52 protein-coding genes, 3 tRNA genes and 1 other RNA gene (1 of these 56 only partly in view) are annotated in these 56,202 nt (G+C 70.5%); 32 read left to right on the top strand and 24 right to left on the bottom strand.

The genetic code is table 11. The features are described 5' to 3' along the window. The 4 genes from ACGFIK_RS26465 to ACGFIK_RS26450 form a co-directional block, all read left to right on the top strand. On the top strand, nt 1-895 hold the 3' portion of the coding sequence (locus ACGFIK_RS26465; protein WP_393341938.1) for a substrate-binding and VWA domain-containing protein. The gene continues 767 nt to the left of window position 1, outside the view; the window shows 895 of its 1,662 coding nt (coding positions 768-1,662); its start codon lies off the left edge, out of view; it ends in the stop codon at nt 893-895. Further along, entirely contained in the window at nt 892-5,277 is a 4,386-nt protein-coding gene (locus tag ACGFIK_RS26460) for an alpha-(1->3)-arabinofuranosyltransferase family protein (RefSeq protein WP_393341935.1), read from the top strand. The genes ACGFIK_RS26465 and ACGFIK_RS26460 overlap by 4 nt, the downstream gene beginning before the upstream one ends. Continuing rightward, nucleotides 5,274-6,095, top strand: coding sequence for a class I SAM-dependent methyltransferase (locus tag ACGFIK_RS26455; RefSeq protein WP_393341932.1), 822 nt, complete (start codon nt 5,274-5,276; stop codon nt 6,093-6,095). The genes ACGFIK_RS26460 and ACGFIK_RS26455 overlap by 4 nt, the downstream gene beginning before the upstream one ends. Nucleotides 6,096-6,163: 68 nt before the next feature. Next, entirely contained in the window at nt 6,164-7,294 is a 1,131-nt protein-coding gene (locus ACGFIK_RS26450) for a DUF3068 domain-containing protein (RefSeq protein WP_327023678.1), read from the top strand. A gap of 66 nt (nt 7,295-7,360) precedes the next feature. Here the strand turns inward: ACGFIK_RS26450 and ACGFIK_RS26445 are convergent, their stop codons facing one another. Both ACGFIK_RS26445 and ACGFIK_RS26440 read right to left on the bottom strand, forming a co-directional pair. Then, nucleotides 7,361-9,031, bottom strand: coding sequence for a DUF885 domain-containing protein (locus ACGFIK_RS26445; protein WP_327023679.1), 1,671 nt, complete (start codon nt 9,029-9,031; stop codon nt 7,361-7,363). 80 nt (nt 9,032-9,111) lie between these two features. Beyond that, the gene (locus tag ACGFIK_RS26440; protein WP_327023680.1) at nt 9,112-9,711 is read right to left on the bottom strand and encodes a Uma2 family endonuclease; all 600 of its coding nucleotides are present in this window, start codon (nt 9,709-9,711) and stop codon (nt 9,112-9,114) included. A 124-nt stretch (nt 9,712-9,835) separates the two neighbouring features. Here ACGFIK_RS26440 and ACGFIK_RS26435 point away from each other — a divergent pair, with 124 nt between their 5' ends. Next, nucleotides 9,836-10,816, top strand: coding sequence for a DMT family transporter (locus ACGFIK_RS26435; RefSeq protein ID WP_327023681.1), 981 nt, complete (start codon nt 9,836-9,838; stop codon nt 10,814-10,816). Nucleotides 10,817-10,903: 87 nt separating this feature from the next. On the opposite strand, the gene ACGFIK_RS26430 is transcribed toward ACGFIK_RS26435, so the two are convergent. From ACGFIK_RS26430 to ACGFIK_RS26420, 3 genes are all read right to left on the bottom strand, one after another. Continuing rightward, a complete protein-coding gene (locus tag ACGFIK_RS26430; protein ID WP_327023682.1) occupies nt 10,904-11,962 on the bottom strand; it encodes a PHP domain-containing protein in 1,059 nt (352 codons plus the stop codon). 79 nt (nt 11,963-12,041) lie between these two features. Continuing rightward, nucleotides 12,042-14,942 (bottom strand): glycosyl hydrolase, encoded by a 2,901-nt coding sequence (locus tag ACGFIK_RS26425; RefSeq protein ID WP_327023683.1) that lies wholly within the window; start codon nt 14,940-14,942, stop codon nt 12,042-12,044. A gap of 189 nt (nt 14,943-15,131) precedes the next feature. Further along, nucleotides 15,132-15,845, bottom strand: coding sequence for a M23 family metallopeptidase (locus ACGFIK_RS26420; RefSeq protein WP_393341928.1), 714 nt, complete (start codon nt 15,843-15,845; stop codon nt 15,132-15,134). A 102-nt stretch (nt 15,846-15,947) separates the two neighbouring features. Between ACGFIK_RS26420 and ACGFIK_RS26415 the strand changes: the two genes are divergently transcribed. From ACGFIK_RS26415 to ACGFIK_RS26400, 4 genes are all read left to right on the top strand, one after another. Then, entirely contained in the window at nt 15,948-16,289 is a 342-nt protein-coding gene (locus ACGFIK_RS26415; protein ID WP_357530591.1) for a hypothetical protein, read from the top strand. Between the two features lie 87 nt (nt 16,290-16,376). After that, nucleotides 16,377-16,544, top strand: coding sequence for a hypothetical protein (locus ACGFIK_RS26410; RefSeq protein ID WP_327023686.1), 168 nt, complete (start codon nt 16,377-16,379; stop codon nt 16,542-16,544). Between the two features lie 127 nt (nt 16,545-16,671). Next, entirely contained in the window at nt 16,672-17,199 is a 528-nt protein-coding gene (locus ACGFIK_RS26405; RefSeq protein WP_327023687.1) for a tRNA adenosine deaminase-associated protein, read from the top strand. Nucleotides 17,200-17,440: 241 nt separating this feature from the next. Further along, nucleotides 17,441-17,884 (top strand): nucleoside deaminase, encoded by a 444-nt coding sequence (locus ACGFIK_RS26400; RefSeq protein WP_327027372.1) that lies wholly within the window; start codon nt 17,441-17,443, stop codon nt 17,882-17,884. Nucleotides 17,885-17,907: 23 nt separating this feature from the next. Here ACGFIK_RS26400 and ACGFIK_RS26395 read toward each other — a convergent pair whose 3' ends face one another. From ACGFIK_RS26395 to deoD, 3 genes are all read right to left on the bottom strand, one after another. Further along, the gene (locus ACGFIK_RS26395) at nt 17,908-18,363 is read right to left on the bottom strand and encodes a thioesterase family protein (RefSeq protein ID WP_327023688.1); all 456 of its coding nucleotides are present in this window, start codon (nt 18,361-18,363) and stop codon (nt 17,908-17,910) included. Continuing rightward, nucleotides 18,360-18,998, bottom strand: a complete 639-nt coding sequence (locus ACGFIK_RS26390; protein WP_327023689.1) for a TetR/AcrR family transcriptional regulator — start codon at nt 18,996-18,998, stop codon at nt 18,360-18,362. Before ACGFIK_RS26390 ends, ACGFIK_RS26395 begins: the two co-directional genes overlap by 4 nt. 191 nt (nt 18,999-19,189) lie before the next feature. After that, nucleotides 19,190-19,897, bottom strand: coding sequence for a purine-nucleoside phosphorylase (deoD, locus tag ACGFIK_RS26385; RefSeq protein ID WP_013736384.1), 708 nt, complete (start codon nt 19,895-19,897; stop codon nt 19,190-19,192). A 75-nt stretch (nt 19,898-19,972) separates the two neighbouring features. Between deoD and ACGFIK_RS26380 the strand changes: the two genes are divergently transcribed. From ACGFIK_RS26380 to ACGFIK_RS26365, 4 genes are all read left to right on the top strand, one after another. After that, nucleotides 19,973-20,059, top strand: a tRNA-Ser gene (locus ACGFIK_RS26380). A gap of 167 nt (nt 20,060-20,226) precedes the next feature. Continuing rightward, nucleotides 20,227-21,888, top strand: coding sequence for a hypothetical protein (locus tag ACGFIK_RS26375; RefSeq protein ID WP_327023690.1), 1,662 nt, complete (start codon nt 20,227-20,229; stop codon nt 21,886-21,888). 68 nt (nt 21,889-21,956) lie between these two features. Continuing rightward, nucleotides 21,957-23,570 carry an FG-GAP-like repeat-containing protein gene (locus tag ACGFIK_RS26370; RefSeq protein WP_327023691.1) on the top strand — a complete coding sequence of 538 codons (1,614 nt, stop codon included), beginning with the start codon at nt 21,957-21,959 and terminating at the stop codon, nt 23,568-23,570. A gap of 50 nt (nt 23,571-23,620) precedes the next feature. Continuing rightward, nucleotides 23,621-25,261 carry an FG-GAP repeat protein gene (locus tag ACGFIK_RS26365; RefSeq protein WP_393341925.1) on the top strand — a complete coding sequence of 547 codons (1,641 nt, stop codon included), beginning with the start codon at nt 23,621-23,623 and terminating at the stop codon, nt 25,259-25,261. A gap of 63 nt (nt 25,262-25,324) precedes the next feature. On the opposite strand, the gene ACGFIK_RS26360 is transcribed toward ACGFIK_RS26365, so the two are convergent. The 4 genes from ACGFIK_RS26360 to ACGFIK_RS26345 are packed head-to-tail and all read right to left on the bottom strand — an operon-like array spanning nt 25,325 to nt 27,452. Continuing rightward, a complete protein-coding gene (locus ACGFIK_RS26360; RefSeq protein WP_327023693.1) occupies nt 25,325-25,855 on the bottom strand; it encodes a hypothetical protein in 531 nt (176 codons plus the stop codon). A 40-nt stretch (nt 25,856-25,895) separates the two neighbouring features. Beyond that, the gene (locus ACGFIK_RS26355) at nt 25,896-26,453 is read right to left on the bottom strand and encodes a hypothetical protein (RefSeq protein ID WP_357530584.1); all 558 of its coding nucleotides are present in this window, start codon (nt 26,451-26,453) and stop codon (nt 25,896-25,898) included. 43 nt (nt 26,454-26,496) lie between these two features. Then, a complete protein-coding gene (locus ACGFIK_RS26350) occupies nt 26,497-26,694 on the bottom strand; it encodes a DUF397 domain-containing protein (protein WP_393341923.1) in 198 nt (65 codons plus the stop codon). Continuing rightward, complete coding sequence (locus ACGFIK_RS26345; protein ID WP_357530583.1) at nt 26,670-27,452, bottom strand: helix-turn-helix transcriptional regulator; 783 nt, start codon at nt 27,450-27,452, stop codon at nt 26,670-26,672. Before ACGFIK_RS26345 ends, ACGFIK_RS26350 begins: the two co-directional genes overlap by 25 nt. A gap of 532 nt (nt 27,453-27,984) precedes the next feature. Between ACGFIK_RS26345 and ACGFIK_RS26340 the strand changes: the two genes are divergently transcribed. After that, nucleotides 27,985-28,245: a flavin reductase gene (locus tag ACGFIK_RS26340; protein WP_393341920.1), complete on the top strand. Its 261-nt coding sequence runs from the start codon at nt 27,985-27,987 to the stop codon at nt 28,243-28,245. Between the two features lie 89 nt (nt 28,246-28,334). On the opposite strand, the gene ACGFIK_RS26335 is transcribed toward ACGFIK_RS26340, so the two are convergent. Together ACGFIK_RS26335 and ACGFIK_RS26330 are read right to left on the bottom strand one after the other, a co-directional pair. Then, the gene (locus ACGFIK_RS26335) at nt 28,335-29,474 is read right to left on the bottom strand and encodes a hypothetical protein (RefSeq protein WP_327023699.1); all 1,140 of its coding nucleotides are present in this window, start codon (nt 29,472-29,474) and stop codon (nt 28,335-28,337) included. Continuing rightward, nucleotides 29,471-29,812 (bottom strand): helix-turn-helix transcriptional regulator, encoded by a 342-nt coding sequence (locus ACGFIK_RS26330; RefSeq protein ID WP_327023700.1) that lies wholly within the window; start codon nt 29,810-29,812, stop codon nt 29,471-29,473. Before ACGFIK_RS26330 ends, ACGFIK_RS26335 begins: the two co-directional genes overlap by 4 nt. Before the next feature lie 180 nt (nt 29,813-29,992). Between ACGFIK_RS26330 and ACGFIK_RS26325 the strand changes: the two genes are divergently transcribed. Both ACGFIK_RS26325 and ACGFIK_RS26320 read left to right on the top strand, forming a co-directional pair. Beyond that, on the top strand, nt 29,993-30,238 hold the full coding sequence (locus ACGFIK_RS26325) for an Arc family DNA-binding protein (protein WP_327023701.1): 246 nt from the start codon (nt 29,993-29,995) through the stop codon (nt 30,236-30,238). After that, nucleotides 30,235-30,660 (top strand): type II toxin-antitoxin system VapC family toxin, encoded by a 426-nt coding sequence (locus ACGFIK_RS26320; protein WP_327023702.1) that lies wholly within the window; start codon nt 30,235-30,237, stop codon nt 30,658-30,660. The genes ACGFIK_RS26325 and ACGFIK_RS26320 overlap by 4 nt, the downstream gene beginning before the upstream one ends. 136 nt (nt 30,661-30,796) lie before the next feature. On the opposite strand, the gene ACGFIK_RS26315 is transcribed toward ACGFIK_RS26320, so the two are convergent. Next, nucleotides 30,797-30,881, bottom strand: a tRNA-Ser gene (locus tag ACGFIK_RS26315). Between the two features lie 81 nt (nt 30,882-30,962). On the opposite strand from ACGFIK_RS26315, the gene ffs reads away from it, so the two are divergent. The 9 genes from ffs to ACGFIK_RS26270 all read left to right on the top strand — a co-directional run bounded on the left by ffs (nt 30,963) and on the right by ACGFIK_RS26270 (nt 41,493). Continuing rightward, nucleotides 30,963-31,052, top strand: an RNA gene (ffs, locus tag ACGFIK_RS26310) — signal recognition particle sRNA small type. 192 nt (nt 31,053-31,244) lie between these two features. Further along, the gene (locus ACGFIK_RS26305; RefSeq protein WP_393341916.1) at nt 31,245-34,088 is read left to right on the top strand and encodes a DNA polymerase III subunit gamma and tau; all 2,844 of its coding nucleotides are present in this window, start codon (nt 31,245-31,247) and stop codon (nt 34,086-34,088) included. Between the two features lie 225 nt (nt 34,089-34,313). Next, entirely contained in the window at nt 34,314-34,622 is a 309-nt protein-coding gene (locus ACGFIK_RS26300) for a YbaB/EbfC family nucleoid-associated protein (RefSeq protein ID WP_327027373.1), read from the top strand. Between the two features lie 8 nt (nt 34,623-34,630). Next, complete coding sequence (recR, locus tag ACGFIK_RS26295) at nt 34,631-35,224, top strand: recombination mediator RecR (RefSeq protein WP_327023704.1); 594 nt, start codon at nt 34,631-34,633, stop codon at nt 35,222-35,224. Between the two features lie 349 nt (nt 35,225-35,573). Beyond that, nucleotides 35,574-37,238, top strand: a complete 1,665-nt coding sequence (locus ACGFIK_RS26290) for an ABC transporter substrate-binding protein (protein WP_393341914.1) — start codon at nt 35,574-35,576, stop codon at nt 37,236-37,238. Nucleotides 37,239-37,315: 77 nt separating this feature from the next. Then, a complete protein-coding gene (locus tag ACGFIK_RS26285; protein WP_327023706.1) occupies nt 37,316-38,320 on the top strand; it encodes an ABC transporter permease in 1,005 nt (334 codons plus the stop codon). Then, nucleotides 38,317-39,285, top strand: coding sequence for an ABC transporter permease (locus tag ACGFIK_RS26280; protein ID WP_327023707.1), 969 nt, complete (start codon nt 38,317-38,319; stop codon nt 39,283-39,285). The genes ACGFIK_RS26285 and ACGFIK_RS26280 overlap by 4 nt, the downstream gene beginning before the upstream one ends. Before the next feature lie 4 nt (nt 39,286-39,289). Further along, entirely contained in the window at nt 39,290-40,393 is a 1,104-nt protein-coding gene (locus tag ACGFIK_RS26275) for an ABC transporter ATP-binding protein (RefSeq protein WP_327023708.1), read from the top strand. Next, on the top strand, nt 40,390-41,493 hold the full coding sequence (locus ACGFIK_RS26270) for an oligopeptide/dipeptide ABC transporter ATP-binding protein (RefSeq protein ID WP_327023709.1): 1,104 nt from the start codon (nt 40,390-40,392) through the stop codon (nt 41,491-41,493). Before ACGFIK_RS26275 ends, ACGFIK_RS26270 begins: the two co-directional genes overlap by 4 nt. Nucleotides 41,494-41,551: 58 nt before the next feature. On the opposite strand, the gene ACGFIK_RS26265 is transcribed toward ACGFIK_RS26270, so the two are convergent. Both ACGFIK_RS26265 and ACGFIK_RS26260 read right to left on the bottom strand, forming a co-directional pair. Beyond that, the gene (locus ACGFIK_RS26265) at nt 41,552-41,989 is read right to left on the bottom strand and encodes a hypothetical protein (protein ID WP_327023710.1); all 438 of its coding nucleotides are present in this window, start codon (nt 41,987-41,989) and stop codon (nt 41,552-41,554) included. Beyond that, nucleotides 41,971-42,639 carry an HNH endonuclease family protein gene (locus ACGFIK_RS26260; protein ID WP_393341944.1) on the bottom strand — a complete coding sequence of 223 codons (669 nt, stop codon included), beginning with the start codon at nt 42,637-42,639 and terminating at the stop codon, nt 41,971-41,973. Before ACGFIK_RS26260 ends, ACGFIK_RS26265 begins: the two co-directional genes overlap by 19 nt. A 108-nt stretch (nt 42,640-42,747) precedes the next feature. Between ACGFIK_RS26260 and ACGFIK_RS26255 the strand changes: the two genes are divergently transcribed. Then, nucleotides 42,748-44,178 (top strand): MFS transporter, encoded by a 1,431-nt coding sequence (locus tag ACGFIK_RS26255; protein WP_327023711.1) that lies wholly within the window; start codon nt 42,748-42,750, stop codon nt 44,176-44,178. A gap of 72 nt (nt 44,179-44,250) precedes the next feature. On the opposite strand, the gene leuA is transcribed toward ACGFIK_RS26255, so the two are convergent. The 3 genes from leuA to ACGFIK_RS26240 form a co-directional block, all read right to left on the bottom strand. After that, nucleotides 44,251-46,029: a 2-isopropylmalate synthase gene (gene leuA, locus ACGFIK_RS26250; protein WP_327023712.1), complete on the bottom strand. Its 1,779-nt coding sequence runs from the start codon at nt 46,027-46,029 to the stop codon at nt 44,251-44,253. A gap of 220 nt (nt 46,030-46,249) precedes the next feature. Then, entirely contained in the window at nt 46,250-46,798 is a 549-nt protein-coding gene (locus tag ACGFIK_RS26245) for a nitroreductase family protein (protein ID WP_327023713.1), read from the bottom strand. Nucleotides 46,799-46,882: 84 nt separating this feature from the next. Next, nucleotides 46,883-47,707, bottom strand: a complete 825-nt coding sequence (locus tag ACGFIK_RS26240; RefSeq protein ID WP_327023714.1) for a hypothetical protein — start codon at nt 47,705-47,707, stop codon at nt 46,883-46,885. A gap of 291 nt (nt 47,708-47,998) precedes the next feature. Here ACGFIK_RS26240 and ACGFIK_RS26235 point away from each other — a divergent pair, with 291 nt between their 5' ends. Both ACGFIK_RS26235 and ACGFIK_RS26230 read left to right on the top strand, forming a co-directional pair. After that, nucleotides 47,999-49,264, top strand: a complete 1,266-nt coding sequence (locus tag ACGFIK_RS26235) for an aspartate kinase (protein ID WP_327023715.1) — start codon at nt 47,999-48,001, stop codon at nt 49,262-49,264. 5 nt (nt 49,265-49,269) lie between these two features. Next, a complete protein-coding gene (locus ACGFIK_RS26230; protein ID WP_327023716.1) occupies nt 49,270-50,334 on the top strand; it encodes an aspartate-semialdehyde dehydrogenase in 1,065 nt (354 codons plus the stop codon). 129 nt (nt 50,335-50,463) lie between these two features. Here the strand turns inward: ACGFIK_RS26230 and ACGFIK_RS26225 are convergent, their stop codons facing one another. Next, nucleotides 50,464-51,882: a sensor domain-containing diguanylate cyclase gene (locus tag ACGFIK_RS26225; protein WP_327023717.1), complete on the bottom strand. Its 1,419-nt coding sequence runs from the start codon at nt 51,880-51,882 to the stop codon at nt 50,464-50,466. A gap of 195 nt (nt 51,883-52,077) precedes the next feature. Here ACGFIK_RS26225 and ACGFIK_RS26220 point away from each other — a divergent pair, with 195 nt between their 5' ends. Then, nucleotides 52,078-52,857 carry a phosphodiesterase gene (locus tag ACGFIK_RS26220; RefSeq protein WP_327023719.1) on the top strand — a complete coding sequence of 260 codons (780 nt, stop codon included), beginning with the start codon at nt 52,078-52,080 and terminating at the stop codon, nt 52,855-52,857. Between the two features lie 268 nt (nt 52,858-53,125). Continuing rightward, a complete protein-coding gene (locus tag ACGFIK_RS26215) occupies nt 53,126-53,584 on the top strand; it encodes a lamin tail domain-containing protein (RefSeq protein WP_327023720.1) in 459 nt (152 codons plus the stop codon). Nucleotides 53,585-53,641: 57 nt separating this feature from the next. Here the strand turns inward: ACGFIK_RS26215 and ACGFIK_RS26210 are convergent, their stop codons facing one another. From ACGFIK_RS26210 to ACGFIK_RS26200, 3 genes are all read right to left on the bottom strand, one after another. Further along, entirely contained in the window at nt 53,642-53,974 is a 333-nt protein-coding gene (locus ACGFIK_RS26210) for a hypothetical protein (RefSeq protein WP_327023721.1), read from the bottom strand. A 126-nt stretch (nt 53,975-54,100) separates the two neighbouring features. Continuing rightward, nucleotides 54,101-54,177: transfer RNA gene (locus ACGFIK_RS26205), tRNA-Pro, on the bottom strand. A gap of 143 nt (nt 54,178-54,320) precedes the next feature. Beyond that, nucleotides 54,321-55,214, bottom strand: a complete 894-nt coding sequence (locus tag ACGFIK_RS26200; RefSeq protein ID WP_327023722.1) for a metallophosphoesterase — start codon at nt 55,212-55,214, stop codon at nt 54,321-54,323. Between the two features lie 25 nt (nt 55,215-55,239). On the opposite strand from ACGFIK_RS26200, the gene ACGFIK_RS26195 reads away from it, so the two are divergent. Both ACGFIK_RS26195 and ACGFIK_RS26190 read left to right on the top strand, forming a co-directional pair. After that, on the top strand, nt 55,240-55,695 hold the full coding sequence (locus tag ACGFIK_RS26195) for a GatB/YqeY domain-containing protein (protein WP_327023723.1): 456 nt from the start codon (nt 55,240-55,242) through the stop codon (nt 55,693-55,695). A gap of 175 nt (nt 55,696-55,870) precedes the next feature. After that, the coding region (locus ACGFIK_RS26190) for a hypothetical protein (protein ID WP_393341906.1) at nt 55,871-56,202 on the top strand (332 nt) is incomplete at its 3' end.

Below are 56,202 nucleotides of genomic sequence, written 5' to 3'. Positions count from 1 at the left end.
GTACCCGGAGATCGCCGTTCCCTGGCTCGACCTGCCGTACGTGGTGCTGCCCTCCGCCGAGGGGCGGGCGCGGGACGCCGCGGCCGGGTTCCTGGCCGAACTGCTCAACAGCACCGCCCGGGAGATGCTCCTCGGGCACGGCTTCCGGACCGCCTCGGGTTTCCCGCCGGCCCTGCCGAGCGACGACCGGCTGGCCGCGGAGGAACGTCGACCGGTGCCGCTGCCGGACGAGGAGACCGTCACCGAGGTGCTGACCGGTTGGAGCGGGGTGCAGCGCAGTGCCCGGATCCTCACCCTGCTGGACGTCTCCGGCTCGATGGCGGCCCAGGTGCCCGGCGGGGGCACCCGGCTCGAGGCGACCGTCCGTGCCGCCGAGGCGGGTGCGGCCCTGTTGCTGGACAACACCGAACTGGGTGTCTGGGCCTTCGCCACCAGGCTCGACGGTGAACGGGACCATCGGGAGATCCTGCCGGTGGCGCCGCTGGGCGCCCAGCGCGAACGGTTGGCCGAGGCCCTGGACACCGTCCGGGCCAAGCCCCAGGGCGGCACCGGGCTGTACGACAGCACCCTGGCCGCGTACCGCGAGGCCCGGCGGCACTGGACTCCCGGGCGGATCAACCTGGTGCTGGTGATGACGGACGGCCGCAACGAGGACGACGACAGCATCGGCCGGGCCGCCCTCCTGGCCGAACTGAAGCGGATGCAGGAACCCCGCCGCCCACTGCCGATCATCTTCATCGGGCTGGGCGAAGAGATCGATCCCGAGGAGTTGAAGGCGATCGCGAAGGTCACCGGCGGGCGGGTCTTCGTCACCGCCCAGCCCAGCGGCATGCGCCGCATCTTCTTCTCCGCCCTGGCCGACCTGAGCTGCCTGCCGCCGGAGTGCCGCCGATGAGCCGGCTGCCGGCACCCTCGGTGAGCAGGCTGGTGGCTCGGCTACGCCGCTCGCCCGGCACGGTGTTGTCGCTGCTGCTGCTCACCGCGATCGCCTTCGCGCAGCGGCCCGGTCAGGTCACCTTCGACACCAAGATCGACCTGGCCGCGAACCCGATCCACTTCATGGCCCGGGCCCTGCACCTGTGGAACCCGGAGGCCACCGCCGGGGAACTGCAGAACCAGGCGTACGGCTACCTGTTCCCGATGGGGCCGTTCTTCGCCGTCGGTCAGCTGCTGGGGGTGCCACCCTGGATCACCCAGCGACTGTGGACGGCGTTGCTGCTCGCCGCCGCCTTCTACGGGCTGCTGCGCCTGGCCCGGGTGATGAACATCGGCACCGAACCGACCCGGTACGCGGCGGCCCTCGGCTACGCCCTGGCTCCCCGTATTCTCACCGAGATCGGCGCGCTCTCCTCGGAGAGCCTCTCCGCCGCGATGCTGCCCTGGGTGCTGCTGCCGCTGGTGGCCGTACGCCGGATCGGTTCACCCCGCCGGGCCGCCGCGCTGTCCGCGCTGGCCGTGCTCGGCATGGGTGGGATCAACGCGGCCGTGGTGCTGATGGCCCTGGTGCTGCCCGGTATCTGGCTGCTCACCCGACGCTGGGACGCCGCACACCGGCGGCTGGTCGCCTGGTGGTGCGTCTGCGTGCTCGGAGTGTGCCTGTGGTGGATCGTGCCGCTGCTGCTGCTCGGCCAGTACAGCCTGCCCTTCCTGGACTTCATCGAGTCCTCTACCACCACCACGGCGGTGGCCTCGCTGTTCCAGGCGGTACGCGGCACCAACCAGTGGGTCGCGTACATCGTGCAGGGCGAGCCGTGGTGGCCGGCCGGGTGGCTGCTGATCGACCACCCGGTGTTGATGGCCCTCACCGCGGTGGTCGCGTTGATCGGGCTGGCCGGGCTGGCCGGCAACCTGCTGCCGCAGCGCCGGTTCCTGGTGGCCGGTTTCCTCACCGGGCTGACCCTGCTCACCATCGGTTACGTCGGTGCCCTGGACAGCCCGGTCTCCGAGGTGGTCCGAGGGCTGCTGGACGGGCCGCTGGCCCCGCTGCGCAACGTGCACAAGCTGGACCCGGTGCTGCGGCTGCCGCTGATGCTCGGGTTCGCCCACGGCGTCGACGCGGTGGTCACCCGGATGCATCACTCGCCGGCCCGACGCCGGCCCGGTCTGCGGCTGCGCCCGCTGATGTTCGTACCGGTGCTGCTGCTCGTGCTGGGGGCCGCCGCACCGGCCTGGCTGGGGCAGCTGCGTCCCGGCCCGGGTTGGGCGGACCTGCCCCCGCACTGGCGGTCCGCGGCCACCTGGCTGGCCGATCGGGACGCGCTGGCCCGCACCCTGATGGTGCCCGGCGCCGGGTTCGGCCAGTACGAGTGGGGGCGTACGGTCGACGAACCCCTGCAGGCCCTGGCCGGTGCGCCGTGGGCGGTCCGGCACCAGATCCCGCTCGGCTCGGCCGGTAACACCCGGATGATGGACACCGTCGAGGAGGTGCTGGCCAGCGGCCGTGGCTCCGCCGGGCTGGCCGACCTGCTGGCCCGCTCCGGATTCCGGCATCTGCTGCTGCGCAACGACCTGGACCGGACCCAGGTGGACGCCCCGCCGGTGGCGGTGCTGCGTCGGGCCCTGGCCGAGTCGCCCGGCATCACCCGGGTAGCCACCTTCGGCAGCACCGAGGTCCTGTCCCGGATGATCAACAGCCCGGTCGACGAGGGCACCCCGGTCCTACCGGCGATCGAGGTGTACGAGGTCGACCCGCCGGTGCCGGTGGCCTCGGCGGTGCTCACCGCCGACGTGCCCACCGTCAGCGGGGGCCCGGAGTCCCTGCTGCCCCTGCTGGAGCAGGGGGTGGTGGAACGGGACCGGCCGGTGGTGCTGGCCGGTGACCGGGAGCAGACACCGGAGGCGACCGGTGACACCTGGATCGTCACCGACGGCCTGCGCCGCCGGGAACGCGACATCGGCCGGGTAGGGAACAACCTCTCCCAGACCTTGACCGCTAACGAGGAGGGACGACAGGGCCGGGTCGCCCTGGACCTGCTGCCCTTCGCCGGTGAGCAGCATCAGACCACGGCGACCTACCAGGGGGTACGCGAGGTGTCCGCCTCCTCGGCGGTGAGTTTCGTGGACACCCTGGGCCCCGCCGACCCCTCCCGCCTGCCCTTCGCGGCCATCGACGGCCAGTCGCACACCGCCTGGCACTCGGCGCCGCTGAGCGGGCCGATCGGGCAGTGGCTCCAGGTCGACCTGGACACCCCCCGCCAGGTGGAGAACGTACGCCTGGAGTTCGTCACCGACCTGGCCGTGGGCTGGCCGGTGACCAAGTTCCGGCTCACCACCGACCGGGGTTCGGTGGATCACGAGGTGGCCCCGGTGCTGGGCGGTCACACGTACTACACCCTGCCCGGCCCGACCAGCCGGGTGCGGGTCACCGTGCTGGCGGTGGCCGAGGGACGCCTGGACGGTGCCGTGGGCATCCGGGAGCTGACCATCGCAGACACCGAGCCGCGGCGGGTGCTGCGCACCCCCACGGACCTGCCGCAGAATCCGGCCGCGCCTCTGAGCTGGGTGTTCAGCCGGGGCCCGGCCGACCGCCCGGCGTGCCACCTGACCGAGGCGGCGGAGGCGGACCGGATCGTCCCGGTCGGGTCGGTGAGCAGGCCACCGGTGCGGGCCGCCGACACGGTGATCCGCTGCGACCGGTTCCTGGCCCGGGTCGGTGAGGAACCGCTGGGAGTGGACCGGATCTTCCGCAACCCGGCCGCCGGCACGTACCGGATGGCGTTGCAGGCGATGCCCCGTCCGGGCGGCGAGCTGAAGCTCTCCGGGGTGGGCGTGACGGCCGGCGCCTCCTCCCGGTTGGCCGGCGACCCCGCCGTGACGCCGTACGCGGCTATCGACGGCGACCCCGGTACTGCCTGGCTGGCCGACACCGGTGACCTGCGCCCGACCCTGCGGCTGAGCTGGTCGGGCCCGCGCCGGATCGACGAACTGCGGCTACGGGCCGCGCAACTGCCGATCGGCTCCCTGCCCGACGAGGTGGAAATCCACACCCCCGGGCGGGAGGTGGTGGTGCCGGTCAGCCCCGACGGGACGGTGACCTTCCCGGCGGTACGCACCGACCGGATCGAGATCGTGGTGCGCTCGACCGAACTGCGGATCGCCGACCAACGGGGCAACGGCTGGCCCGCCACGGCCGGGATCGCCGAGGTGGAGATCCCCGCCCTGGCGAAGCTGCTGAAGCCGATCGACGCCGAGACCCGGGTGGTAGAACGGTGTGGTGACGGACCGACCGTCGAGCTGGACGGCCAGCGCTACGCCACCTCGGTCAGCGCCCGGTTCGGCGACGTGCTGGCGGGTCGACCGGTGCCGCTGCGGATCTGCGGGGCGGGCGGCGCGGTGCTGGACCTGCCGGCCGGTGGGCACCGGCTGGCGACCTCCCCCTCGAAGGGGTTCCTGGTCCAGTCCGCGAGCCTGCAACCGGTGCTCGACCCGACCTCGCCTGCCGGCGACGACTCGGGTTCGCCGGAAGTCGACGGGCCCCGGCATCGGGCCGTGACCGTGCTGGACTGGGCGCCGACGGATCGTCGGATCCGGGTCGCCGGTGGGGAGTCGGCGCTGCTGGTGGTGCCGGAGAACGCCAACCCGGGCTGGCAGGCCACCCTCGACGGTGCGCCGCTGACCGCCACCCGGGTCGACGGGTGGCAGCAGGCCTGGGTCCTGCCGGCCGGTGCCGGAGGTGAGGTCAGGCTGATCTTCGCCCCGGACCGGGCGTACCGGGGAGCCCTGCTGATCGGTGCCCTGACGGCCGTGGGGGTGCTGCTGCTGGCCGCCTGGCCGGTGCGCCGCCGGCTGGCGGTCGGCACCGAGGCGCGGGCTGCGGTGGACGGTGGCCCGGCGGGGGTGATCCCCCCGGAGGCACCCGCCTGGCTGATCGGTGGCCTGCTGGTGGTGCTGCTCGCCGCCCTGGGCGGGGTGTTGCCGGTGGCGATCGTGCTGGCCGCGATGGTGCTGCGGCAACTGGCCGTACGGGCCCTGCCGGTGGTGGTGCTGGGCGGGCTGACGGCGGCCACGGTGATCTCGGTGACCGGCCGGGTGCAGGGTCACGGACAGGCGTGGGCCTACAGCTCCTGGGTGCAGGCGGCGATGCTGGTGGCGATCGGTGCGGTGGTCGCGGCGGTGATGCCCGCACCCGGCGTACCGGCCGACCTGCCAGTCCCACATGATGTGACGCCGGGCACATCCGGCGAGCTGACGACGGCCCCCGAGGCCAGGACTGATGGTGAGGCCGGGACTGACGGTGCGGTCAGGGCCGATGGTGAGGACGGGACGGTGACGCGGTGACGGCTACTGACGATCGGGCGCGGCGGGCGGCGCGGCGTCGCTTCGCCACCCTGCGCCGGTCGGTGACCCTGTTCCGGGCCTTCCTGGTCGAGCAGACCGACCCGGACCACTTCTACGGCCTGCTCGCCGACGACTCGGTGCGCCAGGTGGAGGGCTACACGGAGCTGGCCGGCCGGACCGTGCTGGACGTGGGCGGTGGGCCGGGATACTTCGCGGCGGCCTTCCGCGCGGCCGGGGCCTACTACGTCGGGCTGGACCCGGACGTGGGGGACTTCTCCGCGGCCGGGGAGTCTGTGGCCGGGATGCTGCGGGGCAGCGGGACGGCTCTGCCGGTACGCACCGGCAGCGTGGACGTGGCCTTCTCCTCCAACGTGGTGGAACATGTCGCCGAACCGCCCCGGATGCTCGACGAGATGGTCCGGGTCACCCGGCCCGGCGGGTTGATCTTCGTGTCGTACACCCCGTGGTTTTCGCCGTGGGGCGGGCATGAGACCGCCCCCTGGCACTACCTCGGCGGCGACCGGGCCCGGCGTCGGTACGAACGCCGCACCGGACGGCCGCCGAAGAACCGGTTCCGGGAGACCCTGTTCCCGGTGTCGATCGCGGAAACCCTGGGCTGGGCGCGGGGCAACGGCGAGATCGAGATGGTCGATGCGTTACCTCGCTATCACCCCTGGTGGGCGCGCTGGGTGATCCGGGTGCCCGGTGTCCGGGAGGTGGTGGCCTGGAATTTCGTCCTGGTGTTGCGCCGCCGCACCGAGCATCAGCCCGACACGGTGCAGAAATCAGAGCTGACCGGGGGTCGCGTTGCTATGTGACCAAGTAGTAACCTCGCGGCCATCCCACTGATTGACACCGACGAAATTCGCTCCTCTGGGGAGGAAACATGAAGCACCGCGCCGTGGGTGCCGTGCTGTTCGGCGGGGGCGTTCTGCTCCTGGCGTTGGCCGCCGGACTGGTGTTCGTCGTCAAACCGGCGATGACCAAACTGCCCTACGACCTGGAGCCCTCCACCTCGGTCGCCGAGGCCAAGGGGGCGACCTTCCTCCAGATCACCAATGGCGCGGTCGCCATCAACCAGGCCGACCTGAAGTCCACCATCCTGGTCACCCCGGACCGCGACAAGACCGCCGCGCTCAGCGGTGACCTCGCCGGTGACACCGTGGTGTGGCGGGTCGGGCAGACCGTCGACCGGACCGACACCAAGGAACTGATCAGCGCGTACGGCGCGGAGCTGGCCCTGGACCGGGTCTCCGGTGCGGCCGTGGAGTGGAACGACCAGTTCCTCGACGACAGCGGCGCCCCGGAGAAGGTCTCCTTCGCCGGGCAGGTCTACAAGTTCCCGTTCAACGCGGAGCAGGAGAACCACGAGGTCTTCGACCGCGACCTGCGGCAGACCCGGATGGCCGAGTTCAAGGGCACCGAGGAGATCGAGGGCCTGGAGACCTACCGGTACGAGCAGGTCATCAGCGACGAGAAGCTGCCCCTGCCCGCCGAGCGGATCGCCCTGCTGCTGGGCGCCCTGGCCCCGGGTGCCACCTCCGGCGACATCGTCTACAGCAACACCCGTACGGTCTGGGTCGACCCGGTGACCGGCTCCTACATCAAGGTGCGGGAGCAGCAGAAGAAGACCCTGATGCCGAACGCGGGCAGCCCGGTGACCCTGCTGGACGCGGACTTCCTCTACAACGAGGAGACCGTCACGGCCTCGGCCGACCGGGCCAAGTCCAGCCGGGGTCAGCTGACGATCCTGGGGGTCTGGGCCCCGCTCGGCCTGGTCGTGCTGGGTCTGGCGCTGATCGTGGCCGCCCTGCTGCTCTCCCGGCGGCCCGCCCCGGCGGCCGTGACCACCCGGCGCCACCGGGCGGACTCGCCCCCGACCCGGGTGGACCAGCCGCCGGTACGCGAGGGGGGTCCGCTGACCGACGAGATCCCGCCGGCCTCGACCAACTGGCGTTCCGACGACCCCACCGTGCCGATTCAGCGCGGCAACCAGGGCGAGTCGGAGCGGCACTGACCCGCCGGGCACGGCAACGGTGAAGGGGTGGACCCGCCCGGGTCCACCCCTTCACCGTGTCTGGACTCAGAACCGGGCCAACGCCCGGCGCAGCGGGTCCAGCCCGAGGGCACCCAGGTCGAGGGCCTGCCGGTGGAACTCACGCAGGTCGAAGTCCGCGCCCTTGCGGGTCTTGGCCTCGTCGCGGGCCTGCAGCCAGATCCGCTCACCCACCTTGTACGAGGGGGCCTGCCCCGGCCAGCCCAGGTAGCGGTTCAACTCGAAGCGCAGCTGCTCGTCCGGCACCCGGCAGTGCGCCCGCAGGAACTCCCAGCCCAGCTCGGGGGTCCAGCGTTCCCCGGGGTGGAAGTCGAAGGGGTTGTCCTTCGGGATCTCCAACTCCAGATGCATTCCGATGTCGACGATCACCCGGGCCGCCCGGAAGGCCTGCCCGTCCAACATGCCGAGCTTGTCACCCGGATCCTCCAGGTAGCCAAGCTCGTCCATCAGCCGCTCGGCGTACAGGGCCCAGCCCTCACCGTGCCCGGAGACCCAGCAGAGCAGTCGCTGCCAGCGGTTGAGCAGCCCGGCCCGCACGGCGGTCTGGCCGACCTGGAGATGGTGACCGGGTACCCCCTCGTGGTAGACCGTGGTCACCTCACGCCAGGTGGAGAAGTCCGTGACACCCGGCGGCACCGCCCACCACATCTGGCCCGGCCGGCTGAAATCCTCGCTGGGACCGGTGTAGTAGATGGCCCCGTCACTGGTCGGCGCGATCATGCATTCGATGCGGCGTACCTGCTCGGGGATGTCGAAGTGGGTGCCGTTGAGATCGCTGATCGCCTGGTCGGCGAGCTGCTGCATCCAGTCCCGGAAGGCCTCCTTGCCCACGATGGTCCGGGCCGGATCGGCGTCCAACGCCCGGACCGCCTCCTCGATGGTGGCGCCGGGGGTGAGGATCTGCCCGGCCACCGTCCGCATGTCGGCCTCCAGGCGGGCCAGCTCGGAGAACCCCCAGGCGTACGTCTCGTCGAGGTCGATCCGGGCACCGAGGAAGTACTGCGAGGCCAGCTCGTACCGCTCCCGCCCGGCGGCCTGCTTCTCCCGCCCTCGCGGAGCCAGCTCGGTACGCAGGAACTGCCCGAACTCCGCCGTGGCCGCAGTGGCCGCCGCCGCACCCCGACGCAGGTCGGCGTCGAGGGTGCCCTCGGCGCCCAGGCGCTCGACCAGCCCGTGGAAGACGTTGTCCCCCTCCGGATCCACCCAGGCGTCGCACTGCTTGGCCACCTCGATCAACTGGGCCTGCGAGCTGATTTTGCCGGCCGCCGCCGCCTCACGCAGAGTCGTCTTGTAGCCCTCCAGCGCACCGGCGAAGTGGTTCAACCGGGCGGCGATGTTGGCCTGCGCCTGCGTACCCGCGGTGGGCATCAGGTCGAAGACCATTCGGGTGTGGTGCAGCCCGCTGGTGATGACGTTGACCTCGCTGGTCGTCTCGCCGGCCTGGTAACGGGCCAGGTCCAGACCCAGCCGCTCCTGCATCGCCTCCCGGGCGATGCGCTCGCCCTCGGTGTCCGGCTCGGTGGCGTCCAGGTCGGCCAGGGTGCGGCGGGTCAAGTCGGCCTGAGCGGCGTACCCGTCCGGCGACAGGTCATCCAACCGGTCGTCGTAGCCGGAGATGCCGACGTAGGTGGCGCCGGTCGGGCTCAGCGCGGCCCACTCGGCAACATAACGGTTGGCGATATCGTCGATTCGTCCCACGCCCGCGACCCTACGCGAGACGGCCGGGCGGAGGCTGCCGCCTTTCGCGGACCTTGCCCACCGGGCGTGGCGGCCGAGGGTCAGGGCAGCAGGTCGGCCGGATCGAAGTCGATCGGGAACGGCTCGTCGGCACGCAGCCGGTCGCCGCTGACCGCCTTGGCCACTGTGTCGTAACCGCCGAACTTGCCGAGGGTGAACAACTCCACCGCAGCGTGCCGCAGTCGGCGGGAGATCTCCACCCGCATGAAGTACGGCACCCGCCCCTGAGCGCAGCGCATCGGTTTGTCGACGAAGTCCTGCCGACGGCTGCCGGGCGAGACGAACTCGACCGCCATGGTGCACAGGTGAACCGGAATCCAGCGATCCTCCTCGTCGGTCTTGGGCAGCGCATGCAGGACGGTGACGTCCGGCTGGATCCACCGTTGCGGCGAGAAGGTCAGGTTCACCTGACCGAACACGTAGAAGCCGTGGGCGTTGGCAGCAGGCTTGAGAAGATGGGCGAGCTCGATCTCGCCGTAGCTGTTCGTGCCGACCTCGGCGGGCGTCATGACCAACCTCCCGTCGATGCACTCGTAGCGTGCATCGGGTAGCTCAGGCAGGGGGAGGTAGCGCTCGGCGAGCTGGGTCGTCCACATTCCGTCGAGGTCGACGAGTGGGTCGAAGCGCATCGGCATCGCCATCGGGGAAACACCTCCTCGGCAGGTCAACGCAGTACCAATGTAGGTGGTTTCTGTGGCGCGCGACACGGCAGCCGAAAAGCCCAGGACAACGCCGTGTTTCCGGGGCAGAGTGTCAGGGGTGACCATGGACTTCACCCCTGACAAGCCGGCCTTGCGGAGCTGGCTGCCCGGATTCGTCGCCCTCGCCGCCATCTGGGGTTCCAGCTTTCTGTTCATCAAGGTCGGCGTGGCGGAACTGCACCCCCTGCACCTCACCCTCTACCGGGTCGGGGCCGGTGCGCTGACCCTGCTGGTGGTGCTCGCCCTGCTGCGGGACCGACTGCCCCGGGATCCGCGGGTGTGGGGCCACCTCTCCGTGATCGGCGCCCTCGGGGTGGCTGTGCCGTTCACCCTGTTCGGCTACGGCGAGCAGCGGATCGAGTCGTTGCTCGCCGGCATCTGGAACGCCACCACTCCGCTCGTGGTGCTGCCGATGGCGGTGCTGGTGTTCCGTACCGAGCGGTTGACCGTCCGCAATGCCGTCGGGTTGGCGCTCGGCTTCGCCGGTGTGCTCGTGGTGCTCGGCGTCTGGCAGGGCGTCGGGGGCGCCCACCTGGTCGGTCAGCTGATGTGTTTCGGGGCGGCGGCCTGCTACGGCCTGGCTATTCCGTACCAGAAGAAGTTCGTCGCGGGCAGCAAGCTGTCCGGGTTGTCGCTGTCGGCCGCGCAGTTGGTGCTCGCCACGGCCCAACTCGCCATCGTGGCGCCGCTGGTGGCCGGCGCACCGCCCGCACCGACCAGTCTGTCGCCGAGTGTGGTCGTCGCCGTGCTGGTGCTGGGCGCGATCGGTACCGGCCTGGCCTTCGTCATCAACCTGCGCAACATCCGGATCGTGGGTGCCACCACGGCCGCCATGGTGACCTACCTGATTCCGGTCTTCGCCATCGTGATCGGTGTGCTTGTGCTCAGCGAGCGGCTCACCTGGCATCAGCCGGTCGGTGCGCTGATCGTGTTGCTAGGGGTGGCTGTGTCGCAGGGGCTGATCGGCCGCCGCCGACCCGTCGCGCGCCCTTCCGACGCAGTGGCCGCCGGGACGACCCCGGCCGCGGAGCTGGCGACCCGCTGACCACCAGCGACTGGTGCCGGCGCCGTTTCGGCGTAATGGCGGTGACGCGGCGCTGCGGATACCGCCATTACGGCGATACGGAGTGGATCAATGGGTCCAGGTGATCAGGTTGTCGGCGGTCCAGGTGTTGATGACTCGGTCGGTGGGGACTCCGCAGAGGGCTGCCCGTTCACAGCCGAAGCGTTGCCAGTCGAGTTGGCCCGGGGCGTGTGCGTCGGTGTCGATGGCGAACAGGCAGCCGGCTTCCAGGGCGCGGCGGATCAGCCGCTTCGGCGGATCCTGTCGCTCCGGGCGGGAGTTGATTTCCACGGCGGTGCGGTGTTCGACGCAGGCGGCGAAGACCGCGTCGGCGTCGAAGTCGCTCTCCGGGCGGGTACGGGCCCGGTGCCCTCGATCCCCGGGGCCGGTCACCCCGGCCGGGCGGGAGGAGACCATCCGGCCGGTGCAGTGTCCGAGGATGTCCAGGTGGGGGTTGGCGATCGCGGTCAGCATCCGACGGGTCATCTTCGCCCGGTCGTCGCTGAGGCCACTGTGTACGGAGCCGACCACCACATCCAGCCGGGCCAGCAGTTCCTCCTCCTGATCCAGGGAGCCGTCGGCCAGGATGTCCACCTCGATGCCGGTGAGGATCCGGAATCCCTCCGGCAACGCCTCGTTGAGTTGCGCCACATGGTCGAGCTGTCGACGTAGCCGATCCGCAGTCAGGCCCCGGGCCACCTTGAGTCGGGGGGAGTGGTCGGTCAGCACCAGGTACTCGTGGCCCAGTTCGACCGCGGCCAGGGCCATCTCCTCGATCGGGGAGCCACCGTCGGACCAGTCGGAGTGGGTGTGGCAGTCGCCGCGCAGCGCGGCCCGCAGCCGGGTGGCCTCGGCGTCCAGGTCGGTGCCCTCGGTGGCTAGCAGCCGCCGCAGGTAGACCGGTTCCTCGCCGGCCAGGGACTCGGCCACACAGCGGGCGGTGACGTCTCCCACCCCGGCCAGCTCGGTGAGCTTGCCGGTGCGGGCCCGCTGGGCCACCTCCTGCGTGGGCAGGGCGGCCAGGGCATTCGCCGCCGACCGGAAGGCCCGGACCCGGTAGGTGGCCTCGTTCGCCCGCTCCAGCAGAAAGGCGATCCGACGCAGGTCGGCGATGGGATCACGGGTCATGTTCTGCAACCTACGCGCCCGCGCCGCCGGTCGGGAGACGACCGGCGGCGCGGAGTAGGTGGGACCGGGGCCACCGGGATCAGCTGTACGGCAGCCGGATCAGCGAGCGGTTGCCGATCCCCAGGGTGGTGGGGTTGGTGCCGATGGCGGACCAGACCTCCACCCGTACGGTGCCGCCGCGCAGGTTGCCCAGCGAACCGGTGCTGGAATGCAGCCCGGCGGCCTGGGTGTAGTTCTCCCAACCGGAGACCGGGTCGGTGGCGAAGTAGCGGTAGGTCTCCACCCGGTCCCAACTTCCGTCGCCGGTCAGGTCGTACGAGATGCGGGTCTGCACCCCGTTGCCGACCGCCGCACCGGCGTCCAGGAGGAGGTCGAACCCGGTCTGCCCGCCGTTGTGGTTGAGGTTGAGCCCGGTCGCGGTGAACACCAGCGGGTTGCGCGGGGTGCCGTCGTAGTTGGCGCCGCCGGCACTGATAACGGTGGTCGTGCCGGCGTTACCCGCCGCGCCCAGGCCGCCGCCGGACAGCAGGTACCGCACCGGCGAGCTGGAGGGACCGGTGGGGGTCGGGGTAGGCGTCGGAGTCGGAGTGCGCGTCGGGGTTGGGGTCGGGGTCGGTGGGGGTGTGCCGCCACCTGCGCTGCCGCCGCTCCAGGTGTGTGCGCCGCTGGTGGCGGTCCGCCCCGGTGCCACGGTCAGTTGGGTCCCGTCGGAGAACCGTACGGTCAGTTCAGTGTTGGAGATGTTGCTGGCCACGTAGGTCCGGGCGCCGTTGCGGTTGAAGACGGCGGCCAGGGGATGGCTGGCGGTGACTCCGGTGTCCACCCGGCCCAGGGCGGCCAGGTTGCGTATCCAGTGGAAGGTGTGCGCCCGGCTCTCCCCCTCCTCCGGGGGGTAGCCGGGGTTGGCCCGCAGCTTGGCCAGGGCGGCGTCCGGGTCGCCCAGGGCCAGGTGCTGCCAGTGCAGGTCCTGCCAGATGGTCGGCTCACCGCCGTTGTTGCGGACCAGTTCGGCGTACTTCTGGGCGTTGTCGTCGGGGTGGTAGCCCAGGTAGAGATGCCCGCCGGTGATCGGCAGCAGGTTGATGCCCTGGATCATCTCCGGTTCGGCGCTGAACCAGGTGGCGTACGCCCCGCCGTCTCCCCAGACCATGCCGACGTTGTTGTGGCCGAAGGCGGCGGGGAAGTTCTCGCCGCTGACGTCGAACCAGTACTCGTGGATGGCCGCCGCCTGGGTGGTGTAGATGAAAATCCCGGCATCGCGTACGGCGGTGTTGCCGGTGGCCTGTCCCCACTGGATCAGGGCGTTGGCGAAGTTCATCCCCTCCGAGGAGGACTCCTGGTTGTTGCCGCTGGCGAACGCCCCGTGCCCGGAGGCCCAGTCGTGCCCGGCGTAGATGTCGAAGTCCCGCAGGTACGGGAAGCGGCTGTCGGTGCGGTCGTAGTTGTTGGCGTCCCGGATCAGCAGGTCGATCATGCCGCCGTACTGGTCCTGGCGGGCCCAGGTCGGGTCGAACTTGGCCAGCGTGGCGGCGGCGGCGATGTAGTAGCCGTAGTGGAAGTGGTGGTCGTTGAGTTCCTGGTCGGAGCCGTACGAGCCGGGGTAGCCGATCAGGGTGCCCCAGCGCTGGTCGTAGTAGAACAGCCGCTCGGTCTCGCCGGGCGAGGCGGTGAGCCAGTCGGTCAGGGTGGCCCGGATGGCGTTCAGCGCGGCCGTACGGGTCTCGGTGTCGCCGACCTGGTCGGCGATCTCGGCGATCCGGGCCGCCCGGCCCAGTCCCTTGCCGGTCCAGTAGGTGTCCCCACCCCGCTGGTCCATCGGGTTGCTCCGTACGGCCGCCAGGTGTTGCCGCAGGGTGGTCAGGTCGGCCCCGGCCCCGGTGGCGACGGCGGGCACCTCCGGCAGTACCCCGTGGAAGCGCATCGAGGTGCGGAACTCGGAGACCCCGGTCAGCACCTTCATCCGGCCCCGGGCCGAGGGGTAGGTCTGGGTGATCGGGGTGGCCCCGGTCAGCGCCTTCCACTGGTGCGGGTAGAGGCTGACGACCGTACGGGTCTCGGTGCCCTCCCGGGGGGTGGTGGTGAAGGCGTACCGGGTCTCCACCTGGCTGCTGGACTGCTGGTAGCTGTAGGACACCCGGGTGCCGGTGACGTGCGCGTGCGCGTACCGGCCGTAGGTGGTGGCCAGTTGGGTCCGGGTGGTGGCGTCCGTGCCGGCCGGCAGCAGGGCCAGGGAGAAGTAGCCCCGACCGGCCAGGTTGGAGCTGATCCGGCCGCCGCTGACCGTCCAGGTGGCCCCGGTCGGCGCGTACCCGACGTAGTCGTGGCCGCGCACGGTGAAGCCGATGGTGGCGCCGCTGTTGGACCAGACCGTCGGGCTGCCGCCGGTCACGTTGATCACCGCGTCTCCGCCGGTGCTGCGGAAGTAGGTGAAGGGCAGGCCGTGGCCGATGGTGGCCCGCAGGGTGCGTGACCCGTCGCTCCAGTACGGGGTGACCGTCCAGTCCGTCCAGTCGTCGACCAGCACGTTCGGGGCGCCCAACCCGGCCACCCCGACCCGGAGGTCCTCGACGTAGGGGTACTTGAACTCGCCGACCCCGGTGGCGGTGCCGGTGATGGTGGGGGTGGAGGTCGCGGAGAAGCCGAGCCCGTCGGTGACCGGTTGGTAGGCCAGCGGGTGGGCGTGCAGGGGCTCACTGAAGGTGCAGTTGAGGCGCTTCCACAGCAGGGAGGACCACCAGTCGTTGGTCGGCACCGGCCCGGCTGGTGCGGAGCTGGTGGCGTACTGCCGGGGGTTGGTGGTGAGGTTTCCGCAGCCGCTGGGGAGCGGTCCGACCGGGGTGGTGGTGTAGCTGCCGGCGCCGACCGGCGCGGCCTGGGCGGCGGGGGCGGCGATGACGGCCAGCCCGCCGAGGACGAGGGCCGCGGCGGCACCGGCGGCCAGGAGTCGATGGTGGGTACGGCGTGGGACGGGAGGTCGCATCTTTCCTCCAGCGCGCCCCTCCGACCGATGTCGGCGGCGCGTTTCGTCGTCATTGTGAGTTAAGTGCTGTCAGAGAGCGCTCTCTGAGTCATTAGCGGGACGGTAGTTCACGAATGAGACATCCGTCAATGTTGCGAGGTGATGACGTGCGAATGACGCGGGACGGGACCTGCGGCCTCCGCCCGGGCCTCAGCGCCCCGGTGGTTTCGCCGGACAGCCGTTGCGGCGGTGCCAGGCGGCCACCTCGGCCGCCGGTGCGCGGTTGCCGCCCTTGCGCCACGAGTCGAGGTACGGCGCCGGCCAGATCACCCCTCGACGGATCCACCAGCCGTCCTCACCCAGGCATGGCGGCGAGATGCCGAAGTGCAGATGGCAGACGTTGTTGGCGTTGCCGGTCCGACCCACCGTGCCGAGTTGCTGACCGGCCCGCACCCGTACGCCCGGCTCGATGCCCTCGGCGATCTCGGTCAGGTGCGAACCGTAGTACCGCACCCCGTCGTCGCCGAGCACGGACACCGAAAGGCCCCCGTTGTACGGGCCCTGGGGGCCCCGTCTGTCGTACCGGTCTCGGCGGCTGACCTCGCCGATGGTGCCGTCGGTGACCGCCACGACCGGCTCCCCGCAGTCGGCGAAGATGTCCGTCCCCGGGTACCCGGAGTGGGTCGGGTGGTAGTCCGCCTTCCGGGCGCGTACCGGAAAGACGTGCGGCAGCCGGTCCCGGCCCGGCGTGGGGGTGACAGCAGCCGTCGGGGTGGCCACGGCCGTCGGGTCCTCGCTCGGGGCGGACCAGGTGGGCGCGGGGCCGGTCGCGCAGCCGGCGGCCAGCATCGGCACGAGCAGCAGCGCCGCGTACGGCAGACGTCGTCCGGTCAGCGCAACCACCCGGCCATCCTGACAGACCATCTGCCCCTGGGCCCGACCGCGTACGCCCGCCAGGGGCGTCGGCGGCGACCGGGCCGGTACGGTGGCAGTACCACCGACCCAGCGTGGCAGGAGTGGCCAGCCATGATGCCGTACAGCCCGTCGGGCCTCTTCCCCGCCGGGCGCCGCCCGCGTCCCACCTACCGCGAACCGCACCCGGTCAGCGGAGCCGCCGTCGCCGCCGGCGCCACCGGCACGGCCGCCTGGTTGGTCATCTTCGGGCTGCTCGGCCGCGACCTGGCCGGGTACGCCTGGTGGACCCTGCTGGCCGGAGCCCTGGCCTGGCTGGCGGCCCTGGTGCTGGTCCGGTACGGCGACCGGGGGGTGGCCACCGGCATCGCCATCGTCACCGCCGGAGGGTGGAGCATCGCCGCAGCCGCGGTGGCCGCCCGATGGTGGATCGGTGGTGATTGGCCCCTCTGGTGATTCCTGTCGACATCGACTGCGTTGCGTCGTCGTGCAGGCACTGAAACCCATCTTGACTGGGCCGCCGGGACTCGGCACTCTCCCGGTATGGCCTGGACCACTCCGCGGCTCGATCCGGATCGCAGCCGCCGCCGGATGCAACTGCTCGCGCAGTTGGCGGACGCCCGCGCGTTACGCGAACGCGAACGGCCACAGCGGGTGCGGACCGAGCGGCTGCGCGAACTGATCGCCACCCGCCGTCGGCTGGCCGGCTGAGCGGGGCAGATACTTCCCCAGGAATGCCGACCCTTCGGGGCGTTGACCGCTCTCCTGCCGATCCGACCGGCTAACGTGCACGCGTAACGGCTGGCGTGAGCTGTGCCAAGGGCTACTTGGGGGGAACGTGTCGTACTTCGCTGCGGCCGTGGTGCGCGAGAAGGGTGGCTGGACGGCCGCCGAGTTGAGTCTGCGGGGTGCCACCGACGTCGACGAGGTCGCCGAGCGACTGCGCGATGTCGGTCCGGACGCCGACCTGTCGCTGCTGTTCGTCGAGGCGGACGACACCTACCTGGTCATCCTGCGCCTGGACGAGGGCGAGGACCTGCGCATCTTCGGCTCGGACTCGGCCTTCGCCGAGGAGTCCCGGCTGGGTGCCCTGCTGATCGGTGACCTCAACGCCTCGGTCACCGGTCTGGAGGAGGCCGAGGAAGCACCTGCGCCGACGACCACGGACGACGACAACGAGCAGCCCGCCCTGGACCCGGAGGCGGACCCGGTGGGTGAGGCCGACCTGTTGGCCGACCTGGGCATTCCCGCGCAGCAGTTGCTGGCCCTCTGCGCCCACGAGGGGATGATGCCGGCCGACGTCACCGCCGAGGTCTGCCAGGTGCTGGGCTGCGTCGACGACGTAGAGGAACTGCGTGAGGTCTGATCCAGTCGGCGGAGCGCTGCCGGGTGGTGTGGGATCTGCCGGCGGGTCGTCGCTGGGTAGCGCCGGATCCGCTGGCGCGCCGATGGGCGGTGGGGAACCGGCGGACGCGACCGATCCGGCGTTGGAGACGGTCCGGGCCGGGCAGCCCACCCCCGGTGCGGTCGGCCGGGTGGGGCCGGGCGCGCACGAGGGCCTGGCCGATCCGGGCGGCATCGGCCGCCGGCAGCGCCACGAACTCTGGATGCGCCGGGCCCTGGAGATCGCGGTGACCGGTCCGGAGGTCTCCGACCCCTCCCGGCAGGCCGACGACGTGCCGGTGGGTGCGGTGCTCTACGGCCCGGACGGGGACGAGCTGGCGATCGGCCGCAACGAGCGGGAACTGACCGGAGACCCGACCGCCCACGCCGAGGTGCTGGCGCTGCGGCGGGGGGCCGAACGGCTGGGCCGCTGGCGGCTGGAGGGCTGCACCCTGGTGGTCACCCTGGAACCCTGCACCATGTGCGCGGGGGCCCTGGTGCTGTCCCGGGTGTCCACCGTGGTCTTCGGGGCCTGGGAACCGAAGACCGGCGCCGCCGGCTCCCTCTGGGACGTCCTGCGCGACCGCCGCCTCAACCACCGCCCGGAGGTGTACGGCGGGGTCCTGGCCACCGAGACCGGCACCCTGATGCGCGCCTTCTTCCGCTGAGGCTGCTGCCGTTGGTGCTTCTGTCAGGCGGGGCGGAGCAGGGCGCCGGCGATGCCTCGGGCGTGATCCGTCCAGGGGGCCGGGCGCAGGGTGGCCGGGTCCAGCCGGACGACAGCCCGCCGCCCCTCGGCGTACTCCGTCGTGCCGTCGAGGGAGTGGAACCGGAAGCCGTAGACGGCGCTGCTGGTGCCGAGGTCTTCCACCCAGAAGTGCACCCCGACCGGGCCGGTGCCGGTGATCGGGGCCCGGTAGCTGATCGCGAACTCGCGGACCGCGTGGAACACGTCCGGGGTGGTGGCCTTCCCGTTGCGCAAGGCCACCCCGTTGGCGGACCAGTACGCCGTCAGCGCCCGCTCCAGCAGCAGCGCGTACCGGGCGTTGTGCAGGATGCCCATGGCGTCCAGGTCGTCGAAGTGCACCATGGCGTGCTCGACATGGCCGTACTCGACGGCGGTGGGCTCGGCGACGACGTTGCTCATGGGGTGCCTTCCGGTAGCAGGGTGGGATCGGGGCACAGGCCCCGCAGCCGGTCCAGCACACTTCGGCGGGCGTGCCGGTAGGTGCTGTCCGGGTCGAAGAGTCGGGAGCGCATCGCGGCGGCGATCCCGAAGGAGTCGATCTCGTACGCCAGCAGGGCCACATCCACCTCGGCCGGGAGTTCGCCCAGCTCGACCGCCTCGCGGACGAGTCGCTCCAGGAAGGCGGTCCAGTCGGCGAGGACCGTGGCCAGCCGGTCGTGGACCGCACCCGGCCGGGCGTTGAACTCGAACTCGGCCGTGCCGAAGAAGCAGCCTCCGGGCAGCACCCGGGTGGCGTAGAAGTCGATCCGGGCCTCGTGCAGGGCGTGGAGGCGGCGTACCCCTCCGGGGGCGCGCAGGGCCGGGCCGATGATCAGCTCCTGCCACTGGGCCACCGCCCGGTCGATGGTGGCCAGCTGGAGGGCCTCCTTGGAGCGCCAGTGCGCGAAGATCCCGGACTTGCTAACCCCGAGGGAGTCGGCGAGATGCCCGAGCGACAGCCCGTCCAGGCCGTTCTCACTGGCCAGCACGACGGCGGCGTCCAGCACTGCGCTGCGGGTGCGCTCACCCCGGGCCAGCCGGCCGTCAACGGTCATACCGTGACCCTACACAATCCGACCGACCGGTCGTACTTATTTTTTCGTCGAGTGCTTCGCCGTTTCGGCGTAGTGACGGTGACGCGGCAGCACGGATACCGCCATTACGGCGATATGGAGTGGATCAAGCTGGTGCGCGAAGCGTCCCGCCACCGACTAGCGGTGACGGGACGCCGACGGGTGCCGCCAGGTCAGGCGACGATGGTGTCCAGGGCAATCTCGACCATCTGGCTGAAGGTCTGCTCCCGCTCCTGGGAGGTGGTCTTCTCGCCGGTCTTGATGTGGTCGCTGACGGTCAGCAGGGTCAACGAACGAGCCTTGAACCGGGCCGCGATCGTGTAGAGCGCGGCGGACTCCATCTCCACCGCCAGCACCCCGTAGTCGGCCAGCCGGTCGTAGAGGTCCGGCCGGTCCGTGTAGAAGGCGTCCGCCGCCAGGATCGGCCCGACCCGCATCGCGATGCCGCGCCGCTCGGCCACCTCCACCGAGGTACGCAGCAGCCCGAAATCGGCCACCGGGGCGTAGTCGATCAGCCCGTCGAACCGCACCCGGTTCATGTTCGAATCCGTCGAGGACCCGATCGCCGCGATCACGTCCCGCAGCTGAAGATCCTCGGACAGGGCGCCACAGGAGCCGACCCGGATCAGGGACTTCACGCCGTACTCGTTGACCAGCTCGTGGGCGTAGATCGAGGCCGAGGGCATCCCCATCCCGGACCCCTGCACGGAGACCTCGACCCCGTTCCAACGGCCGGTGAAGCCCAGCATCCCCCGGACCGTCGAGTAGCAGTTCGCCCCTTCGAGGTAGGTCTCCGCGATCCACTTGGCCCGCAGGGGGTCACCCGGCATCAGGACCCGCTCGGCGATCTCGCCCGGCTTCGCGCCGATGTGCGTACTCATGCCAGTGATCCTGCCAGGCCGGGCGGCCGGGGACCGGTTCGGCGTCCGAACCGGGAGTCCTGTAGCCTACTCGGCGGTGGCGTGTCCGAGTGGCCTAAGGAGCACGCCTCGAAAGCGTGTGAGGGTTTACGCCCTCCGCGGGTTCAAATCCCGCCGCCACCGCTCGTGAAGTGCGAGAACGCCCGGTCGATCCGCGAGGATCGTACCGGGCGTTCTGCTGTCTGCCCCGGTTCTGGCGGTGTAGGCCCCGATGTCTGGCCGTACAGACATGGCTTCCGATCTACGTGTCCCTATGCTGTGAGAGCTACTTACGGGATGCGGGGGTTTCGATGCGACGCAGGCTTGCCGGGCTGACGGTTCTGACGATGGTGGCGGCCGGGTTGGCGGTGAGTGCTCCCGCCCAGGCGGCCGACGAGTTCCGGACCATCACCCGGGATGGTCTGACCATGCAGTTCCACCGGGTGGCGAAGGCGGTCACGCCGGTGAAGGGGACCGGGGCGACCCGTTCCGACTTCGACGGCGACGGGGTCGACGACATCGCGGCCTCGGCCAGCTGGCTCACCCACAGCCTGCCGCGCTATCCGACCGGCGTGGTGGTGGTGCGCTACTCGTCCGCGCCGCACGTCGACTACTTCATCGGCACCGGGGTGGACAACATCTCCAGCTTCGGCATCGCGCTGGTGGCCGGCGACTTCAACGGTGACGGCTACGACGACCTGGCGATCGGTGACGCCGACGAGGCCGACACCAGGAAGAACAATGCGCATGGTGGCGGTGTCTGGATCATTCCCGGCAGTCGCACGGGCCTGGTGCTGGACTCGACCAAGCACTTCAACCAGAGTTCCCCCGGGGTGCCCGGCGAGTCGGAGAACCGGGATGCGTTCGGCGCCTCGCTGGCGGCCGGTGACATCAACGGCGACGGCCGGGACGACCTGGCGATCGGGGCCTTCAAGGAGGCGATCGGCAGCGTCCAGGAGGCCGGTGCGGTCACCATCCTGTACGGCGGTAGTGGCGGCCTGACCGGCACCGGGGCCCAGCAACTGCACCAGAACCAGGCGGCGGTGCCCGGTTCGGCGGAGCGCCGCGACCATTTTGGCATGTCGCTGGCCATCGGCAAGGTCAACAACAACAAGTACGCCGACCTGGTCATCGGCGCGCCGCATGAGAACGACGGCAGCGGTGCCAATGGCAGCGGCATGGTCACCCTGATGTGGGGTTCGGCCAGCGGGGTGAAGCTCAGTGGGGCCACCTCGGTCACCGGCGCGGGGGTGTACAAGGCGACCGGACGCAAGGACACCATCGCCTGGTATCTGGGCATGTCGCTGGCGATCGGTGACGTGAACGGTGACGGGCTGGGCGAGGTGATCGCCGGGGCACCGAACGCGCAGACCCCGCACCTCGACGGTGGTCTGATCGCCGTCTTCACCGGTCGTACCGGCGGGGCGGGGCTGTCCGGCAAGGCCGTGAAGATCATTACCCAGCGTACGGCCGGGGTGCCGGGTTCACCGGAGAGCGGTGACCGGTTCGGCGCGACCCTGGCGGCCGGTGACGTGACCGGCGACGGCCGGGCGGACGTGCTGGTCGGCGCCCACACCGAGGCGATCGGTACGAAGGACGAGGCGGGCATGATCACCCTGCTCAAGGGTTCCTCGTCCGGGCTGACCGGCACCGGCGCGCAGGGGTTCGACCAGAACCACTCCGTCGTTCCGGGTGGGGCCGAGCGCGGCGACCGGTTCGGCGGATCGCTGGCGCTGCTGAACCTCAACGGCAAGGGCCCGCTGGACGCTCTCGTGGGGTCGACCAGGGAGGAGGTCGCCGGGGACATTCCCGGCTATCCCTCCGCGACGTTGTCCCGGTTCCACGGTTCCTCCAGCGGGATCGTCGCGCAGTCCGGTTCGTGGAGCGGGCGCGCCCTGAACACCGATCGTCTGGAACTGCTGGAGTACGGCCAGCGGATCGCCGGGCCGCAGAGCAGCGGACCGTGGTACTGAACAGAGGGACGCGGATGCGGCGCAGGCTTGCCGGAGTGTCGGTGTTGATGGTTGCGGCGAGCCTGCTGGTGAGCCCTCCCGCACGGGCGGCGGCAGAGGAGTTCCGGACCATCACCCGGGAGGGTGTGATCCTCCAGTACCACCGGGTGCCGAAGCAGGTCACGCCGGTGAAGGGGACCGGGCCGACCCGGTCCGACTTCGACGGCGACGGGGTCGATGACGTCGCGGTGGCCAGCGACTTGTCGCAGACCGGACTGCCGCATTACACGACCGGGGTCGTGGTGGTGCGCTACTCGTCCGCACCGCACGTCGACTACTTCGCGGGTGTACTTCCGCCGAGCGGTGGCTGTGGCTGCTTCGGCATGGCGGTGGTGGCCGGTGACTTCAACAGTGACGGCTACGACGACCTGGTCATCGGCGACTCCGAGGAGGTGGATCCGGGGAACAAGGCCCGCGCCGGTGGGGTGTGGGTGATCCCGGGCAGCCGCAATGGCCTGGTGGTCGACTCGGTGCGGCATTTCAACCAGAGCAGCCCCGGGGTGCCCGGTGCGGCCGAGAACCATGACTCGTTCGGTGCCGCCCTGGCGGCCGGTGACATCAACGGCGACGGCCGGGACGACCTGGCGATCGGGGCGTACGGCGAGTCGATCGGCAAGGTCAAGGAGGCTGGTGCGGTCACCATCCTGTACGGCGGGGCGGGTGGCCTGCGGACCACCGGCGCTCAGCAACTGCACCAGAACCTCGCCGCGGTGCCGGGTTCCGCGGAGCGCGAAGACCGCTTCGGCTGGACCCTGGCGATCGGCAAGGTGAACAACAACAAGTACGCCGACCTGGTCATCGGCGCTCCGCTGGAGAACGACCGCCAGACCTGGACCGGCACCGGCATGGTGACCCTGATGTGGGGCTCGGCCAACGGGGTGAAGCTCAGCGGCGCCACCTCGGTCACCGGCGCGGGGGTCTACAAGGCGACCGGCCGCGAGGACACCATCGCCTGGTACCTGGGCATGTCGCTGGCGATCGGCGACGTCAACGGCGACGGGTTGGGCGAGGTCATCGCCGGAGCATCCGGTGCCCAGACCCCGCACCTCAACGGCGGACTGATCGCGGTCTTCACCGGCCGTACCGGCGGCGCAGGGCTGTCCGGCAAAGCCGTGAAGATCATTACCCAGCGTACGGCCGGGGTCCCCGGCAGCCCCGAGCAGGAGGACCGGTTCGGTGCGACCCTGGCGGTCGGCGATGTGACCGGCGACGGTCGGGCCGACGTGCTGGTCGGCGTACCGGGGGAGTCCATCGGTAAGAAGAAGCAGGCGGGCACGGTCGCTCTGCTGAAGGGTTCCGCGTCCGGGCTGACCGGCAAGGGCGCCCAGGGGTTCGACCAGGATCATTCCGTGGTGCCGGGCGGCGCCGAGCGTGGCGACCTGTTCGGCGGCGAGGTGGCCATTCTCAACCTCGACGGCAAGGGTCCGCTGGATGCCCTGGTGGCTTCGCCGGGTGAGGAAGTCGCCGGTGATCAAGTGGGATACCCTTCCGGCACGTTGTCGCGGTTCCACGGTGCCTCGGGCGGTCTCGTGCCGCAGGCGGGCTCCTGGAGCGGCATGTCCCTGCGCACCGACCAGCTCTGGCCGGAAAGGTTCGGCGCGCGGATCGCCGGCCCGGTCAGTGGTGGCCCGCGATACTTCTGATCACCTGAAAACGGGGGTTCTTGATGCGGCGAAGTGTCGCAGGACTGTCCATGTTGGCGGTAGCCACCGGCCTGGCGGTGAGTGTGCCCGCCCCGGCGGCGGCGAACGACTACCGGACGGCCACCCGGGACGGGATCGTCCTTCAGCACTACCGAGTGGCGAAGGCGACCACCCCGGTCAAGGGGACCGGGCCTACCCGGTCCGACTTCGACGGTGACGGCATCGACGACATCGCCGCCTCCGCCGACCCCTCCGAGCACCGCTTCCCGCAGACCCCGATGGGTCTGGTGGTGGTGCGTTACTCCTCGGCACCGTACGTCGACTACTTCGCTCCCGCGGTCACGCCGGGCGGCGGTGAGCCCGCCTTCGGCGAGGTACTCGCCGCCGGGGACTTCAACGGTGACGGCTACGACGACCTGGCCGTCGGCGACTACGGCGAGTACGACCTGAGCGCGAAGGCGAACGCCGGCGGGGTCTGGGTGATCCCGGGCAGCGGCACCGGCCTGCGGCTCGACGGGGCGAAGCACTTCACCCAGAGCACGCCGGGAGTGCCGGGCGCCTCGGAGGAGGGCGACTGGTTCGGTTCGGCGCTGGCGGCCGGTGACATCAACGGCGACGGCCGGGACGACCTGGCGGTCGGGGCGTACGGCGAGGCGATCGGCAAGCTCACCTACGCCGGGGCGGTGACCGTCCTGTACGGCGGGGCCAGCGGGCTGACCGGCACCGGTGCGCAGCAGTTGCACCAGAACCAGGCCGCCGTTCCGGGTTCCGCCGAGCGCAACGACCACTTCGGCTGGACCCTGGCCATCGGAAAGGTCAACAACAACAAGTACGCCGACCTGGTCATCGGCGCACCGGGCGAGAACGAGGACAGCTCTCCTACCGGCAGCGGGATGCTCACGCTGATGTGGGGCTCCGCGAACGGGGTGAAGCTCAGCGGCGCCACCTCGGTCACCGGGGCGGCACTGCGCAAGGCGACCGGTCGTGACGACAGCTACGTGCGGAGCCTCGGCATGGCGCTGGCCATCGGTGACGTCAACGGCGACAAACTGGGCGAGGTGATCGCCGGGGCGCCGTACACGCAGTCCCCGAAGGGCAACGAGGGCATGGTCGCGGTCTTCACCGGTCGTACCGGTGGCGCCGGCCTGTCCAGCGGCGCGGTGAAGATGTTCAGCCAGCGTACGCCCGGGGTGCCCGGTTCGGCGGAGGTCGGTGACCTGTTCGGTGCCACCCTGGCGGTCGGTGACGTGACCGGCGACGGTCGGGCCGACGTGCTGGTGGGCGCGCCCGGTGAGGCGATCGGTACGAAGAAGCGGGCGGGCACGGTCGCCCTGCTCAAGGGTTCCGCATCCGGGTTGACCGGCACCGGTGCCCAGGGCTTCGACCAGGACCACCCGGTCGTACCGGGTGGGGCCGAGAGCAACGACCTGTTCGGCGGCGAGGTGGCCATCCTCAATCTGGACGGCAAGGGACCCCTGGACGCTATCGTGGCCTCGCCCGGGGAACTGGTCAGCGCGGACCCGGAGCGGCCCGCCTCCGGGTCGGTCGCCCTGTTCCACGGTGGTTCCGGGGGGTTGGTTCCGCAGTCCGCCTCGTGGAGTGGGGCGAGTATGCGTACGGACTTCGTCTGGCCCAAGTGGTACGGACGTCGCCTGGCCACCGCCCAGTCCGGCGCCCTGATGTACCACTGATCTGCACCCCTGACCTGATCTGACCTGGCTGGGCCGGCTCGCGTGCGAGCCGGCCCAGCCTGCTCAGCAGGGGCCGTGGCCTTCCAGGAAGAGGCGGTGGGCCCAGTGGGCGTACCCGGCGATGATCTTCTGGACGGTCCGGCCGTCGTGCAGGAAGAGGTAGGCGCGGTCGCCGTCGCGGGCCAGCAGACCGTCGAAGCGGTACGTCCCCTGTGGAGCGCGCAGCTCGCGTACGGTCGGGTAGCTGGCCCGGACCTCGGCGATCGGGGTGCCGGCGGTGATTCCCTCCGGGGTGCGGGCCGGGTCACCGGCCCAGAGCAGCACCAGCCGATCGTCGATGAAGATCGGGCTGACCATGGCGTGCCCGGCCAGGGTCGGGCCGCAGGCGTCGACGTCGGTACGCAGGATCCCGCGCCGGGTCAGCTCGTCCTCGGTGTCGCCGAAGTCCACATCGGCCAGCCCGTCCAGATCGACCACGGTGACCGAGGCGACCGGTTCGGGCATGGCCAGGTCCGCCGGTGGCATGGGTCCGCTGCCCGATACCGAGGCAGCCAGAAGCAGTGCGGCGATGAAGCCGAATTGTCGCAATTTCATCAGAATCCCCCAAGTCCCCAACGGGACGGGAGGGCTGAGGTTATTGCCGGGCTTCCCATTCCTCGGCCAACTCGTCCCAGTAGTCGGCGCTGAGCCCACGCCGCCCGTGCGTCAGCCACCCTTCGGTGCTCCGCTCGACGTGTAACCCCAGCTCGGCGAAGGGGTCGATCCATGCGCCGGGCTCCGCGCCCAACTCGATCAGGGCTGCGTTGATCGGCCACTGCGGGCGCGGCAGGTCGAAGGTCGAGTCGAAACGCGGCCCCCAGGCCAGCACCCCGTCCAACCAGACCGCCGCCGCCTGGCGTCCGACACCACCGGCGAACTCCGCCTCGAGGTACGCCACCGGCCCTCGCAGCGACCAGCGGGCCAGTACCTCGGTCAGGGCGGGGGAGAAGGTCAGCGTGAAGGGCTGCTCCGGGCCGGGCTCGTCGGTCGCGTAGTCCGGCGCGTTGCCGGTCAACTCCTGCACCAACTGCGGAGTCACCGGCAGTAGGGCGAAGTCCTGCCGCAGCTCGCCGAGGACGGCATGATCCAGCTCGCGGGTCTCCTCGCGGAGCAGTTCGGCGTCCGCGACAATCGCGCTGAGCTGGTAACTCACCCGGCGTCCACAGCCTGTGGATAGCACATGTGTACGACGGGGGTCAGTTGATCTCAGCGAGGAAGGCCCGCCAGGCGGTCGGGGTGAAGACCAGCGCCGGCCCGGTCGGATCCTTCGAGTCGCGTACCCCGACCAGGCCCGGCAGGTTGTCCGCGACCTCGACGCAGGCGCCGCCGTTGCCGCTGCTGCGGCTGCTCTTGCGCCACCGGGCGCCGGTCAGCCCGGCATCGTTGTGCTCCACGACTCCGCTACCTCCCTGATCAGGTCGACCGACTGCCAGCGCGACAGGGTCTCGCCGCGCACGTTCTCCCACACGGCCAGTATCGCCGCGATGTCGTCCTGTTCGCTAACCACCTGGCCCTGCAACTGGTTGTCCAGGTAGCCCGCGATGCGGTGATCTTCCGCAGTGGCGAGGATGAAGGGCCCATTGAGCCCGGCATATTCCCCCACAGTGGACGGCACCACGTACACCCGGATGTGTGGCTGGCCGGCGGATTCGGCCAGGGCCAGCAACTGCTCACGCATGACGGCCGGCCCGCCCACCGGGCGGCGCAGCACCGCCTCGTCCAGCACCACGGTGATTCGCGGTGGCTCCTCCCGTTGCAGAATCAGTTGGCGGGACATTCGGTGGGCCACCACCCGCTCCACCTCGCTGCGGGGGATCAGACCGCCGCCGGTGAGCACCGCGCGGGCGTACGCCTCGGTCTGGAGCAGGCCGGGTAGGACGTTCGGCTCGAACCAGCGCAGGGTGGTCGCCTCGCGTTCGATCTCCTGCCAGGGGCGGAACCAGACCAACGCCCGACGCCGCGAAATGTCCGGCCAAATGTCCGAGACATTCTTCTGGAGGGCATCTGCCGCCGTGAGCCGGTGCCGGGGGTGTGGGATCCGATCTTCCAGCAGCCAACGGCTGACCGTCTTGGGGTCGACCCCGACGCGTTCCGCTAGGGACTCGATGGTGTGCCCGGTGTCCCGCAAGGCGACTCGCAACGCGTCATTCATGGTGCCTCCCGAGTGGATGTCCGGAATATCTGGGCACCATATAGCTACGCCATGTAGTTGTCCCGTCACCTGCGCCAAATTGGGGTATCGACGGCGTGGCCGGTGGAGGTTCATCCCCCTTGACCCGGCGGCCACGGCGTCCGGGGGCCGCCGTCGGCGACCAACGGCGGCGGCTCCCATCCACTCATCAGGCCCTGTCGAGCTGATAGCGCAGGCGGATCACCAGAGACGGCCCGCCCACGACCGATGAGCCCGCACCACCGCGACCGGTGCGTCCGCGCCGGTCGCGAACGGTGCTCCTGCCCGTCGCGAGTGGCACGGCCGTCCACATTGTGGCCGTGCACATCGCGACCGGTGCGTCCGCGCCCGTCGCGACCGCTGCGGCCGTGCCCGTCGTGACCGGGTGCGTCCGCGCCTGTCGTGACCGGTGCGCCCGTGCCGGTCGGCTCGGCCGACGAGCAGATCGGGGTGAAGTCGTGTCGAATCAGGTTGGACGCTCTCGGCGGGAGCAGAGCACCGGGGACGAGGGCCGATGAGCCGTCGCCGGTCGTACCCGTCCCGGCGGCAGGAGCACCTGCCGTCCCGGCCGACGTGGCGGTGCCGGGCCTGCGGCTGCGCGTGGCCGTGCAGCGCGGCCAAGCTGCGGCTGCTGGGGCGGTACCGGGAGGATCGGGCCGGACTGTTGATCCACCTGACGGCGCTGCACGAGGAGGCCGCCGCCGAACTCGGTGACGTCATCTCAGCCGTCGTACTGCTCGACCGCTTCGTGTCCTGGGCGCGTGTCCGAGGGTGAGGAGACTGTCCGCGTACCTCCTGGGGTGTTGGATCCGGCGACGACCGGAAGCCGCGCGGCGTCGCCGGCGGCCCCCGTTGGCGTCGCGCTCAGCCCGCCGCGACCGCGGATTGTGGTGGTTGCTCCCCGGGCTGGGCCACGAGCACCGCCACCACGACGGCCAGCAGCCCGGCGATGCTCAGCCCGAGGATCAGCCAGGCCGGGCCCGCCGGGTAGTAGTAGTCGCCCGGGGTGAAGGCACTGTGCACGGTCAACAGCCCGCCCTCGTCCGCACTCCTGCCCAACACCCGCACCAGGTTGCCGTAGAGCGCGACCGCCGGCAGCGCCAGCGCCAACAACGCCAACCCCCAGGCCCCGGCACCGGTCACCCGCCGTCCGGGGGCAGCCCCTGCTATCCGGTACGCGACGGCCGCCGCGATCAGCCAGCCGACGACCAGCCCCAGCAGGGCGCCGACCAGGACCAAGGGCACAAACGCGGCGGTACGCGTCTGCCGGGCATCGACCGAGACGACGCCCCGATTCTCGGCCAGGTACCCGCGAACCTGGATGATCAGGCCGTTGGATTCGGCGGTGAACCGATCCCCGCTCAACGGGGTCTCGACCACGGTCCCGTTCTCCCCGGTCGTGACAGTCCTGCCGGAGAGTGGAGTCAGCCCGGAGACCGCCCACCCCTCATCGGCGAACCGCTGCCGCACCTGCTCCGCATCCCAGCCCGAGGCGGAACCGGTGGCGTCGACCCGATCGGCGTGCCAGTTCGTGCTCTGCCGGTGCGCCTGCACCTCACCGGTCGCGCCGGCCTGCTGGGTGAGCCGGGTCATCGCGGCGTCGTCCGGCAGGCTCGTGAAGGTCTGGGCACCCAGCCACGAACCGGCGGCGGCACCGAAACCACCCAGGGTCAGCGCGGTGAGCAGCGCCGCGACCACCATGATCGGACGACCGGCGGGCAACCGGAACCGCAGCCGCAGACCGCTGCCGACCAGGTGCAGGGCATCGCCGAGACCGGGACGGCGCTGCCCGGGTGCCGCCATCTCCAACAGGGTGGTCACCAACTCCGTGCCATGCCGGTGCCGGTGCCGACCCGGATAGGCCAGCAACAATCGCCGGTACCCGCGCTCCAGCCGCTCGTCCGCCGCCGGCCAGCCGACCGCGTCGACCCCTGCCTGCTGCCCGGCGGCGGTGTCGGGCGGCCAGGCGGCACTGTGGTCGGCCGGCGGCCAGGCGGCGGTCATGCGGTCACCGTGCCGAAGCTCAGGGCGTTGCCCAGGCGCTTGCCGAGCTGGGTCTCAGCGGCGGCGGCGTGCCGGCGCAACCGCTCGATCTGTGCCTTGAGGGCGGCGGCCCCCGGATCACTGAGCCGGTAGTAGCGGCGCAGTCGGCCCTCGACGGCCTCCTCCCGGTCCACGGCGACCAGGCCCTGCTCCGTCAACCGGTCGAGGGCGCCGTAGAGGGTGCCCGGTCGCAGCTTGACCTCGCCCCCCGACAGTTCATCGACCGCTCGGATGACCCCGTAGCCGTGCAGTGGCTGCGCGGCGAGTGCAGTGAGGATCAGAAAAGTGGGTTCCTGCATGTCATCGACAGTACGCCCACCGTTATATACCGTCAACCGAGTGTCGATGACGACTGTGGTTGCTGCTCTGCCCTCTGCCGTAGGGGGCCTGCCGTGAGCGCGAACACCGCCAACTCATCGACCAGCGGGCGCTAGCATTGATAGCGGGATGGTTGTCTGCACCGCGAAGGAGGCAAGGCGATGGCTGCCCTCAGCATCCGAGACTTGGATGACTCGGTGAAGGACAAGCTCCGTCTCCGCGCTGCTCGGCATGGTCGGTCGATGGAGGCCGAAATCCGAGCCATCCTGACCACCGCAGTTGCCGAGGACACTCAGCGCGCTGATCTGTTCGGCGCCCTCACCGAGCGGTTCCAGCAACTCGGCGGCGTGGATCTCGACATCCCGGAGCGGACCACGCCGCCCCGGGCGGCTGATCTGGTCGAATGATCGTCCTCGACACGAACGTCGTCTCTGAACTCATGCGCGCGGAGCCGGCCCCAAGAGTGCTTGCCTGGGTGCGGGCGAACTCGGACAACGGTCTCTACACCACAGCGGTCACCGTCGCGGAGATCCGCTATGGCATCGCTCGCCTGCCCGAGGGCCGACGTCGGGAGTCGCTACATCAGGCGGCCAACGAGATATTCTCCGCCTTCCCGCGGCAGGTCCTTCCCTTCGGTCTCGGCGCAGCCAATGCCTACGCCGAAATCGTCGCTGACCGGGAGACCACCGGCCATCCGATCGATGGCTTTGACGCGCAGATCGCAGCGATCTGCCGCTCCCAGGTGGCCACTCTTGCCACCCGCAACCTGAAAGATTTCGCCAACACCGGCATCGTCACGGTGGATCCCTGGGACGAGCCGTTCGACTGAAGGCGTCTGCTGTCCTGGCGATCAGGACGACTCGGAGTCAGTCGCCATGGCTGACTCTGAGACAGAGCGACCGTAGAGACGACTCAGGGCCGGTCCCGTTGGGGGCCGGCCCTGTCGTTCGTGCAGCTCTTGCGAGCGGAGGATACGAGATTCGAACTCGTGAGGGTGTTAACCCAACACGCTTTCCAAGCGTGCGCCCTAGGCCTCTAGGCGAATCCTCCGCGAGCCAGGATACAGGTCCCCGAGACGTTGCCCACCCCACCACCCCCTGAAGATCGACGAGGGGTCGGGTAGGCTGGGGCTACCTCCCGTGCGGCGGTACCTCGTGAACCTCCCCAGGGCCGGAAGGCAGCAAGGATAAGCGAGCTCTGCCGGGTGCACGGGAGGCCTTTCTGTCTCAAGGCCCCATGATCGACCTCAAGGCCCCATGATCGACGCCGTTACGGCGGTATGGGGGTGTCCCTGGCCCGTCGATGCCCCCACAACGGCGTAACGGAGTCGATCTCAGCTCAGGCCCGGCGGGGTGGGTGGTCAGTCGGGCGCGGGCAGCGGAGAATGGCGCGGTCGAGAGGAGGCGGGACGCCGTGGCACTGGCGCTCTACCGCAAGTACCGGCCGCGTACCTTCGCCGAGGTCATCGGGCAGGAGCACGTCACCGAGCCGCTGTCGCAGGCACTTCGCAGCGGGCGGCTCAACCATGCGTACCTCTTCTCCGGGCCGCGTGGGTGTGGCAAGACCTCCAGCGCCCGGATCCTGGCCCGCTCCCTCAACTGTGAGCAGGGTCCCACCCCGGAGCCCTGCGGGGTCTGCGCGTCGTGCCGCTCGCTGGGCAGCGACGGGGCCGGCTCGATCGACGTCATCGAGATCGACGCGGCCAGCCACGGTGGTGTGGACGACGCCCGCGAGCTGCGGGAGAAGGCCTTCTTCGCGCCGGCCAGCAGCCGCTTCAAGATCTATGTCATCGACGAGGCGCACATGGTCTCGTCGGCCGGCTTCAACGCCCTGCTCAAGCTGGTGGAGGAGCCCCCGGAGTACGTCAAGTTCATCTTCGCCACCACCGAGCCGGAGAAGGTCCTCGGCACGATCAAGTCGCGGACCCACCACTACCCCTTCCGGCTGATCCCGCCGAAGGTGCTGCGGCCCTACCTGGAGCAGTTGTGCCAGGCCGAGGGGGTTCAGGTCGAGCCGGCGGTGTTTCCGCTGGTCGTACGGGCCGGTGGGGGCAGCGCCCGGGACAGTCTCTCCGTACTCGATCAGCTCATCGCCGGTGCCGGTCCGGACGGTGTCACCTACGCGCGGGCCGCCGCGCTGCTCGGTGTCACCGACTCGGCGCTGATCGACGAGATGTGCGACGCCCTGGCCGCCGGGGACGGCGCCGCCGCGTACGCCACGGTCGACCGGGTCGCAGAGGCCGGGCACGATCCGCGTCGGTTCGCCTCGGATCTGCTGGAGCGGCTGCGTGACCTGATCGTGCTGCAGCAGGTGCCGGACGCCGCCGCCAAGGGCCTGATCGACGGCCCGGACGACCAGATCGAGCGGATGACCGCCCAGGCCCAGCGGCTGGGTCCGGGCACCCTGTCCCGGTGCGCCGACATCGTGCACGACGGCCTGGTGCAGATGCGCGGCACGACCGCCCCCCGGCTGCTGCTGGAGCTGATCTGCGCCCGGATGCTGCTGCCCGGGGTGGACGACTCCACCGGCGGCCTGCTCCACCGCCTGGAACGCATGGAACGTCGGCTGACCCTCGCCGGCACGGAAACCCCGTCGGCCGCCGCCGACTCCGCGCCGGCCACAACCCCCCCGACGGTACGCACCCAGCCTCCCGCCCCGCCCGCGGCTGCCGCCGCGACCCGGGCCGCCACCGCCGCTGCCGCGTCGGCTACCGCCAACGGCGCCGGGGCGACCCGGGCTGCCTCGCCGGCTCCCGAGACCCAGGCCGGAAGTGACGCCCTCCACGACGGCGGAGCGCCCCAGGCCGGGACTGCGGCCGACAACGGCTCGGTCCCGGCGGGCGAGGCAGCACCTGCCCCACGTCGGCAGGTTCCGCCCTCGGCCGTGATGCCCGATCCGGTCACCCCCGAGCCGCCCCGACCGGGTGCGGTGACTCCCGGGGTGCTCGACGCGGTCGCGGTACGGCGGGTCTGGCCGGAGGTGGTCGGCAAGGTCAACCGGAGCAACAAGAAGATCGCGGCGCTGATGCGTGACGCGGTCGTACGCGACCTCGACGGCGACACCCTCGTACTGACCGTGAAGTCGGCCGTACTGGCCCGGATGATGTCCGACCACGCGCAGGTGCTCACGGACGCGCTCTACGAGGAGTTGGGCGGACGCTGGCAGATCCGGTTCGAGGTGGCCGGCGAGCGGAGCGGAATGTCACCCGGCAACCCGCGCGCCACCGCCCCGTCGCGTCCCCAGTCTCCAGCACCCTCGAACGGCACGACCCCCGCCGCACCACCGGTGGCTTCGACCCCGTCGGCCGGGGCCCAGGGCGGAGGTCACCCCGCAGCGCCCGGAGGATCGGCGGATCCTTCAGCGGCCGACGGACTGGCGGGTCGTCCCGCAATGGCCGGGGGACCGGCGGGTTCCGCAGCGGCCGGGGGATCGGCCGAGGAGGACGAGGGGTGGCCCGAACCGGCCCGCCCCGGCGGCGCTGCCGCCACCGGCACTGCCGAGGCGAGCGAGGCGGACAACGACTGGCCGGAGGCGGCGCGCCCCGGTGGCGCCAGTGGTGTCGGCTCCGGTACCTCCACGAACGGTGCTTCCGGCGAAGCCCGGTCGACTGCAGTGGACCCGGGCCAAGCAGGTCGGTCCGGCGCAACCGGGTTGGGCAGATCCGCTACTAGCGGGATGCAGCCGGGTGGTCCGGCCCCCGGCGGAGCGCAGTCCGGCGGGCTGGCTACCGGCGGGGCACAGTTCGGTGGGCCCGCTGACGGCGGGGCACAGTCGGCCGGATCGGCCACCGCCAGGGCCCAGGCGAGCGGGGCAGGACCGGTCGGGTCGGCTGCCGGCGGGGCACCGAGCGCGCGGGCGGGTACCGGGACTGCGGTCGCAGCAGGAGCGAGGACGACCCGGTCGGAGGTACCGGCCCCCGGAGGCGGCAGAAGCGCCCCGGCAAGCAGTGCGATCGCGGCAGCCCGTGCGGCAGCGGCCGGACGGGGTACCCGTACCAGCCAGGCGGCCCGGCAGACCGCGGACGCCGAGTTCGCCGGCGAGCCGCCGTACGATCCGGATTTCGACGGCCCGTTGCGCGGCGGCGGCGTCAGTGCTGCCCCCACGGCCGCCTACGAGGGATTCGACCCGGGCGACGAGCCCCTGGACGAGATCATCGACGAGAAGACCGCCCGCCAGTCGAGCGAGGAACAGGCGCTACGCCTGCTCCGCGAAGCCTTCGCCGGCACCGAAAAGATCAGCGAATCCGACACCCGCTGACCCACCCCACCCTCACCCCACCCCCACTCTCCGGCGATCTTGCACTTTTGGTCGGGGCAAATGCCGTGTTCGGGGGCAATAAGGCGACCGAAAGTGCAAGATCGGCGGGGGAGGGTGGTGGGGGTGCGCGGTGGTGGGGTGGGGTCGGTGGGGGCGGTTAGGGTGGGCGTGAATTACGTAGCCGAGTCATAGGGAGCCGTCGTGCGGCCTGGTGGACAGCCGAACATGCAGCAGATGCTGAAGCAGGCGCAGAAGATGCAGCAGCAGATCGCCAAGGCGCAGGCCGAGTTGGCCGAGGCCGAGGTGTCCGGCACCGCCGGTGGTGGTCTGGTCACCGCGACGGTCTCCGGTGCTGGCGAGATCAAGAGCATCAAGATCGATCCGAAGGCGGTCGACCCGGAGGATGTGGAGACCCTGGAGGACCTGGTCGTCGCGGCGCTGAACAACGCCAGCGAGGCGGCCCGCCAGTTGACCGAGCAGAAGATGGGCCCGGTGGCGGGCGGGATGGGCGGCCTCGGCCTGCCCGGGTTCTGAGCCCGCAGATGTACGAGGGTGCCATCCAGGACCTGATCGACGAGTTGGGTCGGCTGCCGGGGGTCGGTCCCAAGAGTGCCCAGCGGATCGCCTTCTACGTGCTGTCCGCGGACCCGGCCGACGTCAATCGGCTGGCGGGGGCGTTGCGGAAGGTCAAGGAGTTGGTGCGGTTCTGCACCAACTGTTACAACGTCGCCGAGTCGGACCAGTGCCGGATCTGCCGCGACCCGCGCCGCAGCGACGAGGTGGTCTGCGTGGTCGAGGAGCCGAAGGACGTCGTGGCGATCGAGCGGACCGGTGAGTTCCGCGGGCGCTACCACGTGCTCGGTGGAGCGATCAATCCGCTGGAGGGCATCGGTCCGGACAACCTGCGGATCCGGGAGCTGATGACCCGGCTCGGTAGCGGGGTGGTCCGTGAGCTGATTCTGGCCACCGATCCGAACACCGAGGGTGAGGCGACCGCTACCTACCTGGCGTTGCTGGTCAAGCCGATGGGGATCTCGGTGACCCGGCTCGCCAGTGGCCTGCCGGTCGGCGGCGACCTGGAGTACGCCGACGAGATCACCCTGGGGCGTGCCTTCGAGGGGCGTCGGGCCGTCTGAATCGGTCACCGAACCGTCTAAAGAGGCGCCCGTGTGGGAGTCCACGGGAGACCTTGCGGGCCGTGTCCGCGTGCTGCGGGCACGGCCCGACGGGGCCGCCGGGGTGTGACAGCGCCTTGATCCGGCGGTCGATCGATGTAACAGAATGATATCGATTGGCGTGGGCTTATTGGGTTGTTTGTCCGATAGTCCGAGGGGTCGTATTACAGCGGCTGGTCACTAAGGACACGATCCGGTACCAAGAGCTTCCCGTGCCGTTTCCGGCCAGTCCGAACGGGAGCTATGGTCACCGCCAGCGGTGACCCTGTCACCACGTTGTCCGTACCCCCTAGGACGAGGTGAAAGCACCATGCGTGCATCCAGGCCGAAGGTCGCTATCGCGGCCATCGCGGCCGCGGCCCTCGCGGTAGCAGGCTGCGCCGAAAGCGACCGCGAAGAAGGTTCCGGCGGTAGTAAGAAGGACACCCTCGTCTTCGGCGTTGCCGGAGACCCGAAGGTGCTGGACCCCAGCCTCGCCAGCGACGGTGAATCGCTGCGCGTGGCCCGTCAGGTGTTCGAGACTCTGGTCCGCCCGGAGGAGGGCGGCACCAAGGTCAGTCCCGGTCTCGCCGAGTCCTGGGAGCCGGACGCCGCCGGCACGACCTGGACGTTCAAGCTGCGTACCGGCGTGAAGTTCCACGACGGCGAGGAGTTCAACGCCGAGGCCGTCTGCTACAACTTCAACCGTTGGTACAACGCCAAGGGTCTGATGCAGAGCCCGGACGTGACGGCGTACTGGCAGGACATCATGGGTGGCTACGCCGCCAACGAGGACCCCACTCTCGGTGAGAGCCTCTTCAAGTCCTGCACCGCCACCGACCCCACCACGGTCAGCCTGGCCTTCACCCGGGTCTCCAGCAAGATCCCGGCCGCCCTGATGCTGCCGTCCTTCTCCATCCACAGTCCGAAGGCGCTGGAGCAGTACGACGCCAGCAACATCTCGGGTAGCGCGGATGACATCAAGTACCCGGCGTACGCGACCGCGCACCCGACCGGTACCGGCCCGTTCAAGTTCAAGTCCTGGGACGTCCCGAACAAGACGCTGACCCTGGAGCGCAACGAGGACTACTGGGGCGAGAAGGCCAAGCTCAAGAGCCTGATCTTCAAGACCATCTCGGACGAGAACGCCCGTAAGCAGGAGCTGCGTTCCGGCGGCATCCAGGGCTACGACCTGGTTGGTCCGGCCGATGTGGAGCCGCTGAAGGGCGAGGGCTTCAACGTCCTGACCCGTCCGGCCTTCAACATCCTCTACCTGGCGATCAACCAGAAGGGGAACCCGAAGCTGGCCGACCTCAAGGTCCGGCAGGCGCTCGCGCACGCGATCAACCGCCAGGCCCTGGTCGACTCGAAGCTGCCCCCGGGCGCTCAGGTCGCGGTGAACTTCTTCCCCGACACCGTCGAGGGCTGGAACGGCGACGTCACCAAGTACGACTACGACGTCGAGAAGGCCAAGGCCCTGTTGGCCGAGGCCGGTGCCTCCGACCTGACCCTGCGGTTCCACTACCCGACCGAGGTCACCCGGCCGTACATGCCGAACCCGAAGGACCTGTTCGAGCTGATCTCGGCGGACCTCCAGGCGGTCGGCATCAAGATCGAGGCGATCCCGCTCAAGTGGAGCCCGGACTACCTCAACGCCACCACCTCCGGTGACAAGCACGACATCCACTTCCTCGGATGGACCGGCGACTACGGCGACGGCTACAACTTCATCGGTACCTTCTTCGACCGGCAGAAGGACGAGTGGGGCTTCAACAACCCGGCCCTGTTCGAGAAGTTCAAGAAGGCTGACAGCACTGCCGACATGGCGGAGCGGATCGCGCTCTACAAGGAGCTGAACGCCGACATCATGAACTTCCTGCCCGGTGTGCCGATCTCGCACTCGCCGCCGGCCATCGTGTTCGGCAAGGACGTGACCGGGGTCAAGGCGAGCCCGCTCACCGACGAGCGGTTCTCCACCGCCGAGTTCAAGTCCTGACCTGAAGCACCGACCGCGGGCGGGCGCTGTTACCCACAGCGTCCGCCCGCGATCCTCAGCACACCCACGAGGCGGCCGTGTTCCGGTTCATCGTCAGACGCCTACTACAGCTGATACCCACGCTGTTCGGGCTCTCCATCCTGTTGTTCATCTGGCTCCGGCGGTTGCCCGGTGGCCCCGAGACCGCCATCCTCGGCGAGCGGGGTACGCCCGAGATGCGGGCCGCCATCCGCCGTAACCTCGGCCTCGACGAGCCGATCCTGATCCAGTACGGCCGGTTCGTGAAGCGGATGGTCCGCCTCGACCTCGGCACCTCCATCTCCACCAAGCGCGAGGTGACCACGGAGTTCCTCCAGCGCTTCCCCGGCACGATCGAGCTGACCATCACCGCCATGGTGATCGCGATCGGCATCGGCATCCCGCTGGGCTACCTGGCCGCCCGCAAGCGCGGCCGGTTCCTCGACTACGCGTCCGTCGGCGGGTCGCTGATCGGCATCTGCATCCCGGTCTTCTTCCTGGCGTACGTGCTCAAGGCGATCTTCTCGGAGAACCTCGGCTGGTTCCCCTCCAGCGGTCGCCAGGACCCGATCCTCGGGGCCACCCGGATCACCAACTTCTTCGTTCTGGACGGGCTGATGACCCGGGAGTGGGACGCCGCCGCCGATGCGCTCTGGCATCTGATCCTGCCGGGCATGGCCCTGGCCAGCATCCCGTTGGCGATCATCGTCCGGATCACCCGGGCCAGTGTGCTGGAGGTGCTGGGCGAGGACTTCGTCCGCACCGCCGAGGCCAAGGGCCTGACCGAGAACGTCGTACGCCGTCGGCATGTGCTGCGCAACGCGATGCTGCCGGTGGCCACCTCGATCGGTCTGCTCACCGGCGGCCTGCTCTCCGGGGCGGTGCTCACCGAGACTGTCTTCGCCTTCAGCGGGATCGGAGCCTTCCTCGCCGAGTCCATCAGTAACCGTGACTATCCCGTTCTGATGGGCTTCATCATGATCATCGCAGTGGTCTACGTACTGGTGAACCTGATCGTGGACCTCTCGTACAGCCTGATCGACCCGAGGGTGAGGGTCCGATGACGATCATCAGCGGGAAGAAGCGCGAGAAGATCGACCGCCTCGCCGAACTGGCCGCCCGGGAGGACGAGCGCGGGGTAAGCCTGTGGCAGGACGCGTTCCGCCGGCTGCGGAGTAACCCCGCCGCCATCGTCGGCGCGGTCATCCTGGCCATCTTCGTCCTGGTAGCCATCGTCGGACCGTTCTTCGTGCCGTACGGCCCGAAGGACACCATGGGCATCCGCGAGGGTGTGGTCAAGGTGGGGCAGGGCCTGATCCCCGGCCCCTCCTCGGAACACTGGCTCGGCTACGACCACCAGGGTCGGGACGTCTTCAGCCGGATGATCATCGGAGCCCGGCAGACCCTGCTGGTCGGCGTGGTCGCCACTCTGATCGGTTTGGCGATCGGTGCGCTGATCGGTGGGGTGGCGGGTGCCGCCGCCGGGCTCGGCGGCCGCTGGGGCCGCATGGTGGACACCACCCTGATGCGCTTCATCGACATGCTGCTGGCCCTGCCCAGCCTGCTGCTCGCGGTGAGCATCGCGGCGCTGCTCGGGCCCAGCCTGATCACCGTCATGATCGCCGTGGGTATGGTCTCGGTGCCGGTCTTCGCCCGGCTGCTGCGCGGTTCGATGATCGTCCAGTCGAACAAGGAATACGTGCTGGCGGCCACCTCCCTCGGCGTCAGCAAGCCGAAGATCGCGCTGGCGCACGTGCTGCCGAACTCACTGGCCCCGGTCATCGTGCAGGCCACCCTGACCCTGGCCACCGCGATCATCGAGGCCGCCGCCCTGTCCTACCTGGGCCTCGGTAACCCGGACTCCTCCGTACCCGAGTGGGGCGTGATGCTGGCCGACGCGCAGCCGTGGCTCGGCATCCGGCCCGCTCTGGCTATCTATCCGGCGGTTGCCATCATCATCACCGCGCTGGGCTTCACCCTGCTCGGTGAGGCGATGCGTGAAGCCCTCGACCCGAAGCTGCGGAAGTAGAACAATGGCCCTCCTTGAAGTGGAAGACCTCTCGGTCAGCTTCGCCCGGCGCGGTCAGCGCACCGTACGCGCCGTCGACGGGGTTTCCTTCACGGTCGACGCCGGTGAGGTGGTCGGCCTGGTCGGCGAGTCCGGCTGCGGTAAGTCGGTGACCTCGCTGGCCATCATGGGGTTGCTGCCCAAGCAGCCCGGGTTGTCGGTGGGCGGCAAGGCCGTCTTCGACGGCACCGACCTGCTCCAGCTCGACGACCGATCCCGGCGCGACATCCGGGGCCGGGACATCGCGATGATCTTCCAGGATCCGCTCTCCTCGCTGAACCCGGTCATCCCGATCGGCCTCCAGGTCACCGAGGTGCTGACCCGGCACCGCGGGATGAAGGGTGACGCGGCGGCGAAGGAAGCCGCTCAACTGCTGGACCGGGTGGGCATCCCGGACCCGAAGCGGCGGCTGAAGGAATATCCCCACCAGCTCTCCGGTGGGATGCGGCAGCGGGCCCTGATCGCCATGGCGGTGGCCTGCCAGCCCCGCCTGCTGATCGCCGACGAGCCGACGACCGCCCTGGACGTCACCATCCAGGCGCAGATCCTGGAACTGCTCAAGGACCTGGTCCGTGACTCCGGCACCGCCCTGGTGATGATCACCCACGATCTCGGTGTGGTGGCCGGCATGTGCGACACGATCAACGTCCTGTACGGCGGCCGGGTGGTCGAGACCGCCCGACGGCGTCCGCTGTTCCGCGAGCCCCGGCACCCGTACACCGTGGGGTTGCTCGGGTCGGTGCCGCGGCTGGACGCCGGACGTGGCGAGCGGCTCACCCCCATCCCGGGCTCGGTACGGGATCTGCTGCCCTGGGTGGAGGGTTGTGCCTTCGCGCCGCGCTGCACCCGGCGGGTGGATGCCTGTGTGGGGCAGCCGCCGGAGCTGGTGACGGCGCACGACGGTCACAGCTACCGTTGCGTCAACCCGGCCCCGCCGGCGGGCGCCACCCCGGCAGCGGCACCCGTCGACCCGGCAGCACCCGTCGACCCGGTCGACCCGGCGGCTACCGGCGAGGCGACCTCGGCCGGTGGCCAGGTGCCGGCGCCGCGCGAGGAGGAGAAGCCATGACCGACAGCGACATCCTCGTCGAGGTACGGGACCTGAAGGTGCACTTCCCGATCAAGCGGGGAGTGCTGTTCGACCGGACGGTCGGCCACGTCAAGGCGGTCGACGGGGTGGACCTGCGCATCCCGAGGGGCAAGACCTACGGGCTGGTCGGCGAGTCGGGTTGCGGCAAGTCCACCCTCGGGCGGGCGCTGCTCCAGCTCAACCCGCCGACCGCCGGGCAGGTCAGCTTCGACGGTGTCGAGCTGACCACCCTCGCCCCGAACAAGCTGCGCGCCATGCGCAAGCGGATGCAGATGATCTTCCAGGACCCGATGTCCAGCCTGGACCCCCGGCAGAACATCGAGTCGATCCTGACCGAGGGCCTGCAGACCCACGGCATCGGGGGCAGCCGGGAGGAACGCCGGAAGATCATCTCGGAGACCCTGGACAAGGTCGGGCTGCCGCGGTGGGCCCTGTCCCGCTACCCGCACGAGTTCTCCGGCGGCCAGCGGCAGCGCATCGGCATCGCCCGTGCCCTGGTGCTGGGGCCGGAGCTGATCGTCGCCGACGAGCCGGTCTCCGCGCTGGACGTGTCGATCCAGGCCCAGGTGGTCAACCTGCTGGACGAGCTCCAGGACAGCCTGGGTCTGACCTACCTGGTGATCGCGCACGACCTGGCGGTGGTCCGGCACATCTCCGACACCGTCGGAGTGATGTATCTGGGTGCCCTGGTCGAGGAGGCCCCGGGGGACCGGCTCTACACCGAGCCGCTGCACCCGTACACCCGGGCCTTGATGTCGGCGGTGCCGGTGCCGGACCCCGACGTCGAGGACCGTCGGGAGCGCATCCTGCTCGCCGGTGACCTGCCCTCACCGGCCAACCCGCCGGCGGGCTGCCGCTTCCACACCCGGTGCCCGTGGGCCCAGCCGACCCGCTGCGCGGACGAGCGTCCGGTGCTGCGGGAGATCGGCGAGAGTCGGGTCGCCTGCCACTTCGCCGAGCGGATCGCCAGCGGCGAGCTGCGTCCGCACAAGGTGAGCGTGGAGATCGTCCGGCCGGCCGGCGAGGGCGAGGAACCCGAGGTGGTCTCCGCCCCCAGCGAGCCCGGCTCCTTCGTGTAGAGCAGCAGCCCCTTCCGGTACGCGCACCGGAAGGGGCTGCTGTCCACGTCTGCGGGGTTCAGCCCTCGGGGCGGTTCAGCAGGCCGACCGCGATGTTGTGCACCGCGTCCAGCCCGGAAGCGGCCTCCAGCGCGGCCTTGCCGCCGCTGACCACGTACCACTCGTCCGCGTCCTTGTACTGGACATGCAGGGTGACCTGCCCGTCCGCGAACTCCGTGCGCAGGGTCAGCTCGCCGGTGACCACCCCGACCTCGTCGGTCATCACCCCGCCCGGGCCGGGCACGATGTCAGTGGTGCGGCTCTGCGGACCGGCCGGGCCTGCGGCGTCGGCCGTCATTCCCGCGCCCGGCACCTCGACCTCACTGGCGGCCGTGCCGTCCGCGGTCATCCCCGCGGTGGTCGGTCCCGGGCTGCCGGTCGCCTCCGCTGCGCCGGAATCCGGCGCCTGCTCGGGCGTCGAGCCGCCGTCGGCCCCGGCTACGGCTTGCTCTCCCATGTGCAGCCCTCCAACATGTCGGCCAGCGCGGCTTTCTCGGCACTGGTCACCGTCAGCTTCCAGTGGTGCTTGACCGCCACCCAGTCCCCGGCGTATTGGCACCAGTACGACTGGCTTGGCGGTTTCCACTGGGACGGATCCTGGTCACCCTTTGCCCGGTTGGAAGAGGCGGAAACCGCGAAAAGCTGCGGCCGGTCCAGGTCGTTGGCGAAATCACCCCGTTTGGTGTCATCCCACTCGTCCGCACCGGATCGCCAGGCGTTCGCCAGCGGCACCATGTGGTCGATGTCCACCTGCGACGGATCGGTGAAGCTGCGGCCGTCGTACACACTCTCCCACTGGCCGCCCACGACGTTGCAGCCGGAATGCTCGATGCCCTTGCCGTCCCGTTCCAACACGGTGTCGCGGACGTCGCAGTTCTGGCCGGTCTTGCGCCAGTGCGGGAAGCGCTTGCGACTGTAGCCGCGCATCGAGCCCGCCTCGGCGACGGTGAGCTGGGAGAGCATCTGGTCGGCGGTGCCACCACCGCCGCCGCTGCTGGGTCGCGCGCCCGGCTCCTCTTCGAGCGGGACACACCCGGCTGCGCCGAAGGTCAGCGCCGCGACCAGCGCGAGCGCCCCCAGGGCGCGGGGTCCTGATCTGGTACGCACAGACGACACCTCTCCAGCTTGCGGGCATCCGCCGATCCCGCACAGTACCCGTACGGTGTTTTGGCGTTTCGTGGTGTCTGGCAGATGGTGCACGGCAGATTGGTAGACATGGCTGAACCCGTACGCGTGCTCCGGATGAACACGGCAGCCGGCCGGGGCACCCTGGCGGCCGCCGTACTCGCCTCCGGCATGGTCTTCCTGGACAGCACCGTGGTCAACGTGGCGCTGCCCAGGCTCGGCGCCGATCTGGGCGCCTCCGTGGCCGGCCTACAGTGGACGGTCAGCGGGTACCTGCTCACCCTGGCCGCCTTCGTACTGCTCGGGGGTGCCCTGGGGGACCGGTTCGGCCGGCGGCGGATCTTCCTGCTCGGGGTCATCTGGTTCACCGGCGCCTCGGTGCTCTGTGGCCTGGCCCTGCGGACCGACTGGCTGGTGGCCGCCCGGCTGCTCCAGGGGGTCGGCGGCGCCCTGCTGGCCCCGGGCTCCCTGTCGCTGCTGCAAGCCAGCTTCCACCCCGACGACCGGGCGAAGGCGATCGGTGCCTGGTCCGGCCTGTCCGGGGTCTCCACCGCCCTGGGGCCCTTCATCGGCGGCTGGCTGATCGACGCCCTCTCCTGGCGGTGGATCTTCTTCCTGAACGTGCCGCTGGCCGTGCTCGTGGTGCTGGCCGCCCTGCGGTGGGTACCGGAGAGCCGGGACGAGAGCACCTCACGGACCCGGGGGGCGGGCCGGCGGTTCGACGTGGCCGGGGCGTTGTGGGGGGCGCTGGCCCTGGCCGGGATCACCTACGCCCTGGTCGACGCCCCGGAGCGGGGAGCAAGTGCCCCCTCGGTGGTCGGGGCGGCCCTGGTGGCGGTGCTGGCCGCGGTGGTGTTCGTCCTGGTGGAGCGGCGGCGGGGGGAGACCGCGATGCTGCCCACCGGGCTGTTCGGCAGCCGACTCTTCTCCGTTCTGAACATCTTCACCGTGCTGGTCTACGCCGCCCTCGGCGGGTTCACCTTCTTCATCGCGGTCTACCTGCAGAACGTGGTCGGCTGGTCGGCGCTGGGGACCGGTCTGGCGTTGCTGCCCATGACCCTGTTGCTGCTGGTCGGCTCACCGGCGGCCGGAGCGCTCTCCACCAAGATCGGGCCACGGCTGCTGCTGACCGTCGGGCCGACCCTGGCCGCGGTCGGTCTGCTGCTGCTGCGCGAGGTCGGCCCGGGCGCGTCGTACTGGCGGCAGGTGCTGCCCGGGGTGGTGGTGTTCGGGGTAGGCCTGACCATGGTGGTGGCACCCCTGACGGCCTCCGTGCTGGCCGCGGTCGCCGACCGGTTCGCCGGGGTGGCCAGCGGCTTCAACAACGCCGCCTCCCGGGTGGGCGGGCTGCTGGCGGTAGCCGCCCTGCCGCTGCTGGTCGGGCTTTCCGGCACCGGGTACGAGCAGCGCGCCGAACTGACCGCCGCCTACCGGGGTGCCCTGCTCTGGTGCGCCGGGCTGCTGCTGATCGGGGCGGTCATCGCCGCCCTGCTCGTCCACCGCCCACCCCGCAAGGAGTGAGGACCGAGCTATGACGTTAATAAGGGCCCCTTGCTATGCAGAATGCGTTAACAAGGGACCCTTCCTTGCACCTCAGTGGTGAGCGCGGTTGACGGCGCTGGTGACCGCCTTGATGGAGGCGGTGACGATGTTGGCGTCCATGCCGACCCCCCAGACCGTACGACCGTCGACCTCGCACTCGACGTAGGCGGCGGCCTGGGCGTCCCCGCCGGAGGAGAGGGCGTGCTCGTGGTAGTCGAGCACCCGTACCGCCACCCCGGTCGAGCCGAGGGCGTTGACGTACGCGTCGATCGGACCGTTGCCGATCGCGCTCAGGGTCTGCGGCTCCCCGGCGAGGGCTACCTGCGCGGTGACCTCGACCTTGCCGTCGGTGGTGCCGATGGCGTACTCGGTCAGGGTCACCTTCGGGTCGCTCTGGTGGTCGAGCAGGTACTGCCCGGCGAAGATCTGCCACATGGTGTCCGGGCCGACCTCACCACCGTCGTGGTCGGTGACCTGCTGCACCACCCCGGAGAACTCGATCTGGAGCCGGCGGGGCAGGTCCAGCTGGTGCTCGGTCTTCATGATGTACGCGACCCCGCCCTTGCCGGACTGGGAGTTGACCCGGATGACCGCCTCGTAGCTGCGGCCCAGGTCCTTCGGGTCGATCGGCAGGTAGGGCACCGCCCAGGTGAAGTCGTCGACCGGTACCCCGGCCGCCGCCGCGTCGGCGTTCAGCGCGGCGAAGCCCTTGTTGATGGCGTCCTGGTGGGAGCCGGAGAAGGCGGTGTAGACCAGGTCACCGGCGTACGGGTGCCGCTCGTGCACCGGCAGTTGGTTGCAGTACTCGACCGCCCGCTTGATCTCGTCGATGTTCGAGAAGTCGATCATCGGGTCGATGCCCTGGGAGAACAGGTTCAGCCCCAGGGTCACCAGGTCGACATTGCCGGTGCGCTCGCCGTTGCCGAACAGGCAGCCCTCGATCCGGTCCGCCCCGGCCAGCAGGCCCAGCTCGGCGGCGGCCACCCCGGTGCCCCGGTCGTTGTGCGGGTGCAGGCTGAGCACCAGGCTGTCCCGGCGGGGCAGGTGCCGGTGCATCCACTCGATCGAGTCGGCGTACACGTTCGGCATGGCCATCTCGACCGTGGCCGGCAGGTTGATGATCAGCTTGTGGTCCGGGGTCGGGTCGATCACCTCGATGACCTTCGCGCAGACCTCCAGGGCGTACTCCAGTTCGGTGCCGGTGTACGACTCCGGGGAGTACTCGTAGTGGATGTCGGTGTCCGGGGTGTGGATCTCGGCGTACTTCTGGCAGAGCCGGGCGCCCGTGGTGGCGATGTCGGCGATGCCGTCGCGGTCCAGCCCGAACACCACCCGACGCTGCAGGGTCGAGGTGGAGTTGTAGAAGTGCACGATCGCCCGGCGGGCGCCCCGCAGGGACTCGAAGGTCCGGTCGATCAGGTGCTCCCGGCACTGGGTGAGCACCTGGATCGTCACGTCCTCGGGGATCAGATCCTGCTCGATCAGCTGCCGGACGAAGTCGTAGTCGGTCTGGCTGGCCGACGGGAAGCCGACCTCGATCTCCTTGTAGCCCATCTGCACCAGCAGTTGGAACATCCGGCGCTTGCGCTCCGGGGACATCGGGTCGATCAGGGCCTGGTTACCGTCGCGCAGGTCGACCGCGCACCAGCGGGGGGCGGCCTCGACGTGCCGGGTGGGCCAGGTGCGGTTCGGCAGGTCGATGCGGAACTGCTGCTGGTACGGCTGGTACCGGCGAAACGGCATCCGGCTGGGCTGCTGCCGGGCGATCTGATCGGAATCGATGTCGGTGGTGCTGGCTTGGTGGGCCATGGCGAAGTTCTCCTGGGTCATGTGACGTCAGCAGTGGCTGTCGGCGGCGATGTGCCGAGCGGAGGGATCCGGGGACGTGCTGGCGGCGCGGTTCGACTCCGCGACGAGGTGCCGGCCTTCAGGCCTCGTCGCGGCGACCAAGAAGAAGGCTCGCCTGCCACATGACAGAGTCACCCTACGTGATGGGACGGAAGGTGGGAAGGTGGGTCCGCACTATGAGACGCAATTCGCATCCGCCCGTTCAGGGTGCCGTGTTTCCGCAGCTCAGGACCAGTTCGGCGAGGGGTTGCCGGTGTCGCAGGCCGGTCTCCTCGGCCACCAGGTCGGCCGGCAGGCTCAATGGATCACCCAGTTGGCCCACCGCCACCACCACGTACGGTCGCAGGTCGGCGGTCAGGTCGAGGTCTGCCGCCAGGCTAGCGCGGTCCAGCTCGGTCACCTGGCGTACGTGCAGCCCCAGTGCGGTGGCCTGCACGGTGAGATGGGCCACCGCCTGACCCAGGTCGTACGCGGCCGTCGGGTGGCCGGCGCGGGTGTGCGCGACCAGCACCAGCAGGCTGGCCCGCCCGGCCCAGCGCTGCTCGTCCGGGGACAGGTTGACCAGGATCCGTTTGAAGGTGTCGTCGTCGCGGTGTCCGACCGCGAACCGCCACGGCTGCCCGTTGCCGATCGAGGGGGCCCAGCGGGCGGCCTCCAGCAGGGTCGCCGCCTCGGCCGGGGAGAGTTCGGCGTACGGGTCGAAGGCCCGGGGGCTCCACCGGAAGGCCAGCAGCGGGGTGAGGTTGGTCATGCGAACAGTGTCCCCTATGGGGCATTTGATCGCTTTGCTGCGGGTAGCTGAATGTGGGGTAAAGCACCCGTAACGGATGGCCGATCAGGGCGTTCCGGTGGCCTCCTGATCAGGGGATTCACCGGTACCGGTCGGGGGTGCCTCGGTGACCGGGGCCGCCAGGCCCAGGGGGTCCCCCTCCACCACCGGGCCGGCCAACTGCACCGAGGCCGGGGCCGGCTCCGGGGTACCGGTCAGCATCAGGGTGCCGAAGGCCGCGCGTACCGCCGTCAGGGTGCCGTCGGCGTCGAAGCAGTAGATCCCCACATCCAGCGGCGGATTGATCGAGGCTGCGGTGGTCTCCACGGAGTAGCAGGAGCCGCCGGCCCCCTCCGGTGCCATGGCCGGCGAGACGGACAGCGGGGCCCGGCGGTCGGTCAGCACGTCCAGCCAGTCCGTGAAGGGGTGCTGCACCCGGGGGTCCAGCCGCCGGGGCAGGGTGTCGTCCCGCTCGCCGAGGCGTACGCAACTCGGGGGTTCCGGCCGGGTCGGGGTGGGCAGGGCGCACTGGAACAGCCCGTCGGTCGTGGCCGCCAGGGCGATGTCCGCCTGGCCACCCAGGGCCCCGCCGGGCACATCCACCCGCCAGCTGCCGTCGTTCGCGCTGGTCACCTGGATCAACCGGTCGGCGGCCCCGTCGACCCGCAGGGTGTAGCGGGCGACCAGGTGCCGATCCTGGGCGGCGGCGGCCAGGGCGGCCAACTCGTCGCGGGCGGCGTCCATCCCCACCGGGCGGGGAGCCGAGGTCGGCGGCGTCGGGTCGGCGGGCGGATCTGCCGAGCAGGCGGCGAGCAGCGCGGACAGGGTCAGCACGGGCAGGGCAGGCACGAGCGGGGCGACCCGACGGCGAGCCGGACGGTGGGCGTACACCCGGTCATTCTCGGCGTTGTGGGCGTCGCGCGGACACCCCCGGGCGGGCACCCGTTTCCGGCGTGTCGTGCGCCACCTCACCCCAGTACCTGGGCCGGATCGTGGGATCACCTGACCCGGCGGTCAGAGGGGACCGATACGCTGACTTGGTCCGACCCGCGCCGCCGGCCCCGGTGCCGGCGGCGTCGGCACGCCAAGCCTCTGTGCCGGCGGCGTCGGCACGCTCAGCCCCTGTGCCGGCCGCCAAAGCCTGCCGGCACGCTCCGAGCAACCGGGAGGGAGTGCACCGTCGTGGCACTCGTGGTGCAGAAGTACGGCGGGTCCTCCGTCGCCAACGCCGAGCGGATCAAGCGGGTGGCCGAGCGGATCGTGGCCGCCCGTAAAGCCGGCGACGACGTGGTGGTCGTGGTCTCCGCGATGGGTGACACCACGGACGAACTGCTCGATCTGGCCAACCAGGTGAGTCCGCTGCCGCCCGGTCGCGAGCTGGACATGCTGCTCACCGCCGGGGAGCGGATCTCCATGGCCCTGCTGGCCATGGCCATCCACAACCTGGGGTACGAGGCCCGCTCCTTCACCGGTTCCCAGGCGGGCGTGATCACCACCTCGGTGCACGGCCGGGCGCGGATCATCGACGTCACCCCGGGGCGGCTCAAGGGCGCCCTGGACGAAGGTGCGGTGGTGATCGTCGCGGGGTTCCAGGGGGTCTCCCAGGACACCAAGGACGTCACCACCCTGGGGCGGGGTGGTTCGGACACCACGGCGGTGGCGCTGGCCGCTGCGCTGAACGCCGATGTCTGCGAGATCTACACCGACGTGGACGGCATCTTCACCGCCGATCCGCGAATCGTGCCGAACGCCCGGCACATCAAGCAGATCACCTACGAGGAGACGCTGGAGCTGGCCGCCTGCGGTGCGAAGGTCCTGCACCTGCGCAGCGTGGAGTACGCCCGCCGGGCGGGGCTGCCGATCCACGTCCGTTCGTCATACTCGACAAACACCGGCACGATGGTCACCGGATCGATGGAGGAGCTTCCCGTGGAGCAGGCGCTGATCACCGGAGTGGCCCACGACCGCAGCGAAGCCAAGATCACGATCGTCGGGGTGCCCGACGAGCCGGGCGCGGCGGCGCGGATCTTCGACACGGTAGCGGGTGCCGAGATCAACATCGACATGATCGTGCAGAACGTCTCCACCGAGGGCACCGGGCGTACGGACATCTCCTTCACCCTGCCCAAGGCCGACGGGCCCACCGCGATGGCGGCCCTCAGCAAGATCAAGGAGGCGGTCAACTTCAAGGGCCTGCTCTACGACGACCACGTCGGCAAGGTCTCCCTGATCGGGGCCGGGATGCGCTCGCACCCCGGGGTCGCCGCCGGCTTCTTCGCCGCCCTGGGCCAGGCCGGGGTCAACATCGAGATGATCTCCACCTCGGAGATCCGGGTCTCCGTGGTCTGCCGGGACACCGACCTGGACGCCGCCGTACGCGCCATCCACGAGGCATTCGACCTCGGGGGCGACACTGAGGCTGTGGTGTACGCGGGGACAGGACGGTAGCGCGGGTGGCCGGGCTGCCCACCCTGGCTGTGGTCGGGGCGACGGGAGCCGTCGGCACGGTGGTGTGCGAGCTGCTCTCCGGGCGGCGCAACGTCTGGGGTGAGATCCGCCTGCTGGCCTCCGAACGGTCGGCCGGGCGGACGATCCGCTGCCGGGGCGAGGACCTGACCGTCCGGGCCCTGACCGAGCAGGCGTTCGACGGCGTCGACGTGGCGATGTTCGACGTACCGGACGAGGTAGCCGCGCACTGGGCACCGATCGCCGCCCGCCAGGGCGCGGTCGTGGTGGACAACTCCGGCGCCTTCCGGATGGACCCGGACGTCCCCCTGGTGGTTCCGGAGATCAACCCCGAACAGTTGCGTCACCGGCCGCGCGGCATCGTGGCCAACGGCAACTGCACCACCCTGGCGATGATCGTCGCGGTGGCTCCCCTGCACCGCGAGTACGGGCTGCGTGAGCTGGTGCTCGCCTCGTACCAGTCGGTCTCCGGGGTGGGCCGGGCCGGTGCGGACGCCCTGCACGACCAGTTGACGAAGGTGGCCGGCGACCGGTCCCTAGGCTCCCGGGCCGGCGACGTACGGCAGGCCGTCGGCGACGACCTCGGTCCCTTCCCGGCCCCCCTGGCGCTCAACGTGGTGCCCTGGACGGGCTCGCTGGCCGACGAGGGCTGGTCGTCCGAGGAGATGAAGCTACGCGACGAGTCGCGCAAGATCCTCGGGTTGCCGGACCTCAAGGTCTCCGCCACCTGCGTCCGGGTACCGGTGGTGACCGGTCACTCGGTGGCGGTACACGCCGTCTTCGCCACCGAGATCGACGCCGACGGGGCCCGTGAGGTGCTGCGCAACGCCCCCGGGGTGATCGTGGTCGACGACCCGGCCACGGACGAGTTCCCCATGCCGATCGACGCCGTAGGCACCGACCCCTCCTGGGTGGGCCGGATCCGCCGCGCCCTGGACGACCCCCGGGCCCTCGACTTCTTCGTCACCGGCGACAACCTCCGCAAGGGCGCCGCCCTGAACACCACCCAAATAGCCGAACTCCTAGCCAAACACCTAACAACCCACCCCTAACCCTCCCCCCCCGGCCCCCCGCCTTTGCGGCGTTGATCATGAGGTTGGCGGCAGTGTGGAGATCGACAACTGCCGCTAACCTCATGATCAACGCGGAGAGGGGCGGGAGGGGGCCCGGGTGGGGAGGGGTTAGGCGGCGGAGAGGCGGACGCCGTCGCGGCCTTGGCGTTTGACGGCGTAGAGGGCCTGGTCGGCGCGGCGTAGCGTCAGTTCGGGGGACTCACCGGGGCGGGGGAGGGCGACTCCGACGCTGATCGTACGGCCGATGCCGCGGGCGGCTGCGGTTAGTCGTTCGGCGACCCGGACGGCTTCCTCGGGGCGGCTGACCTCGATCACGGCGACGAACTCGTCCCCGCCGATGCGGTACAGCTCGTCGCCTTGGCGCAGCGCGCCTTCCAGGGCCCGGGCCAGGCCGACCAGCACCCGGTCACCGGCCTGGTGGCCGTACGTGTCGTTGACGGTCTTGAAGCCGTCGACATCGATCGCCAGCAGGGCGGTACGCCCCGGGGTGACGGTGGCGATCCGCTGCCCGAACGGGCCGGTGTGCCGTAGCCCGGTGAGGGGGTCGGAGCTGGCCTGCTCCCGTAACCGCTCCAGGGTGCGCAACCGGTCCAGGCAGCTCCAGGCCTGGCCGGCCAGCAGCTCCAGCAGGTTGACCGTCTGGGAGTCCGGGCGCAGCAGCCGTTCGTCGGCTACCAGCAGCACCCCACCGCCCTCGGGCGGCCCCACCGGCACCGCCACCAGGGTGCGTACCCCGGCCCGGACCAGTGGCTCATGTTCCTCGACGGGTGGGTGACCGGCCTCGCCGAGGGTGTGACCGGCGCCGTACCGATGGGCTCGGGCGATGATGGCACGCATCGCCTGCGGACCGGCCTCCGTCAGCTCGGCGCGCATCCGGGTCTCCAACTCGCCCGGGGTGGCGGTCGGTTCGCTGAGCCGGGGCCCGCTGCGGCCGGCGAGCACCAGGATGGCCGTGTCGAGGGCGGACACGTCCCGGGCGGCCCGGATGGCGGTGGCCAGCAGGTCATACTCGGTGGTGGCGGAGGTCATCGCGGTGGCGTGCCGCAGCAGCTTCTCACCGCGGCTCTCCGCCGGCCCGCCGAGCGCCATGATCCGGGCGCCCAGCCGGCCGGCTACCCGCTCGGCGGTCGCCCGCCACGCGGCCAGGTCGGCCGGGCCGGTCCACTGCAAATCGAGTACGCCGATGCGGCGGCCCGCCGGATCACATATCGGAACGCAGACCTCGGCGGTGACGTCGGGGCGTACCGGGATGTGGTCGGTGTCGGCGGTGACGTCCGGGACGATGGCCGGGTTGCCGCCGGTGAAGACCCGGCCGACGATCCCGGCGTCCGGGGCCACGGTGGCGAAGACCTGCCAGGACCCGGTGGCGGCGACGCAGCGGAGTCGGCCGTTGACGTGCAGCAGGACGGCGATGGTCGCGGGGGTGTAGCGGGCCAGCGCGTCGACGCTCGCCTGGCAGACCTCGGCGACGGTCGGCGCCAGAGAGAGACGGACCGTGACGTCACGGATGACTTGCGGGTGATCCACTTGTGCGTCGTTCCAGGTAGGTAGGGGTCCCGGCCGGGTACCGGGGCGCTGATCAAGCGTACTCATGGTGTGCGGAAGCAGGCTGATGCTCGTACACATGTGCTATCCACAGGCTGTGGACGAGGCCTGTGGACCGGCCCCCGGGGAGGCTGCCGCAGCGATAGCGTGAGGGTTCCGGTCGAGTGGAGGCTCTCCATGCTCATCGCCCACCTCAGCGATCCGCACCTCACCGCAGGGGCGCTCGGCGCCGAGCCGGTGGCCGGGCTGCATCACGCCCTGGGTAGGGTCCTGGCGCTCAATTCCCGGCCCGACTGTGTGGTGATCACCGGGGACCTGGCCGACCATGGTCGAGCGGACGAGTACGCCGCCCTGCGGGAGGTGATCGGACGCTTCCCGCTGCCGCTGTATCTGACCACCGGCAACCATGACGACCGGGAGTCACTGCTGGACGCCTTCGGTGGCACCCCCTGCCTGGGGGGCGGCTTCTCGGCCTACTACCAGGTCGAGCGGCCCGGGCTGACCCTGGTGATGCTCGACTCGCTGGTTCCCGGCTCGGATGCCGGTCGGCTCGGCGCGGAGCAACTCGACTGGCTCAACGGGGTGCTCACCGCCCGCCCCGACGTGCCGGCGATCGTCTGCCTGCACCATCCGCCGGTAGAGGTGGGGATTCCGGCGGCCGACGAGATCCGTCTCACCGACGGGGACGCCCTGGCCGAGGTGCTGCTGCGCCACCCCCAGGTCGTACGGGTAGCCGCGGGCCACCTGCACCGGCCGGTGACGACCGCCTTCGCCGGCACGGTGCTGACGGTCGCGCCGAGCACCTGGCGGCAGGCCACTCTGACGATGACGGAGGAGGAGCAGATCGGCTGGGTGGCCGAGCCGACCGCCCTGCTGCTGCACCAGGTCAGCGACCGGGGATGTGTCACCCACACCGTGCAGGTGAGTCACACCGCCGGCATGACCTGCGGGTACTGACCAGCGTTCTGGTCGACCGCAGTCGGTTCGGTCGGCTGCGGTCGCCCTTTGGCGGATGGGGATCTGGACCTCGGTCGATCGCGACCGTCCATATTGGCCGATTGAGGCGAGCCGGGCGGAGGCCCGGTTCCGCCGCTCGGATCGTATTCCTCGGCGCGACCCTCGTGGATGTTCACGTCGCCGGGCTTCGTCGCTAACCTCGCTGCGGTCACGCGCGTCGGCGTAATCAAACCGCGCCGTTCACGGCGCTCTCAGTGGGGGTAGACGCATGACGAGAAGGCTTCTCGGACTCATCACCGCGGTTGCCATGACGGTGGGTGGCTCGCTGGTCGCGGCCACCCCGGCGCAGGCCGCCACCCCGGCGGTCGAGATCACCAAGGTGTACTACGACTCGCCGGGTACGGACAACCGCTCGAACGCCAGCCGCAACGCCGAGTACGTGAAGCTGACCAACCGCCGATCCAGCACGATCAACCTGAAGAACTGGACCCTGCGGGACAAGGCCAACCACGTCTACAAGTTCAGCGGCGACTTCAAGCTCGGCAAGGGCAAGAGCGTCATCATCCGTACCGGCAAGGGCAAGAACACCGCCAGCACCCGGTACTGGGGCTCGGGCAACTACATCTGGAACAACACCGGCGACACCGCGTACCTGCGAAACGCCAGCGGCAAGCAGATCGACAAGTGCTCGTGGAGCAAGAAGGGCAAGGGCTACACCAACTGCTGAGCCCGTACGCGGTGCCGGCCCCGTCCGAGGGCCGGCACCGGGGCCTCTCGCGTGGATTCAGCCCTCGATCGGCGGCCGGTCGATGTTGAGGTGGAAGGCACGCTCCTCGGCCTCCTGCCGAGCGGCGACGAAGTCGCGCTGCCAGTCCTGCGCGTTGTCCGGTATACGTGCGACCACATGCTCACCACGGATCCGGCCCTCGGAGTCGGTCAGCGCCACCCCTACGACGGTGTGCCCGCGACCCGGGATGGCGTAGTGACGTACCGCCCACCGGGCGGAGGCCTCCAGGGCACGGCTTCGTCGTCGGGCGTTGGCCGTCACGATCATGGAGACCAGCACGACGGCGGTCGTCACGACAACGAGGCCGAACACAATCGCGATGATCCGCACCCGGGTCAGGCTACCCGGCATCCCGCCCGCCTGCCCGTCCAAGCCCTGGCCCGCCGCCGGGGTACGCCTTAAGCAATCAGGGCTGGCTCTCCGTGACGGAAAGCCAGCCCTGATGGCTGTTACCTCTGGTCGGGGTGGCCGGATTCGAACCGACGACCTCTTCGTCCCGAACGAAGCGCGCTACCAAGCTGCGCCACACCCCGAGGCGTGCCGACAAATAGTAGCCCACCCGCTCCGACGGTCAAACTCGGTACCCCGGCCAGCGGTGATCCACTCCGTTACGCCGGAATGGCGGGGTCAGCCGGGGCTGGTTACCGCCGTATCGCCGTAACGGAGTGGATCAGGCTCAGCGCGGAATCAGGGTCAGCAGACTGGCCTCGGGGGGGCAGGCGAACCGGACCGGGGCGGTCGGGTGGGTGCCGAGGCCGGCGGAGACGTGCAGCCAGGAGTCGGAGCCGGGCCAGCGGTGCAGGCCCTTCGCCATCGAGCGGGGCAGGCCGCAGTTGGTCACCAGGGCGCCCACCCCGGGGACACAGACCTGACCCCCGTGGGTGTGGCCCGCGAGCAGCAGGGCGAACCCGTCGGCGGCCATCTCGTCGAGCAGGGCCGGCTCGGGGGAGTGGGTAAGGGCGATGGAGAGATCCGCCGAGGGGGAGACCGCGCCGGCCACCGCGCCCCAGTCGTCGCGTTCGACGTGGGGGTCGTCCACGCCGGCCATGTCGATGGCCCGGCCACCCGCCTTGACTGTGGTCCGCCGGTTGTTCAGGTCCGCCCAACCGGCCCCGACGAGGACGTCCCGCAGCTCCTCGGAGGGCAGCTCGACCCCCTCGGTGTACTCCCGCTCGGGCAGGAAGTAGCTGAACGGGTTCTTCCAGACCGGGCCGGTGTAGTCGTTGGAGCCGAAGACGAAGGCCCCGGGGTAGTCGAGCAGGGGTTGCAGGGCCCGCAGGACCCCGGGTACCGCCTCCGGGTGGGCCATGTTGTCGCCGGTCACCACGACCAGGTCGGGGTCCAGGGCGGCCAGCGAGGCCACCCAGTGCTGTTTGCGTACCTGGTTGGGGGTCATGTGTAGGTCGGACAGGTGCAGGACGCGCAGCGGCTCGGTGCCGGCCGGCAACACCGGGACGTCGAAGCGCCGGAGGGTGAACATGTTGCGTTCGACCAGGGAGGCGTACGCCAGGGCGGCGGCGCCCGTCGCGACGGTGGCGGTCGCGAGCCGGAATATTGTGCGCTTTCGCATGGCGATCAGGGTAGTTTGGGCGTCCATGAGCACGCTGAAGGACCGCCTGACCACCGACATGCGCGCCGCCCTCAAGGCCCGCGACGAGTTGACCACCTCCACCCTGCGGATGGCCCTGGCCGCCGTCGGCACGGCTGAGGTCGCCGGTAAGGCCAAGCGTGAGCTCAGCGACGACGAGGTGCTGGCCGTACTGACCAAGGAGGCCAAGAAGCGCCGCGAGGCCGCCACCGCCTTCGCCGAGGCGGGCCGCACCGAGCAGGCCGCCAAGGAGACCGCCGAGGGCGAGGTGCTGGAGCGCTACCTGCCGCAGCAGCTCTCCGAGGCGGAGCTGACCGACCTGGTCGCGGGGGCGCTCGCCGCGGGCGGCTTCACCGGCAAGGCCCAGATGGGCCCGGCGATGAAGGCGGCCCAGGCCGCGGTGGCCGGCCGGGCCGAGGGTGGCCGGGTGGCCGGCGAGGTACGCCGCCAGCTGGGCCTCTGACCCGCCGGCGGTACAGCAAAAAGCGATCGGGCGGGCACTCCGTGAGGAGTGCCCGCCCGATCCTCGTGTTTTGACCATCGGGGGGATTCGTGGTGGTCGAGGTCTAGCGGAATGGGGAGGACCCTGTCCATGATCTGAGTTCTCACACAAAGATCATCAATGGGCAGGGTCCTCGATGAGCAGAGTAACGGCTACCGGTACCGGTGACAGGGGGCTGGGCCGGATCTTGTTGGATTCGTGGCGGCGGGAGTTGTACGAGGGCGTCCTCGTGTCCCGGTCGAGGACGTTGTTCTCGCTGGTCGACGAGTTGGCCGCCGATCAGGGACGGTGTGGCTGCCCGGCGCATCTGTCGCTGGGCACCGTGACCGGGCACGCCGCGGCGTACCGGGCGTTACGCGACGGTGAGATCGACACCGGCCGGGCGTTGCGGGCGGCGTGCCGGATCGCTCAGCGTGCCGGCCTGCCGCGGGTGTACGCCGTCGACACCACCGCCTGGCCCCGGCCGAA

The sequence above is a fragment of the Micromonospora sp. NPDC048871 genome, assembly GCF_043198155.1.
Lineage (GTDB): Bacteria > Actinomycetota > Actinomycetes > Mycobacteriales > Micromonosporaceae > Micromonospora.
The sequence above is the reverse complement of the archived record's forward strand: the minus strand, read 5'-3'. Positions and strand labels throughout refer to the sequence as shown.

Coding starts and splice junctions, on each gene's coding strand:
- ACGFIK_RS26460 (WP_393341935.1), top strand. CDS start 892: ATGAGCCGGCTGCCGGCACCCTCGGTGAGCAGGCTGGTGGCTCGGCTA.
- ACGFIK_RS26450 (WP_327023678.1), top strand. CDS start 6,164: ATGAAGCACCGCGCCGTGGGTGCCGTGCTGTTCGGCGGGGGCGTTCTG.
- ACGFIK_RS26440 (WP_327023680.1), bottom strand. CDS start 9,711: ATGGCGATGCCGATGCGCTTCGACCCACTCGTCGACCTCGACGGAATG.
- ACGFIK_RS26435 (WP_327023681.1), top strand. CDS start 9,836: ATGGACTTCACCCCTGACAAGCCGGCCTTGCGGAGCTGGCTGCCCGGA.
- ACGFIK_RS26430 (WP_327023682.1), bottom strand. CDS start 11,962: ATGACCCGTGATCCCATCGCCGACCTGCGTCGGATCGCCTTTCTGCTG.
- ACGFIK_RS26425 (WP_327023683.1), bottom strand. CDS start 14,942: ATGCGACCTCCCGTCCCACGCCGTACCCACCATCGACTCCTGGCCGCC.
- ACGFIK_RS26420 (WP_393341928.1), bottom strand. CDS start 15,845: ATGGTCTGTCAGGATGGCCGGGTGGTTGCGCTGACCGGACGACGTCTG.
- ACGFIK_RS26415 (WP_357530591.1), top strand. CDS start 15,948: ATGATGCCGTACAGCCCGTCGGGCCTCTTCCCCGCCGGGCGCCGCCCG.
- ACGFIK_RS26410 (WP_327023686.1), top strand. CDS start 16,377: ATGGCCTGGACCACTCCGCGGCTCGATCCGGATCGCAGCCGCCGCCGG.
- ACGFIK_RS26400 (WP_327027372.1), top strand. CDS start 17,441: ATGCGCCGGGCCCTGGAGATCGCGGTGACCGGTCCGGAGGTCTCCGAC.
- ACGFIK_RS26395 (WP_327023688.1), bottom strand. CDS start 18,363: ATGAGCAACGTCGTCGCCGAGCCCACCGCCGTCGAGTACGGCCATGTC.
- ACGFIK_RS26390 (WP_327023689.1), bottom strand. CDS start 18,998: ATGACCGTTGACGGCCGGCTGGCCCGGGGTGAGCGCACCCGCAGCGCA.
- deoD (WP_013736384.1), bottom strand. CDS start 19,897: ATGAGTACGCACATCGGCGCGAAGCCGGGCGAGATCGCCGAGCGGGTC.
- ACGFIK_RS26375 (WP_327023690.1), top strand. CDS start 20,227: ATGCGACGCAGGCTTGCCGGGCTGACGGTTCTGACGATGGTGGCGGCC.
- ACGFIK_RS26365 (WP_393341925.1), top strand. CDS start 23,621: ATGTTGGCGGTAGCCACCGGCCTGGCGGTGAGTGTGCCCGCCCCGGCG.
- ACGFIK_RS26360 (WP_327023693.1), bottom strand. CDS start 25,855: ATGAAATTGCGACAATTCGGCTTCATCGCCGCACTGCTTCTGGCTGCC.
- ACGFIK_RS26345 (WP_357530583.1), bottom strand. CDS start 27,452: ATGAATGACGCGTTGCGAGTCGCCTTGCGGGACACCGGGCACACCATC.
- ACGFIK_RS26340 (WP_393341920.1), top strand. CDS start 27,985: ATGAGCCGTCGCCGGTCGTACCCGTCCCGGCGGCAGGAGCACCTGCCG.
- ACGFIK_RS26335 (WP_327023699.1), bottom strand. CDS start 29,474: ATGACCGCCGCCTGGCCGCCGGCCGACCACAGTGCCGCCTGGCCGCCC.
- ACGFIK_RS26330 (WP_327023700.1), bottom strand. CDS start 29,812: ATGCAGGAACCCACTTTTCTGATCCTCACTGCACTCGCCGCGCAGCCA.
- ACGFIK_RS26325 (WP_327023701.1), top strand. CDS start 29,993: ATGGCTGCCCTCAGCATCCGAGACTTGGATGACTCGGTGAAGGACAAG.
- ACGFIK_RS26320 (WP_327023702.1), top strand. CDS start 30,235: ATGATCGTCCTCGACACGAACGTCGTCTCTGAACTCATGCGCGCGGAG.
- ACGFIK_RS26300 (WP_327027373.1), top strand. CDS start 34,314: ATGCAGCAGATGCTGAAGCAGGCGCAGAAGATGCAGCAGCAGATCGCC.
- recR (WP_327023704.1), top strand. CDS start 34,631: ATGTACGAGGGTGCCATCCAGGACCTGATCGACGAGTTGGGTCGGCTG.
- ACGFIK_RS26290 (WP_393341914.1), top strand. CDS start 35,574: ATGCGTGCATCCAGGCCGAAGGTCGCTATCGCGGCCATCGCGGCCGCG.
- ACGFIK_RS26280 (WP_327023707.1), top strand. CDS start 38,317: ATGACGATCATCAGCGGGAAGAAGCGCGAGAAGATCGACCGCCTCGCC.
- ACGFIK_RS26275 (WP_327023708.1), top strand. CDS start 39,290: ATGGCCCTCCTTGAAGTGGAAGACCTCTCGGTCAGCTTCGCCCGGCGC.
- ACGFIK_RS26270 (WP_327023709.1), top strand. CDS start 40,390: ATGACCGACAGCGACATCCTCGTCGAGGTACGGGACCTGAAGGTGCAC.
- ACGFIK_RS26265 (WP_327023710.1), bottom strand. CDS start 41,989: ATGGGAGAGCAAGCCGTAGCCGGGGCCGACGGCGGCTCGACGCCCGAG.
- ACGFIK_RS26255 (WP_327023711.1), top strand. CDS start 42,748: ATGGCTGAACCCGTACGCGTGCTCCGGATGAACACGGCAGCCGGCCGG.
- leuA (WP_327023712.1), bottom strand. CDS start 46,029: ATGACCCAGGAGAACTTCGCCATGGCCCACCAAGCCAGCACCACCGAC.
- ACGFIK_RS26245 (WP_327023713.1), bottom strand. CDS start 46,798: ATGACCAACCTCACCCCGCTGCTGGCCTTCCGGTGGAGCCCCCGGGCC.
- ACGFIK_RS26220 (WP_327023719.1), top strand. CDS start 52,078: ATGCTCATCGCCCACCTCAGCGATCCGCACCTCACCGCAGGGGCGCTC.
- ACGFIK_RS26215 (WP_327023720.1), top strand. CDS start 53,126: ATGACGAGAAGGCTTCTCGGACTCATCACCGCGGTTGCCATGACGGTG.
- ACGFIK_RS26200 (WP_327023722.1), bottom strand. CDS start 55,214: ATGCGAAAGCGCACAATATTCCGGCTCGCGACCGCCACCGTCGCGACG.
- ACGFIK_RS26195 (WP_327023723.1), top strand. CDS start 55,240: ATGAGCACGCTGAAGGACCGCCTGACCACCGACATGCGCGCCGCCCTC.